Annotated in this window: 46 protein-coding genes, 1 tRNA gene, 1 other RNA gene and 1 pseudogene (1 of these 49 running past the window's edge); 31 read left to right on the top strand and 18 right to left on the bottom strand. The window is 30.0% G+C overall.

Annotation, left to right across the window (positions count from 1 at the left end; genetic code table 11):
• From EC396_RS13440 to EC396_RS13450, 3 genes and pseudogenes are all read right to left on the bottom strand, one after another.
• Nucleotides 1–209, bottom strand: a pseudogene (locus EC396_RS13440) (hypothetical protein); the annotation flags it as partial.
• Between the two features lie 403 nt (nt 210–612).
• Nucleotides 613–687, bottom strand: a tRNA-Pro gene (locus tag EC396_RS13445).
• 58 nt (nt 688–745) lie between these two features.
• Nucleotides 746–1,084 (bottom strand): thioredoxin family protein, encoded by a 339-nt coding sequence (locus EC396_RS13450; RefSeq protein WP_129367112.1) that lies wholly within the window; start codon nt 1,082–1,084, stop codon nt 746–748.
• A 155-nt stretch (nt 1,085–1,239) separates the two neighbouring features.
• Between EC396_RS13450 and trxB the strand changes: the two genes are divergently transcribed.
• Together trxB and EC396_RS13460 are read left to right on the top strand one after the other, a co-directional pair.
• Nucleotides 1,240–2,187: a thioredoxin-disulfide reductase gene (trxB, locus tag EC396_RS13455; RefSeq protein ID WP_129367113.1), complete on the top strand. Its 948-nt coding sequence runs from the start codon at nt 1,240–1,242 to the stop codon at nt 2,185–2,187.
• Between the two features lie 160 nt (nt 2,188–2,347).
• Nucleotides 2,348–3,934, top strand: coding sequence for an aspartate:alanine exchanger family transporter (locus EC396_RS13460; RefSeq protein WP_129367114.1), 1,587 nt, complete (start codon nt 2,348–2,350; stop codon nt 3,932–3,934).
• Between the two features lies 1 nt (nt 3,935).
• Here the strand turns inward: EC396_RS13460 and EC396_RS13465 are convergent, their stop codons facing one another.
• Nucleotides 3,936–4,772, bottom strand: coding sequence for a GIN domain-containing protein (locus tag EC396_RS13465; protein ID WP_129367115.1), 837 nt, complete (start codon nt 4,770–4,772; stop codon nt 3,936–3,938).
• Between the two features lie 223 nt (nt 4,773–4,995).
• Between EC396_RS13465 and EC396_RS13470 the strand changes: the two genes are divergently transcribed.
• The 9 genes from EC396_RS13470 to trpA all read left to right on the top strand — a co-directional run bounded on the left by EC396_RS13470 (nt 4,996) and on the right by trpA (nt 12,503).
• On the top strand, nt 4,996–6,387 hold the full coding sequence (locus tag EC396_RS13470) for an anthranilate synthase component I family protein (protein ID WP_129367116.1): 1,392 nt from the start codon (nt 4,996–4,998) through the stop codon (nt 6,385–6,387).
• 98 nt (nt 6,388–6,485) lie between these two features.
• A complete protein-coding gene (locus tag EC396_RS13475) occupies nt 6,486–7,061 on the top strand; it encodes an aminodeoxychorismate/anthranilate synthase component II (protein ID WP_129367117.1) in 576 nt (191 codons plus the stop codon).
• A gap of 14 nt (nt 7,062–7,075) precedes the next feature.
• Complete coding sequence (gene trpD, locus EC396_RS13480; protein WP_129367118.1) at nt 7,076–8,062, top strand: anthranilate phosphoribosyltransferase; 987 nt, start codon at nt 7,076–7,078, stop codon at nt 8,060–8,062.
• A 45-nt stretch (nt 8,063–8,107) separates the two neighbouring features.
• Nucleotides 8,108–8,458 (top strand): four helix bundle protein, encoded by a 351-nt coding sequence (locus EC396_RS13485; RefSeq protein WP_129367119.1) that lies wholly within the window; start codon nt 8,108–8,110, stop codon nt 8,456–8,458.
• A gap of 58 nt (nt 8,459–8,516) precedes the next feature.
• Complete coding sequence (trpC, locus tag EC396_RS13490) at nt 8,517–9,305, top strand: indole-3-glycerol phosphate synthase TrpC (RefSeq protein WP_129367120.1); 789 nt, start codon at nt 8,517–8,519, stop codon at nt 9,303–9,305.
• An 81-nt stretch (nt 9,306–9,386) separates the two neighbouring features.
• A complete protein-coding gene (locus EC396_RS13495) occupies nt 9,387–10,040 on the top strand; it encodes a phosphoribosylanthranilate isomerase (protein WP_129367121.1) in 654 nt (217 codons plus the stop codon).
• Entirely contained in the window at nt 10,037–11,218 is a 1,182-nt protein-coding gene (gene trpB / locus EC396_RS13500; protein WP_129367122.1) for a tryptophan synthase subunit beta, read from the top strand. Before EC396_RS13495 ends, trpB begins: the two co-directional genes overlap by 4 nt.
• Before the next feature lie 46 nt (nt 11,219–11,264).
• Complete coding sequence (locus EC396_RS13505; RefSeq protein ID WP_129367123.1) at nt 11,265–11,543, top strand: GIY-YIG nuclease family protein; 279 nt, start codon at nt 11,265–11,267, stop codon at nt 11,541–11,543.
• A 198-nt stretch (nt 11,544–11,741) separates the two neighbouring features.
• Entirely contained in the window at nt 11,742–12,503 is a 762-nt protein-coding gene (gene trpA / locus EC396_RS13510) for a tryptophan synthase subunit alpha (protein ID WP_129367124.1), read from the top strand.
• 234 nt (nt 12,504–12,737) lie between these two features.
• Here the strand turns inward: trpA and EC396_RS18305 are convergent, their stop codons facing one another.
• The gene (locus tag EC396_RS18305; protein WP_370276503.1) at nt 12,738–13,550 is read right to left on the bottom strand and encodes an FKBP-type peptidyl-prolyl cis-trans isomerase; all 813 of its coding nucleotides are present in this window, start codon (nt 13,548–13,550) and stop codon (nt 12,738–12,740) included.
• Between the two features lie 120 nt (nt 13,551–13,670).
• Between EC396_RS18305 and EC396_RS13520 the strand changes: the two genes are divergently transcribed.
• A complete protein-coding gene (locus EC396_RS13520) occupies nt 13,671–13,904 on the top strand; it encodes a CDGSH iron-sulfur domain-containing protein (RefSeq protein ID WP_129367125.1) in 234 nt (77 codons plus the stop codon).
• Between the two features lie 178 nt (nt 13,905–14,082).
• Entirely contained in the window at nt 14,083–16,326 is a 2,244-nt protein-coding gene (locus EC396_RS13525; RefSeq protein ID WP_129367126.1) for an FUSC family membrane protein, read from the top strand.
• A 54-nt stretch (nt 16,327–16,380) separates the two neighbouring features.
• On the opposite strand, the gene EC396_RS13530 is transcribed toward EC396_RS13525, so the two are convergent.
• Both EC396_RS13530 and EC396_RS13535 read right to left on the bottom strand, forming a co-directional pair.
• Entirely contained in the window at nt 16,381–18,111 is a 1,731-nt protein-coding gene (locus EC396_RS13530; RefSeq protein ID WP_129367127.1) for a TonB-dependent receptor, read from the bottom strand.
• A 58-nt stretch (nt 18,112–18,169) separates the two neighbouring features.
• Entirely contained in the window at nt 18,170–21,187 is a 3,018-nt protein-coding gene (locus EC396_RS13535; RefSeq protein ID WP_129367128.1) for a tetratricopeptide repeat protein, read from the bottom strand.
• A 204-nt stretch (nt 21,188–21,391) separates the two neighbouring features.
• Here EC396_RS13535 and EC396_RS13540 point away from each other — a divergent pair, with 204 nt between their 5' ends.
• Nucleotides 21,392–22,075: a cell division ATP-binding protein FtsE gene (locus tag EC396_RS13540; RefSeq protein WP_129367129.1), complete on the top strand. Its 684-nt coding sequence runs from the start codon at nt 21,392–21,394 to the stop codon at nt 22,073–22,075.
• On the opposite strand, the gene EC396_RS13545 is transcribed toward EC396_RS13540, so the two are convergent.
• The 3 genes from EC396_RS13545 to EC396_RS13555 are packed head-to-tail and all read right to left on the bottom strand — an operon-like array spanning nt 22,072 to nt 24,554.
• On the bottom strand, nt 22,072–23,187 hold the full coding sequence (locus tag EC396_RS13545) for a glycosyltransferase (RefSeq protein WP_129367130.1): 1,116 nt from the start codon (nt 23,185–23,187) through the stop codon (nt 22,072–22,074). The two genes, EC396_RS13540 and EC396_RS13545, sit on opposite strands and share 4 nt — an antisense overlap.
• A complete protein-coding gene (locus EC396_RS13550; RefSeq protein WP_129367131.1) occupies nt 23,180–24,292 on the bottom strand; it encodes a glycosyltransferase in 1,113 nt (370 codons plus the stop codon). Before EC396_RS13550 ends, EC396_RS13545 begins: the two co-directional genes overlap by 8 nt.
• 28 nt (nt 24,293–24,320) lie before the next feature.
• The gene (locus tag EC396_RS13555; protein WP_164975302.1) at nt 24,321–24,554 is read right to left on the bottom strand and encodes a uroporphyrinogen decarboxylase; all 234 of its coding nucleotides are present in this window, start codon (nt 24,552–24,554) and stop codon (nt 24,321–24,323) included.
• 492 nt (nt 24,555–25,046) lie between these two features.
• On the opposite strand from EC396_RS13555, the gene EC396_RS13560 reads away from it, so the two are divergent.
• From EC396_RS13560 to EC396_RS13625, 14 genes are all read left to right on the top strand, one after another.
• Nucleotides 25,047–25,601: an RNA polymerase sigma factor gene (locus EC396_RS13560; protein ID WP_129367132.1), complete on the top strand. Its 555-nt coding sequence runs from the start codon at nt 25,047–25,049 to the stop codon at nt 25,599–25,601.
• An 88-nt stretch (nt 25,602–25,689) separates the two neighbouring features.
• Entirely contained in the window at nt 25,690–26,919 is a 1,230-nt protein-coding gene (locus tag EC396_RS13565) for a FecR family protein (RefSeq protein ID WP_129367133.1), read from the top strand.
• Between the two features lie 168 nt (nt 26,920–27,087).
• Nucleotides 27,088–30,351, top strand: a complete 3,264-nt coding sequence (locus tag EC396_RS13570) for a SusC/RagA family TonB-linked outer membrane protein (protein WP_164975303.1) — start codon at nt 27,088–27,090, stop codon at nt 30,349–30,351.
• Between the two features lie 16 nt (nt 30,352–30,367).
• The gene (locus EC396_RS13575) at nt 30,368–31,837 is read left to right on the top strand and encodes a RagB/SusD family nutrient uptake outer membrane protein (RefSeq protein ID WP_164975304.1); all 1,470 of its coding nucleotides are present in this window, start codon (nt 30,368–30,370) and stop codon (nt 31,835–31,837) included.
• 24 nt (nt 31,838–31,861) lie between these two features.
• The gene (locus tag EC396_RS13580; RefSeq protein ID WP_129367136.1) at nt 31,862–32,641 is read left to right on the top strand and encodes a DUF4843 domain-containing protein; all 780 of its coding nucleotides are present in this window, start codon (nt 31,862–31,864) and stop codon (nt 32,639–32,641) included.
• Nucleotides 32,642–32,669: 28 nt separating this feature from the next.
• A complete protein-coding gene (locus EC396_RS13585) occupies nt 32,670–34,151 on the top strand; it encodes a PKD-like family lipoprotein (RefSeq protein WP_164975305.1) in 1,482 nt (493 codons plus the stop codon).
• A gap of 197 nt (nt 34,152–34,348) precedes the next feature.
• Complete coding sequence (locus EC396_RS13590) at nt 34,349–35,188, top strand: thioredoxin family protein (protein ID WP_164975306.1); 840 nt, start codon at nt 34,349–34,351, stop codon at nt 35,186–35,188.
• Nucleotides 35,189–35,215: 27 nt separating this feature from the next.
• Entirely contained in the window at nt 35,216–36,595 is a 1,380-nt protein-coding gene (locus EC396_RS13595; RefSeq protein WP_129367139.1) for a TlpA disulfide reductase family protein, read from the top strand.
• 11 nt (nt 36,596–36,606) lie between these two features.
• Nucleotides 36,607–37,494 (top strand): serine protease, encoded by an 888-nt coding sequence (locus EC396_RS13600; protein WP_129367140.1) that lies wholly within the window; start codon nt 36,607–36,609, stop codon nt 37,492–37,494.
• Nucleotides 37,495–37,660: 166 nt separating this feature from the next.
• On the top strand, nt 37,661–40,477 hold the full coding sequence (locus tag EC396_RS13605; protein ID WP_129367141.1) for a pitrilysin family protein: 2,817 nt from the start codon (nt 37,661–37,663) through the stop codon (nt 40,475–40,477).
• A gap of 24 nt (nt 40,478–40,501) precedes the next feature.
• Entirely contained in the window at nt 40,502–40,948 is a 447-nt protein-coding gene (locus EC396_RS13610; RefSeq protein WP_129367142.1) for a protein-disulfide reductase DsbD domain-containing protein, read from the top strand.
• Between the two features lie 12 nt (nt 40,949–40,960).
• Nucleotides 40,961–42,904: a protein-disulfide reductase DsbD gene (locus EC396_RS13615; protein ID WP_129367143.1), complete on the top strand. Its 1,944-nt coding sequence runs from the start codon at nt 40,961–40,963 to the stop codon at nt 42,902–42,904.
• 42 nt (nt 42,905–42,946) lie between these two features.
• A complete protein-coding gene (locus tag EC396_RS13620) occupies nt 42,947–44,113 on the top strand; it encodes an aspartyl protease family protein (protein WP_129367144.1) in 1,167 nt (388 codons plus the stop codon).
• Between the two features lie 33 nt (nt 44,114–44,146).
• The gene (locus EC396_RS13625; RefSeq protein WP_129367145.1) at nt 44,147–45,565 is read left to right on the top strand and encodes a TlpA disulfide reductase family protein; all 1,419 of its coding nucleotides are present in this window, start codon (nt 44,147–44,149) and stop codon (nt 45,563–45,565) included.
• A gap of 93 nt (nt 45,566–45,658) precedes the next feature.
• Here EC396_RS13625 and ssrA read toward each other — a convergent pair.
• Nucleotides 45,659–46,052, bottom strand: a transfer-messenger RNA (tmRNA) gene (ssrA, locus tag EC396_RS13630).
• Nucleotides 46,053–46,173: 121 nt separating this feature from the next.
• On the opposite strand from ssrA, the gene EC396_RS13635 reads away from it, so the two are divergent.
• The 3 genes from EC396_RS13635 to EC396_RS13645 all read left to right on the top strand — a co-directional run bounded on the left by EC396_RS13635 (nt 46,174) and on the right by EC396_RS13645 (nt 50,403).
• Nucleotides 46,174–47,376, top strand: a complete 1,203-nt coding sequence (locus EC396_RS13635; protein WP_129367146.1) for an NAD(P)-dependent oxidoreductase — start codon at nt 46,174–46,176, stop codon at nt 47,374–47,376.
• On the top strand, nt 47,366–47,587 hold the full coding sequence (locus EC396_RS13640; protein ID WP_129367147.1) for a DUF3820 family protein: 222 nt from the start codon (nt 47,366–47,368) through the stop codon (nt 47,585–47,587). Before EC396_RS13635 ends, EC396_RS13640 begins: the two co-directional genes overlap by 11 nt.
• 263 nt (nt 47,588–47,850) lie before the next feature.
• Complete coding sequence (locus EC396_RS13645; protein WP_129367148.1) at nt 47,851–50,403, top strand: adenosylcobalamin-dependent ribonucleoside-diphosphate reductase; 2,553 nt, start codon at nt 47,851–47,853, stop codon at nt 50,401–50,403.
• Nucleotides 50,404–50,588: 185 nt separating this feature from the next.
• Here EC396_RS13645 and kdsA read toward each other — a convergent pair whose 3' ends face one another.
• The 7 genes from kdsA to htpG form a co-directional block, all read right to left on the bottom strand.
• Complete coding sequence (gene kdsA, locus EC396_RS13650; protein ID WP_129367149.1) at nt 50,589–51,407, bottom strand: 3-deoxy-8-phosphooctulonate synthase; 819 nt, start codon at nt 51,405–51,407, stop codon at nt 50,589–50,591.
• Nucleotides 51,408–51,556: 149 nt separating this feature from the next.
• Nucleotides 51,557–52,405, bottom strand: a complete 849-nt coding sequence (locus EC396_RS13655) for an RluA family pseudouridine synthase (protein ID WP_240665710.1) — start codon at nt 52,403–52,405, stop codon at nt 51,557–51,559.
• Between the two features lie 60 nt (nt 52,406–52,465).
• Entirely contained in the window at nt 52,466–52,849 is a 384-nt protein-coding gene (locus EC396_RS13660; protein WP_129367151.1) for an NUDIX hydrolase, read from the bottom strand.
• A gap of 7 nt (nt 52,850–52,856) precedes the next feature.
• The gene (locus EC396_RS13665) at nt 52,857–53,564 is read right to left on the bottom strand and encodes a hypothetical protein (protein WP_129367152.1); all 708 of its coding nucleotides are present in this window, start codon (nt 53,562–53,564) and stop codon (nt 52,857–52,859) included.
• A 174-nt stretch (nt 53,565–53,738) separates the two neighbouring features.
• Nucleotides 53,739–55,289 carry a LamG-like jellyroll fold domain-containing protein gene (locus tag EC396_RS13670; RefSeq protein ID WP_129367153.1) on the bottom strand — a complete coding sequence of 517 codons (1,551 nt, stop codon included), beginning with the start codon at nt 55,287–55,289 and terminating at the stop codon, nt 53,739–53,741.
• Nucleotides 55,290–55,299: 10 nt separating this feature from the next.
• Entirely contained in the window at nt 55,300–56,844 is a 1,545-nt protein-coding gene (locus tag EC396_RS13675) for a LamG-like jellyroll fold domain-containing protein (protein WP_129367154.1), read from the bottom strand.
• A gap of 146 nt (nt 56,845–56,990) precedes the next feature.
• On the bottom strand, nt 56,991–57,671 hold the 3' end of the coding sequence (gene htpG / locus EC396_RS13680; protein ID WP_129367155.1) for a molecular chaperone HtpG. 1,209 nt of this gene lie beyond the right edge of the window; 681 of the gene's 1,890 nt are visible here — the last part of the coding sequence; the start codon falls outside the window, past its right edge — the gene reads right to left on this strand; it ends in the stop codon at nt 56,991–56,993.

The following is a 57,671-nucleotide window of genomic DNA, read 5'->3' on the forward strand; positions in this document are numbered from 1 at the left end:
CCAACAGCCATTTTATTTTTTGCAATTAAATTTTTCCAAGCAGGTACTTTATTTAGTTCTTGTTCTAAACTTTTTTGAAGATCAGAATTTTGTAAGCTATTTAAAGGTTTTATTTTTGATTGATCTAAATGTAAGGGTAAATCGTTTTGAGATTTTACACCAGTTGTAATAAGAAGCATTATTGCTATAATTAATTGATATAACTTCATTTAGATGCCAATTTGTTAGTTTATAAATTAGGCAAATGTATTTTATTTTTAAATATGTTGGTTGTTAAATTTTTAAGTTTGATGAAAATAAATATTCCTTGATAATATTGATGTTTTAGGGTTTTTGTAGGGTGAAATTTGTTAAATTATTGTTTGAGGATTTATATTATGAAATTTTTTTAGATTAAAATTTACATTTTTTTTGAATTGTATTAACAATCAATGTTTGAAATTGATTTTGCATTAGGGATAGTAGCGGCATCCTTTTTTACAATGCAACGCAGTGAAATTGTAAAAAAGATATAGCGAATAGCCCGACCGAAGGGAATGCCCAATTTAAAAATAAGATAGGTTTTGAAATACTTATAAAAAAAGCCTTTTCAAGTAAATGAAAAGGCTTTTGTCGGGGTGGCAGGATTCGAACCTGCGACCTCCGCGTCCCAAACGCGGCGCGATAACCGGGCTACGCTACACCCCGAGTGGTTATCATATTTTAAGGCTGCAAATATAATACTTAAAATGCATTTTGCAAGTATTTATTCAAAAATAAGTTGATAAGGTCTTTTTATGGCTTCTTCTAATTCGTAAATCCCAATATTTCTACTTTTTCTAATGGTTTCTTTACCATCAAAAAAAACCAGTATAGTAGGTTCTACAAAGGCATTGTAAGACGCTGCTATTTGGGGCGAAAAATTTAAATCAACCGTAAACATTTTTATTTTTGGGAAATTGCTGCTAAGTAAATTTTTAACTTTAGGTTCTAAAGCTTCGCCAACATTGCAAGATTGAGTGTTAAAAAAAAGCAAAACAGCCAAGTTGTTAGCAATTGTTGTTTTAAGTTGGGTTAAATTTGCGTTTTGGTTTGAAGTATTCATATATTATAATATTCTAAAGGATAAAAATAACTAAAATTAGTTCAAACCAAGTATTGTTGTTTCTTATAATTGTATTGTGAAAAATTATAAATAATACTATTTAGTTTTAAGAAATAGCCATAAATTTGTTTTTGTAAAAATAAAAAGAGAAAATAATGTCTGATAAAATTGAAAGAATAAAATGTTTGATTATTGGTTCGGGACCTGCTGGTTATACAGCAGCAATTTATGCTTCGCGTGCAGATTTAAAACCAGTAATGTATACAGGAATGCAAATGGGAGGTCAACTTACAACTACTACAGAGGTTGATAATTTTCCTGGATATCCAAAAGGTACAGATGGAACTGCAATGATGGAAGATTTAAAGTCTCAAGCAGAGCGTTTTGGTACAGAAGTAAGATTTGGACTGGTTACTAAAGTTGATTTTAGTAAAGAAGTTGGAGGTATACATAAAGTTACTGTTGATGAAACGACTCAAATTGAAGCTGAAACGGTGATTATTTCAACAGGTGCAACTGCAAAATATTTAGGTTTAGAAAGTGAGCAACGTTTAATTGGTGGTGGTGTTTCTGCTTGTGCAACTTGTGATGGTTTTTTCTATAAAGGACAAGATGTAGTTGTTGTTGGTGCTGGTGATACTGCTGCCGAAGAGGCAACTTATTTATCAAATATTTGTAATAAAGTTACTTTGCTTGTTAGAAAAGACTATATGAGAGCTTCAAAAGCAATGCAACACAGGGTTGATAAAACCAAAAATTTGGAAGTAAAATACAATACTGAAATTGATGAGGTTTTAGGTGATAACGTTGTTGAAGGTGTACGTGTTTTTAACAATATTTCTGGTGAAAAAGAAGTAATTCCGGTAACTGGAATTTTTATTGCTATTGGACACAAACCAAATACAGATATATTTAAAGGAGTTTTAGATATGGATGAAACAGGTTATTTAATTACCAAAGGAAAATCTACTAAGACTAATTTACCAGGTGTTTTTGCAGCTGGAGATGTGCAAGATAAAGAATACAGACAAGCTGTAACTGCTGCAGGTACAGGATGTATGGCTGCTTTAGATGCGGAACGTTATCTAGGTTCTTTAGATTAAATTTTTTTAGTAATATTATATTAATAGCCTGGGTGTTTCGCTCAGGCTTTTTTATGTGTATAAAAGTGTAGTAATCGTTTTCGTTAATTGTAGCAATTTTAATGGTTAATCATTAAAGAATGTGGTTAAATTTGTTTTGTCAAACTTATATATTTATTAAATGGAGTTATTTTCAAATAGTTATTTTGTGTTGTTTTTGATTATTGCAATTGGGTTTGTTATTGGAAGAATAAAGTTTAAAGGTATTTCATTAGATATTTCTGCAGTTATATTTGTTGCTTTGGTTTTTGGTCATTATGGCTTTGTAGTTCCTAAAGATTTTCAAAATTTGGGATTGGTAATTTTTATTTTTACAATTGGTATACAAGCCGGACCTAGTTTTTTTGAATCTTTTAAAAAAAATGGTCGCGAATTGGCTATTTTGGCAAGTGTGCTGGTTATAAGTGCAGGACTTATCACTTTTCTTATTTTTTATTTCTTCGGAATTGATAAAAATTTGGTAATTGGGTTGTTAAATGGCTCTTTAACAAGTACGCCTGGTTTGGCTGCTGCCATTGACGCTACAGGTTCGCCATTGGCATCAATAGGTTATGGTATTGGTTATCCGTTTGGAGTTATTGGGGTTATTCTTTTTGTGAGTTTTTTGCCTAAAATTATGGGCAAAGACATTAAGGCTGAAGTTAAAAATTACAAAGAAAAAATTTCAACAGATTTTCCTGAAATTGAAAAAAAGCATTTTATTGTTGAAAATGAGAATGTTATTGGGAAAACTTTTGGCGAGTTAAATATTCAGTTTATGACCAAAGCGGTTATTTCTAGAATTATGCACAACGGTGTTGTTGTGGTTGCCGAGCCAAATGTTGTGTTTCATAAAGGAGATATTGTTAGAGCTGTAGGTTCGGCAAATGCACTTGAACGTATTAAATTATTAATAGGAAGTGAAGTTGAAACTGAAATTCCGCTAGATAATAATTACGATGTTCGTTCTATTTTGGTTACCAATAAAGATGTGGTTAAAAAAACATTGGGACAATTAAATATTTTAAAAACCTATCACGCAACTATTACGCGTATTCGTCGTTCGGGTATTAACATTTCTCCAAGTCCATCTTCTACATTGCAATTTGGTGATAAATTAATTGTAGTTTGTCACAAAGACAATATGAAAGATGTGAGTCGTATTTTTGGAGATGATACCAGTAAATTGTCAAGTACAGATTTTTTTCCAATCGCAATCGGAATTATTTTAGGTATTTTAGTAGGTAAGCTTAGTTTGAATTTTGGCGATGATTTTTCTTTTAGTTTGGGTTTAACAGGCGGGGTATTAATGGTTGCTTTGATTTTAGGAAGAACAGGTAAAACAGGTCCAATTTTATGGACAATGACAGGTGCTTCTAACCAATTATTGCGTCAATTTGGTTTGTTGTTCTTTTTGGCAGCTGTTGGTACAAGTGCAGGAACAAGTTTGGTGGAAACATTTCAACAATACGGATTGGAATTGTTTGCTTACGGAATTTTAATCACTTTAATTCCTATGATTTTAACAACTGTTATTGCGCGATTGTTTTTAGATATAAATATTCTTTCATTGTTGGGAACACTAACAGGAAGTATGACAAGTACGCCTGGGTTGGCTGCCGTAGACAATATGGTTGATGTAGATGCGCCAGCAATTGCCTATGCAACCGTTTATCCAATTGCAATGGTGTTGCTAATAATAGTAGTTCAAATATTGAGCTTATTGTAGGCTAATTGAGTTCTTTTTTTCTAAGAATTGCCTTGTCAAAAAACTCAGTTATTGTAATCTTCGGATTTGAATAAATGGTTATTTCGCTGGAGTTATTTGAAAAAATATTTAAATTTTCAGACACATTTACCAAGATTTCAGCGCTATTGTATGCTTTTACAGTTGCGCTTTTTGTTGCAAGAGATTTTCCTTTAAAAGTGGTACTGCTAAAAGCACTAAGATCTAAATTGTCTGTAGTTCCCGAAAAATTAACAGTAGACTTGTCTGCCAATTTTAAAGCTACATTTTGAGCATTTATTACAGCCGTTGTTGTGTTAGATCCACTAGTTTCAATAGTTGCATTGTTGGTTAAAATTTCAAGATCTAAATTGCTGCCGCTTTTTCCGTTTATAGCAATAGATTTGGTATTTAATTTTAATTTTATAACACTAGAGTCATAGGCGTTAAAAGAAATTGAATCAATAATTATCAGGTTTTTAGATGTTACATTAACTTTGTTGTAAGTACTAATCTCGGTAATGTTTTTATCTATATCTAAATGTACTTTAAGTGCTTTACTTCGACCAATTACTTGATCGGTTCTAATAGTTAAAACACCATCTTTAACTTTGGTAAGAATGTTGTTTTGCAAATTAACATCTGCTTCAATACTTACAGATTGCTTTTTATTGTGAACCAAAAAAACTTCAATATCATCAATTATTTCAATTTTAGTAAAATCCGAAATATCTCTATTTTCAGTAGTAACTTCTCCATTTCCTTTTAATTTTTCTTGTGAGATAATTGTAGTTGTTGCAAATAATGTAAAAATGAAGGCAATTTTGTATGAAATTTTCATGATATGTCTTTTTACAAAAATAATAAATTAATTTGTTAGAGAATAATTTGTGTATCTAAAAATCTGTATTAAATTTGTGACTCGAAAATGAAAAACAATAAATTAAATATCAATTGGTGGTGGAACTCTCTTACAAATTAAGCGAGAAGTAACTACTATATGTATATATCAATATAAACAAAAGGACTTATCTCGCGATAGGTCTTTTTTTATTTCAATGAAAATGAAAAATTTAAAATTTAAAACCATTTCAACACAACAACTGGCAGATACTATTACTCCTGTAGGTATGTATTCTAAAATTAGAGATAAATATGCCAATAGTTTATTGCTTGAAAGTTCAGATTACCATAGTAAAGAGGAGAGTTTTACGTTTATTTGTGTAGATCCAATAGTGACTTTAAAGGCTGATAATGATGTTTTTACGTATACTTATAAAGATAAATTAATCGATTCTAAAAAAATAGGTCGCGATTTTTATAATATTTTTCAAACGTATAGTAAAACAATAGATGTAGATTGTAATGCAGAAATAAAAGCATACAATGGTTTTTACGGATACATTTCTTACAATTCTATTCAGTATTTTGAAACCATTAAATTAAAGGCTGAAAAAGCGGCTTCTGAAATACCTGATTTACAATTTAGTTTTTTCAGATTTATCATAGCAATCAATCATTTTAATGATGAATTAACTTTAATTGAAAATATTGAAGAAGGTGAAGCATCTAGAATTGAAGAAATTCAAACTTTGATAAATTCTAGAACTTACGGTTTGTATAAATTTGAAACCGAAGGCAAAGAATCTTCAAACTGTACCGATGATGATTTTAGAAATATGGTTACTAAAGCCAAACAACATTGTAAGCGTGGCGATGTTTTTCAATTGGTATTGTCTCGTCAGTTTCAGCAAAAATACAAAGGAGACGAGTTTAATTTATACAGAGCTTTGCGTTCTATAAATCCTTCACCATATTTATTTTATTTTGACTACGGAAGTTTTAAATTGATGGGGTCTTCACCAGAAGCACAAATTAAAATTGATGAAGAAAAAGCCATTATCAACCCAATTGCAGGTACTTTTAAAAGAACTGGAGATATGGCAAAAGACATTTTGTTGGGCGAAAAATTATCGAATGATAAAAAAGAAACTGCTGAACATGTAATGTTGGTAGATTTGGCCAGAAACGATTTAAGTAAACACGCAAGTAATGTTAATGTTGAAGTTTTTAAAGAAGTACAATATTTTAGCCATGTAATTCATTTGGTTTCAACAGTGCAAGGAAAACCAAAAGGAAAAGCAATTGAAATTGTTGGAGATACTTTTCCGGCCGGAACATTAAGTGGTGCGCCAAAATTTAAAGCAATGGAATTGATTGATACTTATGAAAATCAAACGCGTGGTTTTTATGGTGGTGCAGTTGGTTTTATTGGATTGGATAATTCAGTAAATTTGGCAATTGCAATTCGTTCTTTTGTAAGTAAAAACAACACCTTGTTTTATCAGGCAGGAGCAGGAATTGTAATTAATTCAACCGAAGAAGGTGAGTTACAGGAGGTTAATAATAAATTGGCTGCTTTAAAGAAAGCATTGGTTTTAGCAGAAAAAATATAAATAAAAATCCGTCATTCTGAACTTGTTTCAGAATCTTTTTTAGAATAAATATGAGGCCCTGAAATAAATTCAGGGTGACGAAAATAGAAATAGAAACAATGAAAATTTTAATATTAGACAATTACGACTCATTTACCTACAATTTGGTGCATATGGTCGAAGATATTACAGGTGTTTATCCTGCTGTTTTTAGAAATGATGAAATTACAATTGAAGGTATCAATGCCTATGATTTAATTATATTGTCTCCAGGACCAGGGATTCCTGATGAAGCCGGAATTTTAAAAGAAACCATAAAAACCTATGCAGGTAAAAAACCAATTTTTGGAGTTTGCCTGGGATTACAAGCCATTACTGAAGTTTTTGGAGGTTCTTTAGAAAATTTAGATTCGGTTTTTCACGGTGTTGCCACTATTATGAAAGTAACTAAAAATGATGCGGTAATTTATAAAGATATGCCAACAGAGTTTGAAGCAGCTCGTTACCATTCTTGGATTGCTTCAACAAAAGATTTTCCTGCAGAATTAGAAATTACTTCTGTTGATGAATTTGGAGATATTATGTCTTTACAACATAAAACGCACAATATTAGTGCGGTACAATTTCATCCAGAATCTATTTTAACACCTCTTGGAGAAAAAATGGTTCGTAATTTTATTGAAGCAAATAAATAATTGAAATTTAAATAATGAAAAATATACTAAATAAATTATTTGAACAAGAGCGACTAACACAAGAAGAAGCAAAAAATATTTTGATTGAGATTGCAACTGAAAAATTCAATACTTCTCAATTGGCTTCTTTTTTAACGGTTTTTATGATGCGTCCAATATCTGTTGATGAATTGGCCGGATTTAGAGAAGCTTTGTTGTCATTGTCAGTAAAATTAGATTTTTCAGATTTTAACACCATTGATTTGTGTGGTACTGGTGGAGACGGAAAAGATACTTTCAACATTTCAACATTAACATCTTTTATTGTTGCAGGAACTGGTAATAAAGTTGCAAAACACGGTAATTACAGTGCTTCATCGGTAAGTGGTTCTTCAAATTTGTTGGAGTTTTTAGGTTATAAGTTTTCAAACAATCAGGATAGTTTAAAATCACAATTAGAAAACGCAAATATTTGTTTTTTACACGCACCTTTATTTCACCCAGCTATGAAAGCAGTTGGACCTGTTAGAAAAGAATTGGGAATGAAAACATTTTTTAATATGTTGGGACCTTTGGTAAATCCAAGCAATCCGCAAAATCAAATGGTAGGTGTTTTTAATTTAGAAGTGGCAAGATTGTACAACTATTTGTTACAAGAAACAGCTCAAAATTACGGAATTGTACATAGTTTAGATGGTTACGATGAAATTTCATTAACAAGTTCATTCAAATTATTTACAAAAAACAATGAGCAATTAATAGCTCCTGAAGAATTAGGTTTGAAACGTTTAGCGCAATCTGAAATTTTTGGAGGAAACTCAGTAAAAGAATCAGCAGATATATTTCTGTCTATTTTAGAAGGAAAAGGAACAGAAGCACAAAACAATGCAGTACTTACAAATGCTGCCTTTGCATTAAAAATAATAGATAAAAATAAATCTTTTGAAACTGCTTTTGAAGAAGCAAAAGATTCATTATTTGGCTTAAAAGCGAAAACGTGTTTAACCAGATTGATTAAGTAATTACAAATTTTTAATTACGAATTACAAATTTTCAGAAATAATGCTATGAAAGAAAATGTTATTCAAATAAAAAGTTACGATTTTGCTGTTGAAGTTGTCAAATTGTACAGATTATTGATAGAAGAGAAAAAAGAGTTTGTGTTAAGTAAACAACTTTTGAGGTCTGGAACTTCAATTGGTGCGAATATAGAAGAAGCTATTGGAGGTCAAAGCAAAAAGGATTTTTTAGCAAAACTAACCATAGCGTATAAAGAAGCAAGAGAAACACATTATTGGATTAGACTATTAAGAGATACAAATTATTTAACTTTTGAAGAAAGTAAATTGTATTTAGAAAAAACAGAAGAAATATTAAAAATAATAGGAAGTATTCAAAGAACAATTCGTAATTCGTAATTTAAAATTATAAGAGTGAAACAATTCGTAATTCGTAATTGAAAATTAATAATTAATTATGACCATTTTAGATAAAATAATAGCAAATAAAAAACTAGAAGTAGCACAATTAAGAAGTGAAGTGCAACTAGAAAAATTGATAAAAAGTCCGGGATTTAACCGTACACCATTGTCGTTAAAAAAATCGTTGACAGCAGTTGGTTCAACAGGAATTATAGCCGAGTTTAAGCGTCAGTCTCCTTCAAAAGGAATTATAAACGACAAAGTTTCGGTAATAGATGTAACCAATGGTTATTTAGATGCAAAAGTTGCTGCGCAGTCTATTTTAACCGATAAAAATTATTTTGGCGGAACAATTTTAGATTTAATGCAAGCACGTTCAGTAAATGAAACAACGCCTATTTTAAGAAAAGATTTTATTGTAGACGGATTTCAAATTGTTGAAGCAAAAGCTATTGGTGCCGATGTAATTTTATTAATAGCTGCTTGTTTAACTAAAGAAGAATTAAAAAATTACGGAAAACTAGCCGAAGATTTAGGTTTGGATGTTTTGTATGAAGTGCATAGCAAAGAAGAACTTGATAAAATTGCAGATTTAGACAATAAAATTATAGGAATAAATAACAGAAACTTAAAAACTTTTGAAGTGGATTTGGAGCATTCTATTGAATTGGCAAGTCAAATTCCAGATAGTTGTATCAAAGTTTCGGAAAGCGGTATCAGCGATCCACGAATTATTACAGGTTTAAAAGAATACGGTTTTCAAGGTTTTTTAATAGGAGAAAATTTTATGAAAACTGAAAACCCAGGATTGGCTTGTCAGGAATTTGTAAGTCAAATTAGGTAGTTTTTGATGCTGAAAAGTTTAAATGTGTAGTTTTTAAAACCCTTACACCTTTAAACTATTAAACCTTTAAACAAATTATATATGAAAATTAAAGTTTGCGGAATGCGAGATTCAGAAAATCTTCAAAGTTTATTGGCTTTGAAACCAGATTTTGTGGGTTTTATATTCTATTCAAAATCAAAACGTTTTGTATCAGATTTTCCAAAAGTTGATTTTCCTAATGATATTAAAAAAGTGGGTGTTTTTGTAAATGAAACAATTGAAGAAGTATTAAGAATTGTAGAAAAACACCAATTAAATGCGGTTCAGTTACACGGAGAAGAAACACCTACGTATTGTAAAGAGCTTATTGAAAGTAGTAAAAAGTATCACCTTGAACGCAGTCGAAATGCAGAATTTCAACAATTGCAAATTTTCAAAGCATTTTCAGTAGACGATGATTTTGAATTTTCAAAAACAGAGGTGTATCAAAAAGTATGTGATTATTTATTATTCGATACAAAAGGAAAAGAATACGGGGGTAATGGTGTAAAATTTAACTGGGAAGTGCTTCAAAAATACAAAGGTAAAACGCCTTTTTTATTAAGTGGAGGTATTTCAAAAATAGATGCGCAAGTAATTAAAAAAATACAACACAATGCTTTTGCAGGTGTAGATATTAATAGTGGTTTTGAAATTACGCCGGCATTAAAAAATATAAACGATATAAAAGAATTTAAAAACAACTTACTATGAGTTATTTTGTAGATGAAAATGGATTTTACGGAAAATTTGGAGGGGCATATATTCCAGAAATGTTATATCCAAATGTAGAAGAATTACGTCAAAAATATTTAACAATTATGCAAGAACCTGCTTTTCAAAAGGAGTTTCAAGAATTGTTAAAAGAATATGTTGGCAGACCAACACCTTTGTATTTTGCAAAACGCTTGTCTGAAAAATACAACACAAAAATTTACTTAAAACGTGAAGATTTATGTCATACAGGTGCGCACAAGGTTAACAATACAATCGGACAAATTTTAATGGCAAAACGTTTGGGTAAAACCAGAATTATTGCCGAAACAGGAGCAGGGCAGCACGGTGTTGCAACAGCAACAGTTTGTGCTTTAATGGGTATGGAATGTATTGTTTATATGGGTGAAATTGACATTGCTCGTCAGGCACCAAACGTGGCACGAATGAAAATGTTGGGCGCAACTGTAGTGCCTGCGTTATCGGGTAGTAGAACGTTAAAAGATGCTACAAATGAAGCAATTAGAGATTGGATTAACAATCCGGTAGATACGCATTATATTATTGGTTCAGTAGTTGGGCCGCATCCTTATCCAGATATGGTTGCTCGTTTTCAATCGGTTATTTCTGAAGAAATTAAAAAGCAATTAAAAGAAAAAGAAGGTTCAGAAAATCCAGATTATGTAATTGCTTGTGTAGGTGGAGGAAGCAATGCTGCAGGAGCTTTTTATCATTTTTTAGATGAAGGAGAGGTGAAATTAATTGCAGTTGAAGCTGCTGGTTTAGGAGTAGATTCAGGTGAAAGTGCTGCGACAAGTGTTTTAGGACATGAAGGAATTATTCACGGAAGTAAAACTTTGTTGATGCAAACCGAAGACGGACAAATTACAGAGCCTTATTCGATTTCAGCGGGATTGGATTATCCTGGTGTTGGACCTTTACATGCGCATTTATGTGAATCTAGACGTGCTGAATTTATTTCGGTTACTGATGATGAAGCAATGCAAGCCGGATTGGAATTGTGCGAGTTAGAAGGAATTATTCCTGCTATTGAAAGTTCGCATGCTTTGGCGGTTTTTAAAAAGAAAAATTTTAAAGAAAATGATATTGTTGTATTGAATTTATCAGGAAGAGGAGATAAAGACTTGGATACTTATATCAAATATTTTAAACTGTAGTTTTGCGTCATGCTGAATTTATTTCAGCATCATATCTATTGGGAAAATGCAATTAAGTTTTGTTTACATACTAACAAATAAATATAGAACAACACTTTATATAGGGGTTACAAATAGTTTAATAGATAGGGTTGTTCAACACAAAAGTAGGCAAGGTTCAAAATTTACAGTAAAATATAATGTAACGGATTTAATTTATTTTGAAGAATTTACAGATATAAATCAAGCGATATTAAGAGAAAAACAATTGAAAAATTGGCACCATGATTGGAAAATTAATCTGATTAAAGAATTGAATCCAACATTAAAAACATTAGAATTATGATGTGACCCTGAAACAAGTTCAGGGTGACGTGGAAAAAAATGATTCGTTATGCTGAATTTATTTTCAGCATCAGATCTAATGAGTAAAATGTAAGTTTAAATGAGATTTAAATTGATTTTAAAATAATGTAATATAATGTGACTCAGAAACAAGTTTGCCTGCGGCAGGTAGGTTCAGGGTGACGTAAAATAAAATATAATGAATAGAATAAATAAAAAATTACAAGAAGATAAAAAGTTGCTGTCTATTTATTTTACAGCAGGTTTTCCAAAGTTAAATGATACCGTTTCTATTATAGAAAGTTTAGAAAAAAGTGGTGTTGATATGATTGAAATTGGTTTGCCTTTTAGTGATCCTTTGGCTGATGGACCAACGATTCAGGCGAGTTCAACAACAGCTTTAAATAACGGTATGACAACAAAAGTGTTGTTTGACCAATTAAAAGACATTCGTAAAACAGTTTCAATTCCTTTAATAATTATGGGTTATTTTAATCCAATGATGCAGTATGGTATTGAGGCTTTTTGTAAAAAATGTGCTGAAATTGGTATTGACGGATTGATAATTCCAGATTTACCAGTAAAAGAATACAACGAAAATTACAAGACTATTTTTGAAAAATACGGTTTGATAAATGTGTTTTTAATTACACCACAAACTGGTGATGAACGCATTCGATTTATTGATGAAATTTCTGACGGATTTATTTATATGGTAAGTTCTGCAGCAGTAACTGGTTCAAAAAGTACTTTTGGAAATGCGCAAAGCGATTATTTTAAACGTATTGAAACAATGAATTTAAAATCGCCTCAAATTGTTGGTTTTGGTATTTCTAATGCCGAAACTTTTGAGCAGGCAACTAAAAATACAAAAGGTGCCATTATTGGATCGGCATTTATCAGTCATTTAAATAATAAAGGCAAGGATTCAATTTCAGCGTTTATTGCCACTATAAGATAAAACAAGTTGAAGGTTTTTATGTTGTAAGATTGAAGTTGGGAGTTAACCTACTTGCACTAGGGATTGCAGCGGCATCCTTTTTTACAATGCAACGCAGTGGAATTGTAAAAAAGATATAGCGGAAAGCCCGACCTGTAAGGGAGCGCCCAAATTATCATAGTTTGAAAAATATTGCAAACAAAAAAGCGTGTAAATTTTAAAATTCACACGCTTTTTTGTTGTATTAATTATTGACTAATTATTTATTTTTACAAGTTTTATTTCAAAAATAAGTACGGATCCAGCAGGGATTCCGAGTCTGTCTGTGTAGCCATAACCTAGATACGGCGGGATTAATAAAATGCCTTCGCCACCTTCATTAAAGTAAGTTATACCTTCTTGCCAGCCTTTGATAACTTGTGATAAATTAAAAGAAATTCCGTTATCACTTTGGTCAAAAACGGTTCCATTGGTAAAATAGCCTTTGTAAGCAACAGTTACATTTGAATTTGCAGTAGGAACAGCACCTTCACCTTGTTTGTTAATGATATAATACAAACCAGTTTCGCTTTTTTGAGCTTCTAACTCATTTTCTGCTAAATAGGCCAATATTTCATCTTCGGGAGTTGAAATTTTTAAAATTTTAATATCAAAAATTAAAACAGAGCCCGCAGGTACGTTATTTCTGTCATAAAATCCAAAGCCTAATGATGGAGGCATGTAAATAGTTCCTTCACTTTCTTCCTCAAAAAATTTGATTCCTTCAGCCAAACCTGGAATTAAATTTTCTATTAATGAAGTAATACCTTCAGTTTTAGTTTCTTCAACAACTGATCCGTCTAATAAGTATAATTTATAAGTAAAAGTAACCTTTTCATTTTCAGCATGTTTTCGGCCATTTCCTTCGGTTTTAATTAAGTAATGTAAACCAGTTTCTGTTCTGTTAGCTGTTATGTTATTTTCATCTAAGTAAGCAATAATATCATCTTCAGTTTCATAAGAAGGAGGAGTATCGTCGTTACAAGAAATAAACAATACGCTAAAAAATAGTAATAAATAATATTTCATATTGGGGGTGTTTTTTTATGTTTTGCAAATATACTCTAATAGGTGTCTTTTTTAATTATTTTATAGCTTTGATAATTAAATTTAACTTATTTTTAATAAATATCTAAAAAAACAAAAAAAATGGAATTACCTAAAAGAGCAGGCAGTAGCCCAATAGCAGTTGAATTGGAAGAAGGAAAAAAGTATGCCTGGTGTGCATGTGGGTTGTCTGAAAGTCAACCGTTTTGCGATGGAAAACACAAAGGAAGCGGAATGGTACCACAAATATTTACAGCCGAAAAAACAGCAACTAAGTACCTTTGTAGTTGTAAACAAACTAAAAACAATCCCTTTTGTGATGGTTCTCATAAATAGTTGAACAAACTGTTTGTAATATGAATTTTTAAAATTATACATATTAAATTTTGTAATTAAATGAAAACATTTAAAAATTAGGATTCTAATTTATATAATTGTTAAATCTGCTAATAAAACTTTTAATGCATAAATGAAGTGAAAAATACTCCGTAAATTTGATGCATATTCAATAAAAATGTTAGAAAAGGCAATTAGGTTTTTTAGAAGTTTGGATTTTTTGAAAGGAGCGGTGATGGCTATAGCTATGCTTATTCCTATTTTTTATAGTGTATATGTATTAAATAATATTCATATTGGTTTTAGCATAGCACTTGGTGTATTGTTTTGTTCACCTACTGATGTGCCAGGAAGTACGAGGCACGTTTTTTTTGGAATATTAGTCGCTATATTTTTATCGTTTGGTTTAACCTTATTAATAGGTTCTATTGCGACTTACTTTTGGTTGCTAATGCCAGTTTTAGGTATTTCGGTATTTTTGGTATCCTATGTTTCTGTTTTTGGATTTAGAGCTTCACAAATTACTTTTGTAGGATTGTTAGCCATTGTTTTGAGCTTTACAAGAGATTATACGGAAGAAAGTTTGTTGGAACATGCCTTGTTAATTGCTTTAGGTGGTTTTTGGTATTTATTACTTACTTATTTAAAAATATTGATTTTTCCTAAATTTCAAATGGATCAGTTGTTTGTAAAAACGATTGAAAAAACGTCTGATTTTTTAAAAATACGTTCTGAATTGTTGATTACCACTGAAAATAGGGGTGATTTGTATAAAAAAATATTCGATCTACAATTTGAAATAAATGAATTACACGAAACAATACGAGAAATTATTTTAACAGAAAGAAGCAAGTCTGGTTTTTCAAATAAAACAAGAAGGCAGCAATTGATTTTTTCTGAATTGGTTGATATTTTAGAACTTGCCATAGCCAATACGGTTGATTATGAGAAATTTGATGTGGTTTTTGAAAAACATAAAGAAATAGTTGAAGAATTTCAAAAGTTAATTCTAGAGATGTCAAATCAATTGCATCATATTGCCAGAGCAATTAGAAAAGAAGAAAAACTACAAGCAAATACTAAAATTCCTGAAATTTTAAAAAACATAAGTCGTAGCATAGATCTTTACCGAATTTTAGTAGGAATGCCAAAAGCTAGAGTAGGGACTTTAATGCTTTTAAATTTTAAAAACTATCAAGAAAAACAGGCTCAAAATATTGTTTCAATTGAACGTGTTTTAAATAATTATAAGCAAAGCGATAAGATTTTAAGCCATAGAGATGCCAGTCGTTTTATTACACCTCAAGATTACGATTTTAAAAAACTAACCGAAAATTTTAGTTTTAATTCTCCAATTTTTAAACATTCGTTGCGTTTAACTTTGGTTGTTATTATTGGGTATGTTATTGGAGAACAATTGTCCATGCAAAACCCATATTGGATTTTAATTACCATTGCAGTAATTATGCGTCCTAGTTTTGGGTTGACAAAATCACGTACAATTCACCGTGTTTTAGGGACTTTAATTGGTGCTTTTATTGCTACAATTGTAATTTTAGTGACGCAAAATACGGTGGTATATGCAACTATTGCGGTTATCTCTTTACCGATGGCTTTTTCGTTAATACAGTTAAATTATAGAAATGCAGCAGTATTTATTACCTTAAATATTGTTTTTTTATATGCAATTTTTGAACCCAATATTTTATCGGTTATACAGTTTAGAATTATTGATACTTTAATTGGAGCAACTTTGTCGTTTTTGGCAATGTATTTTTTATTTCCGTCTTGGCAGGTCGAACAAATTCACGAATATTTTAGCAAAGCCATAAAATCTAATGAAGATTTTTTAAAAGAAATTTCATTGTTTTATCACAAAAAGGGTTCAATATCAACAAAGTATAAATTGATGAGAAAAGAAGCATTTTTAAATATTGCAGAATTAAATGCTGTTTTTCAAAGGTTAAATCAAGATCCTAAATCCAAACAGGTAGAACTTTCAACTATTTATGAAATTACAGTTTTTAACAACACCTTTTTATCATCTCTTACTTCATTAGGAACTTTTATTAGAAATAATAATACTTCGGCTGTACCAGCAGAATTTGATGTTTTTGTGAATAATATTTGTTTAAATCTTCAGCAAGCAATCAATTTGTTGGAAAATACTAAGATTGAAACAGTTGATTTGAATTTAGATATTGATAAAGCTGAAAATAGTTACCAAAAGGCCTTTATGAAATTGTCTGATAAAAGAGATGAAGAAATCGCTTCAGGTTTGGAACACTCTGTAGAAACAGGAGCACAATTAAAAGAAACTTTATTGGTTTCTGAACAATTGAAATGGTTGAATAATTTGTCTGGAAAAATAATTACAGCTGTAAAAAAGTACAAATCAAGAGTTGAAGAGTTGGAAAATTAACGCTTTAACTCTTGATTTTTTTTAAATTTTAAGCACTATTTATTGCGCTAAATATTACAAATTAAACTTGTAAATAACACCTCCCAATACTTGTAAAGATTGCACAGGATAATTTACAAAACGGTTGTAACTATTGCCAACGGCATTGTTTACACGGGCAAAAGCGGCCAATTGTTTAGTAAAATTGTAACCCGCATTTAAATTTAAATCTACGTAAGAATTATTGGTTACAATTGAGCCATTTTCGGGTGATTGATTGTAAGGAATTACAAAATCTTTTGTGTTGCCATTAAAAAATAGTTGCGCACCTGCAAACCAATTTTTCGCATTGTATTTTGCAAGTACACTGGCTTTAATTTCAGGTAAATTCCAAGCTTCGGGTTGATTTGTTGTATTGTAATTTGCATAATTAAAACTACCTGTTAGTTGAAATTCTTTTGAAAAATCAACATTTATTTCGCCATAAACTTGTATGGTTTTTACATCGTCATAAATTACGCTAAACGAATTTCCTGCTTCATAAGCTTTATCAACAGCAAGTAATCCATCTGTAAGAATTTGGTTTTGAATGTACAGCGGTTTGTTGTTTTCATTGCCATAACTTGCGCTAAAGTTGTAACCAATATTAGAAGCAAGTTTTCCTTTAAGACCTGCAAAAGCATTGTATTGTTGGTCGGTTTGTAAAATATTTAAAGTAGGTGAAACAAAAGGATTTTCGGCTGTAAAATTATTATAAGTATTTTGAACTAAATCTCCGGTAACACCAGCTGTTACAATAAAAATATCTTCAATTAATTGGTATGAAGCTATTATGTTTGGATAAATTTTAAATGAATTGTTGTTATTTTCAAAATCAAAAGTATAATACAATTTTGCGCCAATGTTAATGCTTAAATCATCTGTTAGTATTTCATAATTAGGGTCAATTCCAAAATTTAAAAAACTGTATTTTAAGTCATCAGGTGAACCGTAATTTTGTTTGAATTTTCCTGCTAAAAAATCGATTAAAACACCACCTTTTAAAAAATTATCGGCAATAAGGTATTCAAAATTTGGGTTGATGTTAAAGCGAAATTCATTGCTATCGTAATAATCGTTAAAGCCAGTTATTTTAACGGTTCCTTCTTTAAAAATAGTGTTGTCAAAAACAATATTTCCACCTAAATTAATAGCGGTATAAACTTGTTTTTCATCAATAGTATTTATTATATTTTCGTCAAAAACAATATGAGATGGCAAACCATAATAATTATAACGCTGTCTGTTATAGCCTAAATCTGCTTTCCAATTAAAATCGCGTTCAAATTGTTTGTAAAAAAGCTCGACTTTTGTTTTCGAAAAATTGTCATCTAAAATAACATCTTTAATATCACCTTGAGAAGAAAGATAGTTTATAAGTACACCAAAATCATTGTATTTAGCATCTCCTGCGTGCACAAAAGCTTCAAATACAGGTGTTGTATAATTCCCAAAACCAGCTAAAACATAATTGTCGTACAATTTTTCTTTTGGTGCTTTTACCAATCCTTGTGCTTTTCCTTTTGAAGGTGTAAAAGTAGATGCTACAGGAACAGAAAAAAAGTTATAAGTAACAGTTTCTTTTTGAAAACTATTTGAAGGGTCAATCTCTGGATTTGACACAATTTTAAAAGCATCAGAAATTGTTGGAGTGTAAGGTTTTACTACCGAAATTTCTTCAGTTTTTAGGGTGTCTATTTTAGTTGTTTGAGAAAAAGTAAATCCAGTAACTAAAATTAAAAGTGATGATATAGAGAGCTTTCGCATTTTTTTAAGTTTTTGAATGTTTAAAAGTTGAATTGAAATTTTAGGTTGCAATTCGAAATTAATTTTGAACAGATTCGTTTGTTTTTGCTTCTTCGGTTTTAATTGTATTCAATTCGGTAGTGGCTTCTTCAATTACATCTTTAAATTGGGTAAAGTTTTTCAAAACACTTTCTAAAATATAAGTCGCCTGAAAAGCATCATCTAATTCGTAATAATTTTTAGCCATTACAATTAAACCCTTGGCAGCCCAATATTTATAAGCGGCAAAATCTGCTGCAATGGTTTGCACAATTTCGTTAGAAACACGGTAGCTACCATCTTTGTTTTCAAAATATGCGTTGTAATAAAGGGCCTCAGCTTTTAACTCACCTGAAGCAATTTTTCCAACTTCTACATAAGCCGTTCTTGCTTTTGTTTCATTGTTTGTTTTTATAGCAGAATGCGCAATAATGATATGAGCATCTGATTTAATATTGGCATCCAATTTTGGATTTTGTAAAATTAAATCGGCATAAGAAACTGCTTTTTGGTATTTTTTTTCTTCGTAATAACCTTTCATTAAATTAGATTGAGCAAAAATGATATTTTGTGGTAAACGGGCACTGGTTTCTAAACGTTCTAATAAAGGTATTGCGGCTTGCCAATTGTTGGTTTCTAAATAAACAACCGACAATCTTTCTAAAGCTGTTTCGGTAAATTCGTTGGCATCTTGATTTGTTACAAAAGTGTAATATGGAATGGTTTTAACTTGTTGATTGTCTGAGAATAAAGACTGCGCTAAATAAAAATTAGCTTTTAATACATGGATACCCTTTGGAAAATTTTCTAAATATTTTTCAAAATTTTGAATGGCTTTTTTAGAATTATTTTGAAGGTATTGTTTTTCGGCAGATTCATACATGTCATTATCCAATTCGGCATCAGAAACATTTACAAAATCAATTGTTTTTACCCAAGTAGCATATTCATCAACACGACCTAAATCAACATAAATCTGACGAATATTTTTAACAGCCTGATTGGCTTCTGCAGTATTTGGAAAACGGTTTACAACTGTTTTATAATTTGTTAAAGCTTCATTGTTTTTATCAGTATTGTAATAAATCAATCCCTTTTTAAGCAATGCTTTTGAAACAAGTGTGCTTTGGTTGTGGTTGGTAATTAAGTAGTTAAAATTTTCTAAAGCCAGTTTGTTGTTATTTATTTTGATGTATGAATTTCCTAAAACATAATAAGCATCATCACGATAAATAGATTTCTTGTGGGTTTTTAAAAATAAATTAAGTTCTTTTATTTTTTCATTTTCATTACCGGTTAATCCGTAACAAATTGCTTTTTGAAACTGCGCATAATCGGCATCAATTCCGTTAGTTTTTAAAGCGTTGTTGTAATATTCAATGGCACTTTTGTAATTACTTTCAACAAAATAACTGTCGGCAATACGCAAATAACTGTCATTTTTTTTCACAAGATCATTGCTGTTTTTTTGAAGATACAATTTAAATGCATTAATAGCCTGAGGATACTCTTTGTGTTTAAAATAAGCATAAGCCAAGTTGTAATTTAACACTTCAAAATTAGGTGTTTTTGACGCGTAAGAATTTGATGAGAATGCTTTAAAATCGCTGATAGCGCCAGCAAAATTCTCCAATCTATAATTAGATTCACCTTTCCAAAAAGTAGCTTCAGCAGTAATTAAACCATCAGCAGAAACAGTTAGTGAATTTTCAAAATTTTCTTTTGCCAAGTCATATTTAGCATCATTAAAAAACGCTAGACCTTGGTAAAAAGAGACTTTTTGATACAAAGCTTGCTCTTTGTTCGATTTTTTTCCTTTTAAATAATCTAGTGCGCCTTCATAATTTTTTGATGTTATGTAGCTGCTAATAATTAAATCGTTGATCTCAGTTTTGTTAGGTGAATTTGGATATAAACTTAAATATTCGTTCAAAACTTCAGGCACACTTTTATAAGGATTCCCAATTTCATAACTTAATTTGGCATAATTTAACCAAGCATCTTTCTGAATTTCAGGTTCAAAAGGCATTTGAGCTGCATTTCTAAAAGCATTTAGAGCAGCTTGTTTTTCGGCCAATTCTAAATAACATTCAGCCAAATGATAGTACGCATTTTGAGCCACAATATTGTTACCGTCAATAATTTTATTAAAATTACTAATGGCATTTTTAAAGTTGTTTTGTTTGTAATAAGCGTAGCCTAAAAAGTAATAATCGGTATTGTTAAACTTGCCACTTTTGCCTTTGTAATTAATTAAATACGGAATTGCTTCTTCGTATTTTTGAAGATTAAAATAGCTTTCGCCAATAATTTTTGAAATTTCAGAGTGTTCAATGCCTCTCGATTTTTCTAAAATTGGTAAGCCATAGTCAATCGCTTTTTGAAAATTTCCGAGTTTAAAATTCATATCAGCTAAATAATATGAAACATCGGTTTTAAACGATTTGTTATTTTCAACTTCACTCAAATACTTGCCTGCAGTATCATAATCGTCTTGGTTATAAGCAATAAAACCATAATAATATTTGGCTTGCGCACCATAGATTTGCGAATCTAAAAGCAGCAAGAAATACGATTTTGCACCTGCGTAGTTTTTAACTGAAAATAACGAATAGCCGTAATTAAAGTTAAAAGTTTCCTCTTGTTTTAAGGTTAAGTTTGTAGTGTTTACTTTTGCGTACCATTTGGCTGCATATGCGTAACTACCTGTATTAAAGTAATAATTGGCAACATCTATAAAAGCGCTGTTTCTTTTGGTACTTGTTGGATAATTATCAACAAATTGTTGCATTAACTCGTCGGCATTTGGCTGTCCTAGTCGTACAGCACAGTTAGCTGCATAATACGCGCAATTAGCTTTTAGTTCAGAAGCATTGTTATACTTAGATTTAATTTGGTCAAATTGTTGCTGAGCGGCAACATAAGATTTGTTTTGATACAGCAACAATGCGTGGTTATAGTCTGCAAGTGTATTGGTGTAAATAGCTGTTTCTTGTGCTGATATAAAGTTAGTTATTAAAAAAATAACGAATGGTAAAACAATTTTTTTGTAATTCATTTTGATTAAAATTGAAAGTTCAATGTTATAATCAAATAACGTATTATTTTCGCGAAATTGTCTTTAAAATGAAATTTTTTATAAACGAGATTTTAACAATTTTAAAAATGAACATCAATATGATAAGAACGCTAATATTATATGTTTATAACCTATTGATTGATTGCTTTTAAATAGTTACTTTTGTTAAAAATTCAATATTCAATGTCAAAAGTAGTCCTTTCTTTAAAAAATGCCGAGATTTTTCAGCGTGAAAATTTAGTTTTATCTAATGTTAATTTACATTTAAATGAAGGTGAATTTGTTTATTTAATTGGAAAAACGGGAAGTGGAAAAAGTAGTTTAATGAAAACTTTGTATGGTGATTTGCCTTTAGAAAAAGGTACAGGAAGCATTGCTGGTTTTGATTTAAACAATTTAAAAGAAAGTGAAATTCCGTTTTTACGTAGAAAATTGGGTATTGTATTTCAGGATTTTAAATTGTTAAATGATCGAAATGTTTTTGAGAATTTAAAATTTGTTTTAAAGGCAACAGGTTGGAAAGATGAAGCTAAAATTAAGCTAAAAATAAACGAAGTTTTGTCTAAAGTTGGAATGGAAACTAAAGATTTTAAAATGCCTTTTCAATTGTCTGGTGGCGAGCAACAGCGTGTTGCAATTGCCAGAGCGTTGTTAAATGACCCCGAATTAATTTTAGCCGATGAGCCAACAGGAAACCTAGATCCTGCAACTTCTGTTGGTGTAATGAATGTTTTAAAAGAAATTCACAACAGTGGAAAAACCATTTTAATGGCAACCCACGATTATGCCATTATTTTAAAATATCCAGGAAAAACAATTAAATGTGAAGGCGGTGAATTGTTTGAAGTTGTACAGCAAAGAGGTTAATAAAATAATTTAATTATTTTTTGAGCATTTACTGAAGTATCAAAATTGTTAAGGGTGTTTTTTCTTTCAATTATATGATTTTTAGTAAAATCTTCACCTACTATTTCTAAAATTTTTGCTATAAATTCTTTTTTTGAATTTGCAATTACACAAAGTTTTTCAAGACCTGTATTTTGAATCATTTTGTTGTTTACCAAACAAAATCTGCCTAAGAATATAGCATTAATCAGTTTTAATTTTATTCCTGTAGCTTGAAAAGTTGGTAAAATATTGATGTGAGCATCTCTTATTAATTGATCTAATTCATCATTTGTGGCTAATTTTCTGAATTCAATATTGTTGAATTTTTTAATAAGATATTCCAACTTAGGATTTGAAAAATCACTAGCTATAATAAATGGAAATGTAGTTTTTGAAAATATTTTTGTTAAATAAATACAAGCTTTTAGATTGTCTGAAACTCTTAAATCGCCATGATATAGTGCGAAATTTCCTTTTCCAATTTTGGAATTAACATCTGTATGATTGTGAAAAGCTGGAACATAAATTGATTTATTAGAAAATATTGAAGCAAAATAATTTTGTTCGCTTGGAGAAATTGATAAGATATAATCAGCCTTATTCAGAATTTTTTGATATTTAAGAAGTTTTACGCTTTCTAAGTTGAAAAATAATTTTTTAAACTTGTTAGACTCGCTTCTATACAAGCCTTTATAGTAGTTATGTTCAATATTATGAGCTCTAATTATGACAGTCCTGTTTTTGAATTCTGTTTTTATTAGAGGGAATGTACTGTGGATTCCTTCAAATAAAATTGGATAATTGTTAGCAAGTAGATTTGTTGTTAGTTCCTTATTTGCTCTTGTTTTTACAATAAATGGTAAAGTTGAAAATATATTTTTGAATTTTGTTTTTCGTTTATAATAAAATATTTTTTCGCAATATTTTTCAAGTTCCTTTTGTTCTCCTCTACCATATTCAAAAGTGTGTAATATAATTTTAATTCCTTGAAGATTTAAGGCTTTTAGTTTATAAAATACATCAATTACTCCGCCATAGTTTGTTGGAAATGGTACATCAAAACTTACAATATTTAGGGTTTTATTAGTCAATGCTATTAAATATTTCCATTAATTTTTTCGATTCGTTTTCCCAATTTAATTCTTTAGCAACTTCTTTTAAGTTTTTACACCATATATTATATTGTTGTTCGTTTAAAAAAATGTCTTCAACAGTTTTTGCTAATGCTATTGGATTGTGTGAATTTGTAACTATTCCAATGTTTTTATCTAAAATAAGTTTAGAAATAATCTTGGTATTTGAAGTTAAAATGGGTGTATTAGCCTGTATGTAGTCAAATACTTTATTTGGTGAACTAAGGGTGTAATTTAAATTGGTGTTTTTATCTAATGAAAGTCCTAAATCGGCTATTTTTGTATATTCCATTAAATTCTCATAAGGCATTTTATCCTTAAAAAAAACTTTGTTAGAAAGTGCTAAATCTTTAACCATTGATTTTAATGTAGCTATAACATCGCCAGATCCAATAATATACAAAACAAATCCAGTCAAATATTGCATCATTTCAACAGCTTCCTCAGCACCTCTATCGATATTAATTCCTGATCCTTGTAAAATAATCATTTTTGATTTTCCTTTTACACTTTCGGCTAAATTTTTGTCTATATTTAAATTGTGGTATAAAGGTGCAATATTTCTAATAACCTTTACATTAACCCCGTATTTATCGCTGTAAATTTTAGCAATTTCTTCATTTACAGTATAGGCATATTTTAATTTAGGGAAAATATGTTGTTCAATAAATAGCCAAAAATTTTGTTGAAAAGGTCTATAAATCAATTCTGGAACTTCAGTAAAAAGTTCGTGACTATCATAAACCAACTTGGATTTAGAAATTTTACTTGCCATATAATTTGCAAGTAAGGTATCTAAGTCGTTTGATAATAAAATATCTTTTTTCAAAAAAAGTAGGATAAAAAATAAACGCAAATTATACTCTGCATAAAACAAAGCACCTTTGTTAAAAAACAATTTAAATCGAAGCGTATTGTAATCTCTTACTAAAGGTTGACTGTTTTTTAATTTTCGTCCAATCAGTAAAATATCAAAACCATTGTTAAAAAGTGTTGTACACACTTTATGAACACGTTGGTCGGTTACTAAATCATTTGTTACAGATACTAAGATTCGCTTCAAAAGTTGTATTTTTTTGCAAATTATGAAATTAATTAGGAATTCTCCTTATGGTAAGATAGTAAATATTAAGTGCTAAAATAAAAATATTTGTAATTATAATTGGCCAAGAAATCTCTAACATTACGCCATAAATTACAAATAGAATAGCACCAGTAGAATTTATAATTCGGAGTGCTTTCATGTTCCTCATCATAAAAGATATAATTAATACTACTGAAGCTAAATAGCCAATCCATTCTGTATATGATATTTCAAAAATCATAAGTTATTTTTTAAAGTTTGTAAATGTACGGAAAGTCTATAAATAAAAAACCTCACTCCGTGGAGTGAGGAAAATTGCTATGAAAAAGATTGGTAAGCTATGAAACTTACCGATGCAAATATATAAACAAAATTACATTGCAAACAATTCTAAGTGTTAAATTTTTATAAAAATTCAAAATTTAACACTTGTAAATGTTAAAAGTTAATAATAGTGGAGAAGATAAAAATCCACTTATAGATTTTTGTTTAATAAAGCTCTATTTTATTTTTCAAACATATCGCTTATTGTGATTGGTTGAAATTATCAATAAAACTTTCGTGTAAATCGGGTTTGTGGCATCTAATATTTAATAAATTTAGAAATCGAGTATCACAACTTTTACTTTAAATGTTAACGCATATAAGCTTTTTTTGAAAAAATGGAGCTTAGATTCAGTTGAAATTTAGAAATAAAATATAGTATATTAGCGGCTCAACCTAAAGTCTATAAATGGATACGATTTCAGAAGAAATTCTTAATGGTTTAAAAGAAGGAAATCAAGTTGCCTTTAAAAAGGTTTTTGATTTTTTTTATGATAGACTTTATGCTTTTTCTTTTAAATATGTGAAAAATAATTTTGCAGCTGAAGAAATTACTGCAAACACAATGCTTTATTTATGGGAGAAAAGAGAAAATATATCAAATATAAATGATATTAAGCCTTATTTGTATAAAGTTACAAGAAATGCCTCTTTAAAATATTTAAAAGATGCTAATAAAGTTATACCATTAGATTCTGAGTATAATAAACTGCCTCAATTTGACGAAAATATAATAGAAGAAGAGGTACATGCCACATTATTAAGAGCGGTAGAAAGCTTACCTGATAAATGTAAACGTGTTTTTGAACTTTGTTGTATTGAAGGTCTTAAGTATAAAGAAGTTGCTGAAGAACTTAATATTAGTGTCAATACTGTGAAATCTCAAAGAGCTAGAGCACTGGCTTTATTAAAAGATCAGTTCAAAGATCAATCTGTGTTTTTAATAATTCTTAATAGTTTTTAAAAAAACTTGATATTTTTTCCACCCTTTTTCTGCTTTCGCTACTCATATTAATAAAGAACTCATATTAACGTTCATTATTTAATAAAAAGTGTCAAAAAAAATAAATACATACAGCGTCTCTAAATTAATATATAAATCTGTTATTAAGTCTCTTAAAAAGAAAGAGGAAGAGAATTTGAAAGACTGGTTAAAAGACGAGTCAAATAAAAATTTATATAACGAAATTTTAAGTAGTACTTCTGTTTATAACAAAAGAGCTCTTTACGAACAATCAAATAAGGAAAAAGTTTTTAAGATTGTTAAGGATAAAATAGATAACAATCAAAAAAGGGCTACCATAAAGCAACGTTATTTAAGTTTGTTTAAATATGCGGCTAGCATACTTGTGTTGTTAACTTTAGGAAATCTTATATACAAAGCAAAGTTTGATGCCAATGCAATAACTCAAGAGGCCGTTAAAAATATCAATCCAGGTCATGAAAAAGCGATATTGGTTTTGTCTGATGGTACTGTAGTAGATTTAGAGCAACATAAAAATGAAATGATTATATCAAGCGATATTGCTCAAGCTAAAAATGCAGAAGAGGCTTTGGTGTATAATGTAGTTGATAGCGAAACGTCTGATGATAATGTTGTTCAGCCATTAAAATATAACACACTTAAGGTGCCAAACGGAGGGATGTATCAAGTTGTTTTGTCAGATGGTACAAAAGTATGGTTAAATTCAGCGACTTCATTAACCTATCCTGAAAAATTTGGTAAGGGTCAAAGAATTGTGCAATTAGAAGGTGAGGCTTATTTTGAAGTAACAAAAGATGTAAAAGAATTTATTGTAAAAACAAATGTTGCAGATGTCACTGTTTTAGGTACTCAGTTTAATGTGTCTTCATATAAAGATGATTCTTTTTTCTCTTCAACTTTAGTTGAAGGTAAAATAAAACTAGCGACTTCAAGTAATTCAGGCATTAACAATACTATAATCTTAGCGCCAAACCAAAGAGGTGTAATTAATAAAAACGCGTCTAAAATTCAAGTTAATACTGTAGATACAGAAGTGTATACGGCTTGGAGAGACGGGAAATTCTATTTTGAAAAAGAACATCTAGAAGATATATTAACAAGAATGGCTAGGTGGTATAATATTGACGTAGTTTTTGACGATGAGTCTTTAAAAACGGAAATGTTTACAGGAGTGTTTTATAAAAACAATAAAATAGACCATTTACTTGATATGATTAGCAAAACAACCAAAGTTAATTATGTAATATCTAAAAATAAAATAAATGACAAATATGAATTAAAACTAACTAGAGATTAGTTGATAAAAAACTAGGGAATGCTACCAACATTCCCTAGCGTAATTTTTGTTAGCTAAAAATTTTTGAAAATCGATTATCTAACTTTAACAAGCAAATTTATGAAAAATAAGTCAACTGCAAAAACCTGCAGGTTACTTGGAATACAAAAGAAATTTATTCTACTAATTATGAAGCGAAGTCTTATTTTAGGAATTCTATTTTTTAGTATAACTGCATCATCTTTTTCCCAAAAAATAACATTAGAATTGGGTGAAGTCAAGTTATCACAAGCATTAAAAAGTATTAAAAATGCAACAAATATCGATTTTTTCTACAGCGACAATGAGCTCGATGTAGATCAAGCAGTTGTAGTAAATTACAAGAATACTGAAATTCTTAAAATAGTATCAGATCTTGTGGGGAGTCATTTTAATGTAGAAAAAACAGGTGATAATATTATTCTAATATCTCCTGCGCCTTATAGTGTAGTTCAAAAAGTTATCAATGTAAAAGGAAAAGTAACTAATGAGCAGGGTGAAATTTTACCTGGCGTAACAGTTTTTATAAAAGAAACTAGACGAGGAACTATAACCGATTTAGATGGCAACTATTCTATTGATGTTGATGAAAAATCAACATTGGTTTTTAGTTCAATTGGTTATGCAAATCAAGAAGTTAAGGTGGCTGGTCAATCTGTAATTAACATAAAATTAAAAGAGAATGTTTCCGAATTAGGAGAGGTTGTAATTACAGGTATTTTTCAAAGAAAAAAGGAAAGCTTTACAGGGGCAGTTACATCAGTGTCAACAGATGAGTTAAAAGCTGTTGGAAACTTAAATGTTATTCAAAGTTTAAAAACACTTGATCCATCATTTGTGATAATAGAAAATACAGATATGGGATCTAACCCTAATATTATGCCTACAATTGAAGTTCGTGGTCAAACAAGTATTACAACTACTGGTGTTGCCGATGAGTTTGGAGGTAATCCTAATCAGCCTTTATTTATTTTAGATGGTTTTGAAACAGACTTAAGAACCATCGTAGATTTAGATATGAATAGAGTAGCATCTATGACCATATTAAAAGATGCTGCATCTACGGCTTTGTATGGTGCAAAAGCTGCAAACGGAGTTGTTGTTGTTGAAACTATAAAGCCGCTATCTGGAAAGTTAAGGGTTAATTATACAGGTGATTTTAGAGTTGAAGTTCCAGATTTTAGTGATTATAATCTTATGAAATCGGAAGAAAAATTAGAGTTTGAACGTTTGTCAGGAAGATGGACAGCTCCTGAATACGACCCATTTAAACAATATCAATTGGATGTTTTGTATAATGAAAGATTGGCCGAAATAAGAAGAGGTGTTGAAACTTATTGGTTAGATGAGCCTACTGAAGTTGGTTTTACCCAAGGACATTCTTTATATGTTGATGGAGGAAGTGATAATTTTACTTTTGGTGTTGGTTTAAATTATAAAAATCAAAAAGGGATTATGATTGGTTCTGGTCGTGAAACTTGGGGAGGAACTATCAATTTAAATTATAGAAAAGGCAAATTAAATATTTCAAACATTCTTTATTTAAATGGATACGAATCAACCGAATCTTCTTATGGTTCTTTCGAAGATTTTGCAAAGGCAAACCCATATTATAGACCAAGAGATGAATATGGGAACATAACTCATTATCTTGATAGAGATGCAGATGTGTTTATAAATATAGTAAATCCATTGTATAATTCAACTTTAAATAATTCAAGTGGTTCACATAATTTTTCTGTTCAAAATAATTTAAGAGGTATTTATAAATTTTCAAACGAATTTAGAATACAGGCAAACTTACAATTGATAAAAGGCATAACTACCGCTGAAACATTTTTAGATCCAGAACATGAAAGTTTCTTAAATAGAGATTTACTTGAGAAAGGAAGTTATACAAATTCAAGAGTTGATGAATTTAGCTACCGATTTAATGCAATGGCTTCTTATGCAAAAATATTTAATAACGATCATAATCTTAACGTAAACTTAAGAGCTGAAGCAGAGCAAACTCAAAAAGAAAGATTAGGATTTGAAGCACTAGGATTTCCTTTTGGAACCAATGGAAACCCAGCCTTTGCATTTGGATTTAGAGAAGGGGGGAGACCTTCAACAGCTATGAGTATTTATAGAAGAGTTAATGTTTTAGGAAGCGCTAACTACACCTATAAAAATAAATATTTAGCAGATGCTACTTATAGACTAGACGGTTCTACAACATTTGGTAAAAACGAAAAATTCTCACCATTTTGGTCTGTTGGTTTAGGATGGAACATGCACAATGAATTTGATATGGATCCAGTGCAAGTTCAAATGTTAAAATTAAGAGGAAGTATAGGTACAACAGGTAACCAAGGATTTGGGAGCTTAACATCTACTTCAATATATGGGTTCAATCAAAATATAAATATTTTTGGACAAGGTTTAAATTTATTAACTCTTGCAAACCCAGATTTAAAGTGGCAAAAAACGTTAGATGCCAGTTTTGGTATTGATGCTGTGTTTTTTGAAAACAGATTGTCTGCTACAATTAACTACTTCAACAAAAATACAGACCCACTTGTGGTTGCTGTAGATTTACCTTCTTCAACAGGAGTATTTGGGTATCCAATTAATTCAGGAAATTTAGTGTCTAAAGGATCAGAAGTAATATTGAGATATTCACCGATTTATAACTTACAAGACCGAATTATTTGGACACTTGGTTATACTGCTTCTATGGTTTCAAGTAAATTTGACGGTTTTAACAATACGTTAAAATCTTTAAATGACAGCCAGTTATCAAGTAGAACCTTACAAAGGTATAGAGATGGATTTAGTCCAGATGATTTATGGGCAGTGCCTTCTTTAGGTATTGATCCCGCAACAGGAAAAGAAGTATTCTTAACAAAAGAAGGACTGCAAACATTTGAGTACGATATTGATAATGAGACTGTTATGGGTAATTCTAGGCCCGATGTTGAAGGTGTGGTTAGCAGTAATTTAAGAATTAAAAATTTCACTTTAGGTATTAATTTAAGATACCGTATAGGTGCAGAAAAATTTAATTACGCTCTTTATTCCAAAGTAGAAAACATAAGTAGAGCAGGATTGACAGTAAACCAAGATGCAAGAGCTTTGTATGACAGATGGCAAAATCCTGGTGATCTTTCAAGCTTTAAATCTATTTCATTGACCGATGAAACACCTATTTCATCAAGATTTATTCAAGAAGAAAATGAATTAATTGGAGAGTCAATAAATATTGGATATGATTTTAACGATTCTAAATGGGTTAAAAACATTGGGTTAACAAATCTTAGGTTAAAAGCATATATGAATGATATTTTTAGACTTTCTACAATTAATGTTGAAAGAGGTATCAATTACCCATTTGCACGTGCAGTTTCATTTAGTTTAAATGCATCATTCTAATTATAAAATTTACAAAATGAAAAAAACAATAAAAAATAGTTTTAAAATATTGGTTTGTATGTTAGTCTTCATTTCTTGTGAAGAATACTTAGATGTACAACCAGATGATAAATATATTGAAGAAATCGTATTTTCTAAAGAAATCTCTATTCAAAATGCCATAAATGGTATTTATATGAAAATGACAGAAATTGATTCTTATGGAGGTCAGTTAACAATGTCTACAGTTGATGTTTTAGCCCAACGTTACAATGCTTACTCAGACAGTCATAAATATTATGATTTGGCTCATTATAATTATAACCAAACCAGTATAAAAGAAGATTTTGATGCTATATGGACAAATATGTATGTTAGAATTTTAGAAATAAACAATACAATTGAAAAGTTAGAAATTAACGATGCAAATATCCCTTTAGAAAGATTGAATGTTTTAAAAGGTGAAATGATAGGTTTAAGAGCTATGCTACATTTTGATTTGTTGCGTTTATTTGGACCTATATATAGTGTTAACCCTAGCGCAAAATCACTTCCTTATCAAAATAGCACTTCAACAGAAATTAAACCGCTTTTACCTGCTTCAGAATTTATTGAAAATATTTTAGAAGATTTAACGCTTTCAATAAATTATTTAAATGATGATCCAGTAAAAGAATATGGTAAAATTGCTATACCTGAACAAGATGATGATACTTCGGGATTTGAAGGAACGTCATTTTATAGATATAGAAATTTAAGATTTAATTATTTTGCAGCAAAAGCATTACAAGCCAGAGTTCACTTGTATGCAGGTAATAATTTAGAAGCCAATGCAGCTGCAAAAGAAGTAATTGATGAAGGTACAAAATGGTTTAACTGGGTTGATTTAAATGATGTTATTGCACCTGGGACTAATTCACCTGACAGAATATTTTCTTCAGAAGTATTATTTTCTTTATACAATTCAAATTTATACAATAGACAAGCTACTTTTTTTGGTTCTTCGTTGGTCAATTCCGAAATTCTTGCTCCATTACCAACCAGATTAGACGCAACATTTAATCAAAATACAAATGATATTAGGTATCACAGTTCTAGTTGGAAACTGCCATCAGATGGTTCAAAAACATTTAAAACATTTTTAAAGTTTAGCGAAGTTCAAAGTGGCGATTCATTTATATATATGCAGCCATTAATTAGAATGAGTGAAATGTATTTTATTGCCGCTGAAACATCAGTAGATATTAATGTAGCTACCGATTTTTTAAATGCTGTAAGATTGCATAGAGGTATCCCAAATTTAGATCCAGCCAATATAGATATTGATACAGAATTATTAAATGCATATAAAAGAGAGTTTTATGGAGAAGGTCAACTCTTTTATTTCTATAAAAGAAAAAATATGAGTGCAATTGAAAATGGGTCTGTTGAGACGGGAGATGTACCAATGAGTGAAGCTACCTATGTATTGCCTTTACCTGAATCTGAAACAGATTATAGACAATAATAACATTTAAGATATTATAGAGATATGAAAAAATATATAATAAAAATCATGTTAATATGCGCTACTGTACTTAGTGTTATTGCATGTAAAGAAGATAAAATAGAATTATTTAGCGGAACTGATGTACTTTATTTTAAATGGTCTGTTGATGGGTTTAATAATGATTTAAGTAATAGAATTGATAGTGTTTATGTGTCTTTTGCTAGTAAAACACCCGATGTAATGGATTCAATTTACAATATCCCTGTGAAAATTTTAGGGAATTTAACCGATTTTGACAGAGAATTTAAGGTTCAGGTATTGCCTACATCAACTGCAGTTGAAGGTGTTGATTTTGTAATGCCTAATAATGTATTTGTTCCTGCTCAATCGGTTACAGCTATGTTGCCAATTACCTTATTGCGAACTCAAGCTATACAAAATGAAGTGGTATCTATTAAAGTAGGCTTAGTGCCTAACGAACATTTTAGAACCGATTATTATGGAACGGCTGAAAGAAATGAGAAACATGAACTGTTAAAATATAATGAGATAGAAGTGGTTGTGTCTGATATTTTGAACAAGCCTTTTTGGTGGGATAGAATTATTAAATTTTATTTAGGAGATTATTCTAGAAAAAAGCTAACACTTTTTGCCACTGTAAATAATATTCCAATTCCAAATTGGGAAACTGCTCCACCAAGTATTGGAACATTCTTTGGTCAAAAAAATGTTTTTAAAGCCTATTTACTTGAACAAAAAAACAATGGTACACCTGTGTTAGAAGATGATGGAACTGAAATGAAATTAGGACCATATGCGTAATTATTGTTTAACATTAACTAGATTTATTATGATTAAAAATATAAAAGTTCAATTATTTTTCTTGTTTGCCTGTTTCATTTTTATGAATTCATGTAATAAAGATGAGGGAAATTACGATTATGTAGAAATAAATGAAGTCGTTTTTGAAGGGCTTCTTGAAGATTACACAGTGTCTCGTTTTGACAATTTAGTAATTTCAACAGATGAAGTAAAATATACTAAAGATACCGATGGTACTGGAAATTATGAATATAGCTGGGAGGCTGTTTCAGATAATTTCTTAGATGATAACATCTATGTAATTTCTACAGAAAAAGATATGAATCAACAAATGTTACTTAAGCCAGGTGTTTATACCTTATTTTACCTAGTTAAAGATTTAAATACAGATGTTGAATTTCAATATCAAACAAAATTAAACGTTGTTAATAGTATTTATCAAGGTTGGATGGTTTTAAATGATGTTGATGGAGAACCTAGATTAGATATGATTTCTTTATTAGATGGCGAGTACAAAGAAGTTTATAATGTTTTAGCAGGATCATCGTTAACATTAACCGGTAAACCAGGATTTGTTGAATGTTATCCTTATCAGCCTTCATTTTATGGCGTTTATGTGTCTACTTCAGGAAATGGAACAACAAAGTTAGAACCAGATACTTTTGATTGGGGAAAAACTAACAATATATCTTATGAATTTGTAAGTTCTCAACCAGAAGATTTAGAAGTAACAACTTTATATCCTAGAGGAAATTATTTTTCTGTGGTAATGGCTAATTCAGGTTTTTATGTTTATAATAGAGTTAATAATGTATATTATAGCACACCTCAAAACGTAAGAGCAGACGGTATCTCATTTGAAGTTTCACCACACATTTCAACATCTGAAAGTTTCGGAGTTTTTAAGATGGTTTTTTATGACAATACAAATAAGAAGTTTGTTTATCACAATAATTATACTTCAAATTGTTTTGATGTTACAAGTACAGCTCCTGTATTTACGCCAGGAAAAGATTTAAAATATATGGTTTGGAATTCATATGGAGGAATGTTTGGTACTACTTTCGCAATATTAAAGGATCCTTCAGATGGTAAAAATTATATTGGAATGTTTGAAAGTAATAGTTTTACGCAATCTCATTATAGTGAAATAAAAGCTACTAATTTTGATCAGGCTGAACACATTGCAATAGATCCAACTTACGCTTACATTATGTACAACATAGGAAGTAAAGTTTATGAATATGATGTTTTTACAGGTACTACTGTTGAAATGTTAGATAAAGGAGGTTTAGAAATCACAAAATTAGAATATAGAAAATTCTTTAAAAGTGCTAACGCAGAACTGGCAAAACAGTTGATAGTTTGTACATATGATGCATCAGGTACCAAAGGTTCTAATGGTATAATGGAACTTTACAATGTCCCAGCCATTCAGGGACAACTAGAATTAAACACCTCTTTTTCCGGATTTGGAAAAATTGTTAGTGTAGCCTACAGAGAGCGTTAATTTTTTTATTTAAAAATCAGTAATAAAGGGTTGGTTTTATCAATCAGCCCTTTTTAATCTACGGTAATAAAATGTTAGTGAAGTAAAGTGCAATATATTGACATATAAGTATTTATATATTTTTTTAATTAATATTTAATACTTGTTTTAATATTTTTAAAATGTTTCTACAATACTTTTGCCCAAAACAAATAAGCATGATAAACACCTTAAAACATATACTATTTGCAATAGTTTTAATAACTACATTTTTTGCAAATGCACAAACTAATTTTGAAACAACTTCTTGGGATCTTGTGAAAGAAAAAGCAACGAAAGAAAATAAGTTGATTTTTGTTGATCTTTATTTCACAGGTTGTCCGCCTTGTAAAGAAATGGATGAAGATGTTTTTCCTACTAAAGAGGTGTCAACGGTATTAAATAAATATTTCGTTTCTTTTAAATCAGATATTTTTAAAGAAGATATTGGTAAAAAGCTTAGCATGAAATATGGCGTTAGTGGTTTTCCAACTTTTGTATTCTTAAATGCAGAAGGCCAAGTAATTGATATTACATCTGGTTTTCATGAGGTTGAAGAGTTTACTGCTTTGTTAGCCACTATGCAAGAGAATGCAGCCAATAATATCTTTAAAAAATACAATACTTCATTAGATGGTAATTACCCAGATTTTTATGTAGATGCCTATATGAATAATAAAAGACAAATCTCTTTTGAAACTTTTGATGCTTATTTAAAAAACGAAACGAATTTAGGCGCTGAAATCCCTTTTGTTATTATTAGTAGTCTTAGAGTAGGAGGTTTATACGCAGATTATATAGTTGAAAACGCAGCACAATTAGCTGAAGATTACGGAAGAAACCAAGTAAAAAATACGTTAACTACTATTGTTTTAAAAAAGATAAATAGTTTAGAGAAAACAAAAAATTATTCAGATTTTAATTCACTTTTAAGTACCATAAAACCTATTTATACAGATGTTGAATGGGCAAAGTACGAACCGTTATTTCAAAAACAGTTCACTTCAAATAAATTATAAACAAAACAAATTAAACAAACAATACAGATGAAATTACACAAAATAATATTAACAATTTTAACAACTGTTCTTTTAGTTTCTTTTACAAAAGGACAAGGTTTAAAAACTAGTTATTCAGTAATTACAGGAGTTTTAGATATTCCAGGTAAAACAGAAATTAAATTATTTAAAGTTGAACAAGGACGTCATTTTGAAGTAGGTACTTCAGTTTTAAATGAAAATAATGAATTTGGATTTGCAGTAAGTCCAGATAAAGAAGGTTTTTATATTTTAGGTGATAGAGTTATTGAATTGCCGTTATACTTAAAAGGCGGACAAATATTTGATGTTAAATTTAGTATTAATGGCTATGAGTTAGATGCTCCAGATGAAGAAAATAAAGTACTTTATAATTGGGTAAAAGCTAAAGAACCTCTTATCGTTTTTAAATATGATTACCCAGGAACTCCTAAAACTTATGAAGATTTCTTTCCTTTCTTCGAAAAATTCATGCCTGAAATGAAAAAGAAGCATGAGCTTGTAAATACTTCAAATCAAAACTTTAATAAATTAATGCATGCTTATATAGACTTGGATATTGAAAATATAGCAATAACTTTTGTTTTTACGCCAAGAACAAAGCACCCAAAAGCAGAAGACTTTCCTTCTTTTTACAATGATTTTATGAAAGGGGAAAATTTCAAATCTACTATTGTTTTAGATTTGCCAAACGGTATTAGCGCTTTAAGATTGCATCAGCAATTTAAAACTATGCATACAGGTGTTAGCGTAAAAAATAAGGATTATATGGCTGAAATGTTTAATAGTATTGAAAATGATACTTTAAGAGGGCATATGGCATTGGAGTATAATAAAAGATATAAATCATATGATGATCAATATTTAAGATTTATTGAACCTCTTAGAAAAGACATTGCTCTTAGTGAATATGTAAGTACAGAAATTGATAATTACGAAGTAGGAATTAAAAATTTTAATCCAGGTACACAAGGTTATCCTTTTAGCTATAAAGATCAAAATGATAAAGAAGTTTCGTTCTCTGACTTCAAAGGTAAATACGTATATATTGATGTTTGGGCTATGTGGTGCGCACCTTGTAAGCAAGAAATACCTTATATAAAACAACTTGAAAAAGACTTACACGGTAAAAACATACAGTTTGTAAGTATTTCATTAGACAAACCAAAAGAACATGAAAAGTGGAAAAAATTCATCAAAGATCAAGAATTATCAGGTATCCAGTTATTTTCTGACAATGCTTTTGATTCTAGAATAGCCAGAGATTATAAAATAAATGCCATTCCAAGATTTTTATTATTTGATCCAGAAGGTAAAATTATAGACGCAGAGGCTAAACGTCCATCAGATCCAAGATTAAGAGAGCAATTAGAAGCACTTCTTAAATAAGTATAACAACTATGGTAATTAGATATATTTTAATATTTGTTAGTTTTATTTTTCTAAGTTGCAGTAGTAGCAATGTACAAAAAGCTTCTTCTGAGAGTAACCAAGCGGTGGCTATTAACCATTTAAAATATATTGGTGCAGTAACTCAAGAAGCTCAAAATTATATAACAACAAATAATTATACGCCTTTTGAAACTTTACAAACCCAAAAATTAGATCGTATTGAAGAAAACTCAGAGGTAGTGGTAAGTAATTTTAAACCAAAGAAAAAGTCTGGTCACGAAATGTATAGCCATCTACAAAAAAGTACGCTGTATATTGGCTCTTCTTTTTTATGCGATAAATGTCCTAATATACATTTAAACAATGCTACGGGTTTTGTTATACACGAAGATGGTGTAATTGTAACTAATTACCATGTTATTGAGGTAAATTCACAAGTTGATATATCAGCAATATTTGTAGCTGATTTTGAGGGTAATGTTTTTCCTGTGACTAATATTTTATCTGCCAGTCAGTCTAATGATTTAGCTATTTTAAAAGTAAATACCAATGGCAAAAAGTTAAAAGCATTGCCACTTGCTAAGCAAGAATTAGTAGGTGAAGATGTGTTTATGATGGGACATCCTTTTGGTACTACTTTTTTTATGACAAAAGGAATGATTGCCAATAAATATATGAGTGAACGTTCTTATGAACCTAAAATAGCAATAACAGCCGAATTTGGTCAAGGTGCTAGTGGTGGCCCAGTAGTTAATGAGTTTGGTCAAATAGTTGGTGTTGTAAGTGCAACCCAAATACATTATACCAATGGGTCTAAAGAGCACGGCGACTTACAATTAATAGTTAAGGAAGCTGTACCTGTTAGTGCTTTAAATAATTATATTAAAACAAAATAATTAAAACCAAAATTTAAAAGGTTTTTTTAATGTGAGCTTGCAATTCAGAGTAATTTTTTTTCATAATAGATATTTGAATTAATCAATTTTTGAAAAAAACAATGAAAACAGGACAGTAAAATGTCCTGTTTTTTAAAACAATATTTAATATTTTACAACTACAAATATGAAACGTATTTTCTTTTTAACACTATGTTCTTTTTTCTTTTTGCCACTTTTTAGCAGTGCTCAGAATTTAAATTTAGACGAGCCTTTACCAATAGATAAAACGATAAAAAAGGGGGTTTTGCCTAATGGTATGACCTACTATATTAAAAGTACCGATGTGGTTAAAGAAGCTGCAAGTTATTATATAATTCAAAATGTAGGTTCTATATTAGAAAATGATGATCAGCAAGGGTTAGCACATTTTTTAGAGCATATGGCTTTTAACGGAACCGAAAGTTTTCCAGGAAAAAGCATACTAAATACATTGCAAAAACACGGAGCTGTTTTTGGAAAAGACATCAATGCTTATACTTCTTTTGATGAAACGGTTTATAACTTAAATAATATTCCTACAAAAGATGACTTAATAGATACTTGTTTAACAATTTTAAATGATTGGTCTAATTATTTACTACTAACAGATGAAGAAATTGATGCTGAAAGAGGTGTTATTAAAGAAGAATGGCGCTCACGTCAAAATGGGCAAATGCGCTTATACAATACATCACTTCCTATTACTTTTAATTATTCAAAATATGCCTACAGATTACCTATAGGTTTAATGTCGGTAGTTGAAGAGTTTAATTATAAAGCACTGCGTGATTTTTATCACGATTGGTACAGAACCGATTTACAAGCTATAGCTGTTGTTGGAGATATTAATGTTGATGAAGTTGAGCAAAAAATTATTGAAAAGTTTTCAAAAATACCTGCAGTTGAAAATCCAAGAGAACGCTTTGTTGTTGATATTCCAGATAATAAAGAAATGTTGTACAGTTTAGGTATGGATTCTGAAATTTCTACAGCCAACATAAGTTTTGGTATTCGCCATAAAAACTCATTAGAAGCAGAAACGGTTGCCGACTTGAAACAATCATTGTTAGAAGGTATGGTAATGAGTATGTTGTCTTCAAGAATTAGAGAACAAGCTCAAAAGTCAGACGCAACATTTTTAAATGCTTACACCAGTTTTGGTAGTATGACAAGAACAACAAATTCTTTTAATGTTGGAATTTCTCCAAAAACAAATCAGCAAAAAGAAGCTTTTTACCAAGTTTTTACTGAAGTAGTTAGAGCTGTAAAATTTGGGTTTATTCAATCAGAAATAGACAGAGCAATTGTTCAGCTTAAAAGTTCTTATGAAAATCAAATTGCAACAAAAGATGCTATAACCCATAAATGGATTGTAGGATCAATGCAAAATAATTATTTAGAAAACAAAACAATTTGTGATATTGAACAAGAATATGAAATTGCAAAACAAATTTTTGATGGCATTACTATTGAAGAGTTACATAACACGATAAAAAGATTATATACTCAAGAAAATAGATATTTAAACGTTACTGGTGTTGAAGGACAAGATAATTTAACTGAAGAACAAGCTAAAAAAGCGATTAAAGAAATTGAAAGCAATTCAACCATAGAACCCTATTTTGAAGATTTAATAGGAAAAACATTAGTTTCAGATATTACTATTAATGAAGGTGAAATTGCAAAAACAGAAACAAATTCGGAAATAGGAGCTACTACTTTTATTTTAAGTAATGGTGTAAAAGTTCATTATAAATTTGTAGATAAAGAAAAAGATAGAGTAACCTTAAACGGTTATAGTTATGGCGGAGAATCTCTTCTAAACGATGACGATTTACCTTCTGCGAGCTTAATGAGGGATTTAATGCAAATGTCTGGTTTGGGTGATTTTTCTTCTACCGATTTAAAAAAGATTTTAGCAGGAAAAACAGCCAATGTTAATGTTAATTTAGGTGAAATTACCGAAAATTTCTTTGGAAATTCAAACACAAAAGATGTTGAAACAATGTTGCAAATGTTGCACGTGTATTTTGTAAAACCACGTTTTGATGAAGAGGCTTTTAAAGTATTAGGAAATAATTTAGATAACTATCTGGCAAGAAGAAGTAAAGATGTTGGAGAGCAAATGAGAGATAGTATGAAGGTTACTATATACGGTAAAAACAATCCTAAAGAAGCAATTTTTAATAAAGATTTTGTGTCTAAAATTTCTTTTGATAAAATCAAGGCTATTTATAACGACCGTTTTGGAGATGCATCAGATTTCGAATTTTATATTGTTGGAGATGTTACAGAAGCGCAATTAAAACCTTTATTAAAAAAGTATGTTGCTAGTATACCAACAGATAATACAACAGAGGTTTTTAAAGATAACGGAGCAGAGTGGATTTCAAATAAAATTGATGAAGATATTTATTTAACCATGGCAGATCCTAAGGCAAAAGTAAATATAGCCTATAAAAAAGAGTTGCCGTATACAATTGAAAATTCTTTATATACCAATGCTTTAGGAGGTGTTTTGCAATTGCGTATTACAGAAACAGTAAGAGAATCCGAAGGTGGAGCATATAGTCCAAGAGCTTATGCTACATTTTTTAGAGAACCTAAATCGAAAGCATTTATCTCGGTAAGTTTTGATTGTAATCCAGATTTAGCAGATAAATTAGTTGAAATTGTGAAGGATGAATTGCAAAAAATGGCAAATGGTGAAATTAATGAAGACGATTTATTTAAAATTAAAACCAATTTTATAAAGGAACGCGAGCAATCAAAAGATAAAAACGCTTATGATTTGCAATTGCTTACAGCGTTTTATAGATATGGCTATAATATGAACAATTCTGAAAATTTTGAAGATATAGTAAACAATATGTCTATTAAAAATATTCAGCAAATAGTAAAACAAGTTATAAGTGAAGGACAATCTTATGAGATTGTATTTAAACCAAAAACAACAATATAAATGCAACCGAAATATTTAAAAACAATGAAAAATTTTATTTTAACAATAGCTTTTTTAACAGTTAGTTTTGTACAAGCGCAAATATTAGAGCCAGTAAAATGGACTACATCAGTAAAAAAAGTTTCCGACTCAGAATTTATACTAATAGCCACAGCTGAAATTGATGACAATTGGCATTTATATTCACAATCGGTTCCTGAAGACGGGCCTTTACCAACAACTTTTACTTTTGAAGGAAATGCTAATTACCTTAAAAAAGGAAATACATTAGAGGAAAAAGGACATACCATAAAAGACCCTGTTTTTGAAATGGAAATTAAATATTTTGAAATTAAAACAACCTTTAAACAGCATATAAAATTAAAAACTAAAAATGCATTTAAAGTAAAAGCAGTCGTAGAATTTATGGTTTGTGATGACAGTAGATGTTTACCACCTAACGAAGTTGATTTGGTATTTAACGTACAATAAATTAGAAGTGAAATGAAAAGAAGTTTTTTATTTTTATTAGTATTATTATCATTTACAATTTCCCAAGCTCAAATTTATAATCCTGTAAAATGGACAACTTCTGTCGAGAAATTATCTGATACAGAATATAAATTAATTTCAAAGGCTTCTATAGATGCTGGTTGGCATTTATATTCACAATCTGTTCCTGAAAACGGGCCAAGCCCAACTGCATTTTTATATGATGATGGAGGAGGTAATTTCAAAATAAAAGGAAACACTTCTGAAGAAGAAGGGCATACAGTTGATGATCCTGTTTTTGAAATGAAGATTAAGTATTTTGAAAATACAGCTGTTTTTGAGCAAACTATTGAAATTGTTAAAGACATTACTAGTGTTGATGCTTTTGTTGAATTTATGGTTTGTGATGATACTAAATGCTTACCGCCAACTGAAGTAGAATTGGTATTTAATATTACCGAAAATAAAAAAGAAGCAACAACAATAGTCACTAAATCAACTTCAAAAGAATCAAATAAAAGTCTTTGGGCAATTTTCTTTATAGCTTTTCTTTCGGGTTTTGCAGCATTGTTAACACCTTGTGTATTTCCAATGATACCTATGACGGTAAGTTTTTTTACAAAACAAAGTAAAAACAAAGCTGCAGGTATAAAAAATGCGATTATTTACGGTGTATCAATTATGGTTATTTACGTTTTGTTAGGTACACTTGTTAGTTTAATTTTTGGAGCAGATGCCTTAAATGCGCTTTCAACCAATGTTTGGTTTAATCTTGTATTTTTTATATTGTTAATTGTATTTGCTGTTTCGTTTTTAGGAGCATTTGAAATTATGCTTCCAAATTCTTGGGCAAATAAAGTAGATAGTCAGGCAGATAGAGGTGGAATAATTGGAATTTTCTTTATGGCATTAGCCTTGGCAATTGTTTCGTTTTCTTGTACAGGTCCAATTGTTGGTACTTTATTAGTTGAAGCAGCGGGGGGTGGAAATCAAATCGGACCAATTATTGGGATGTTAGGTTTTTCATTGGCATTGGCAATTCCTTTTGCATTATTTGCAGCATTTCCAGGATGGTTAAATTCGTTGCCAAAATCTGGTGGGTGGTTAAATACTGTAAAAGTAGTTTTAGGGTTTTTAGAATTAGCATTGGCTTTTAAATTTTTATCAAATGCCGATTTGGTATTGCAATTACATTGGTTAGAACGCGAAGTGTTTATTGCAATATGGATTGCTATTTTTGGGGTTTTAGCCTTGTATTTCTTTGGAAAAATACAATTACCACATGATTCACCTTTAACACATATTTCCGTAGGGAGATTAGGTTTAGGATTGTTATCGTTAACCTTTACCTTTTATATGATTCCTGGTCTTTGGGGAGCACCACTAAATTTAATCAGTGCTTTTCCGCCAGCACAACATTATAGTGAAGCGCCTTATGGTGTTGGATTTACAAAATTGAGTAACGACTTAGTAATAAACGGCACTGAAACTAAAATTCCTGAAGGTGCACATTTAATGGCTCCGCATAATATTTTGGCTTTTAACGATTACGATTTAGGTGTTGCGTATGCCAAAAAAGTAAACAAACCTATTTTGATTGATTTTACAGGACATGCTTGTGTAAATTGTAGAAAAATGGAACAAAATGTATGGGTGAAAGATGAAATTTTACCTATTTTAAGAAACGATGTAGTGTTGATTTCTTTATATGTTGATGATAAGAGACCTTTACCAAACAATGAAGAGTTAGATTCAAAATTATATCCAGGTAAAAAGTTAAAATATATTGGTCAAAAGTGGAGTGAGCTACAAACCATTAAATACAAAACAAATTCACAACCTTTTTATGTGTTGATGGATTTAAATGAAGAAAAATTAAATGAGCCAGCAGCTTATACTCCAAATGTTGATGAATATCTCGAATGGTTAAATGAAGGTATTTTAAACTTTAAATAAATTGAAGTTGTAATATTTTAGTATAAATTTTAAAATATAAAAATGAAACAAAAAGTACAGTTAATATTTTTGGCAATCAGTTTAATGTTTGCCAATTTAGTAAGTGCACAAAAAAATATAGAGGTGCCTTTTTATACCAAAGGACCTTTAATGTATGTTAATGTTGAATTAGGAGGTGAATATTGTACTTTTTTGTTTGATACAGGTGCAAGTAATAGTATTATATCTATAGAATTTGCAAAAAGGTTGGGTATAAACTTAGATAAAGAAACCCACGTACGTAGTTTTGGTGGTGTCCAAAATGCTTATGATATTGTAATTCCAGAATTAAAGCTTGGAGCATATACTAGACAAAATGTAAAAGCAATGGCCATTCCCAATGTAACTTCAGGTCAAGGTGATTATGTAGGTGTTATTGGCGCTGAATTTCTGAAAAACATGGTTTTAAATATTGATTATGAAAGAGGGGTAATGACTTTCGGATCAAAAGTAAAAGTAGATAAAAATAAAAGTGTAAAAATACCAATGATTTTTGGAGGTGGACTTCCGCTTATTGATGTTCGATTGTTAGATCATAAGCAACATTATATTTTAGGTAAAATGATTGTTGATACAGGAGCTGATGCATACTTATTATTTAATTCTGATGCAGAAAAAAAGTATGGCTATGCAGAAAGTTTTAATCAAAAATTTGAGGATGTAACTTTCAGTCCAGCAGGACAATTTCGTACAATTTTAGGTAGAACATCTGGATTTGGAATGGGGACAATTGAAGTGGAAGGTGTGCCAATGAAGGTAATTTCACCAAATGAACATACACCAGACATGCGCAATGATGTTCTTGGTTTTATTGGCAACAAACTTTTAAGTAGATACCATATAACATTTGATGGCATAAACAATTTACTTTATTTGACTCCAAATAGTATTGCTAATGCACCTACGTATGCAAATTTGGTTGGGTTTCGATTTATGGCAAATAGAGATAGGAATTTTGTATTAATGCAAATTGTTGAAAACGGTACAGCTGATAAAGCGGGTTTAATAAATGGCGATGTAATTACAATGATTGATGGAAGAAAAGCAAGTCAAACAAATATTGATGAATTTCTTTCATTATTTTCAACTATAGGTAATGAAATTGAAATTACTTATTCCAGAAATCAAAAGGTTTTAAAAACAACTATGGTGGTTAATGATATATTATAACTGTTTTAATAAAGTTTAAAATGTAAATTAAAAATGAAGGATAAAATACAACAAAATATTATAAAAGGAATTGTTATTGTAGCAGTAGTTTTACTAACCTTGGGTTTTCAAAGCTTACCTAATAACAACAATAAGGTTACAATTAAAGGAACTACTTTAGTAAAAGGTGATAAATTTGAATTGATATACAATACATTTAATTTTTCCTTTAATTATGGTGAGTTTGCAATTCAGGAAGATGGCAGTTTTAATGGTGAAATTTTTATTTCTGAACCTGTTTTTGGTAAAGCTAGAATTATAAATGACAGACGAACCGTTAAAATATTTCCTTTGTTTATTAAGCCAGGATCTTCAATTGAACTCAATATAAGTGAAAATGAAGTAGAGTATAAAGGTGAATTGAAAAATGAAAATGAGTTTTTTAAAAAATTTGAAATAGAAGTTACAATGGGTACGTTTAAGTACTACAACTCTACTAATTTTGATGATTTTACAATTTTAGATGCGTTAAATGAAAAAAATAAGGCTATACTTTCTGAAACGCAACTTGATGAAGAATTTAAACAATATGTAGCTTCTTGGTTAAATTATTCATATCAATCAATCAAATACAGAATTATTGCAAAAGCTGATGTAAATAATTTAGATTTACCTAATGAGGTTATTAATTTTATAACAGAAACAAGCTATGATAAGTTTAGCTCTTCAGCCATATTGGGTGTACAAGATTGGAGGAGTTTTTTAGATAACTATTTTAAGGTTCAAAATAAATATATTAAAAGTAATTCAATAAAATTATATGACCGTTTTGTGCAGATTGAAAATACTTTTATAAAAGATCGTTACGCTTTATATCTTGTTAATAGTTTAGTAAATTTAAGAACTGGTATGGATGGAACTTGTAGAAAACAAGTTGAAAGCATCTCATCTTTTGTGAAATATCCACAAACAAAAAAAAGTTTAGATTCGTTGTATAGTCAGCTTTCTAAATACGAATCAGAATACAAACATTTATTAAAAGGCAAACCTGCTCCAGGATTTACATTTGAAGATGTAAATGGTAAAATAGTGTCTTTAAGTGATTTTAAAGGAAAGTATGTTTTTCTAGATGTATGGAATATTTACTGCGGGCCATGTATTGCACAAATACCTTATATTAAAAAATACGAAGAGGAATTGAAAGATGAAAATATTGCATTTATTGCGGTTTCTTGCGATAGGCAAAAAGAAAAACAAAAGTGGAAAGATTTTGTGATTAAAAAAGAAATGGTTGGACACCAGTTAATTATGGATAACGGAAGAGATTCAGATTTTTTGATAGATTACAATATCAAAGGTTTTCCAACATTTATAGTTATTGATCCTGAAGGGAATATGGTAGATTACAAATTCTTATTACCAGAAAATAAAGAATTCTTCCCAACTTTACTTAATATTATCAAATCAGATTAAGAGTTTTTTGTAAATAGAAGTTTAAATTCAACACAATAAGATTTATAATAAAAAAGCCCTAATTACTTGTAATTAAGGCTTTTTTATTATGAATAGTGGAGACGCCGGGAATCGAACCCGGGTCCAAACAAGCAACCAAAGTACTTTCTACATGTTTAGTTTTCGTTTGATTTTTGTCTTAAAGCTGACCGAAAACAGCCTACTTAAAGCTTAGCTTCTTAAGTTTCAAAACACCCCCAAAGCTTAGGTGTTTCTATGTTAACTTTTACGATGCCTCTATATTGACCGCCGCTAACCAAGGCTTTCAAGAGACATTTAGCTTGCACACCTAGTGTGCCGAGGCTTATCCTACTGTGATTCGGATTAAGCAGCTAAAGCGTAGTTATCTTCGCCGTTTAAATAGTTGAAATTGAGATTTACGAGTGCTATTTCATTACTCGACATGCTTATAGTTTAATTGACCTTGCAGTCAAAACCAGTCGTCCCCAATAAGTCAAAGAGCTAAATTCTTTAAAGAACGCAAATGTATAAAAAATCTAATACATATTTAGTTGTCTGTTTCTTTAATTCACAATATCTTAGTAGCAACATTTATACCACTTTGAATTATGAAATTAGGAATCATCAAAGAGCGTAAAAATCCGCCAGATCGTCGTGTAGTTCTTAGTCCTTCGGCTTGTGAAAAAATGTTATCACTTTATCCTGAGCTAATTATTAAAGTTGAAAGTTCAAGTGATCGTTTTTTTACTGATGAAGATTATATAAGTAAAGGTATTGAAGTGGTAAACGATGTTTCGGATTGCGATGTTTTACTAGGCGTAAAAGAGGTGCCTGTTGAATATTTAATTCCAAATAAAAAGTATTTTTTCTTTTCTCATACCATAAAAAAGCAAGTTCACAATCGCAAATTATTACAAGCTATTTTATTAAAAAATATTGAGTTTTACGATCACGAACTTATTGTAAATCAAAAAGGTCAACGTTTGGTAGCCTTTGGAAAGTACGCTGGTATAGTTGGTACATATAATGCATTTAGAACTTATGGTTTAAAGTACAATTTGTTTCAACTGCCCAAAGCATCTCAATTACAAGATAAGCAGATGCTAGTTTCTGAGCTTCAAAAAATAAAGCTACCCAATATTAAAATAGTTTTAACAGGTAAAGGCAGGGTTGGTAAAAGTGCAAAAGAAATGTTGGAAAGTATAGATTTGCGTGAAGTTTCGGTTGATGAATTTTTGAATAAAACTTTTAATGAACCAGTTTATACTCAAATAGATGTGTTGGATTATAATAAGCGTAAAGATGGAAAGGTGATGGGCGAACTTGATTTTTTTACAAATCCTACTGAATACAAAAGTGATTTTATGCGTTTTGCTAAAGTGGCAGAGATGTACATTGTTTGTCATTTCTACGGAAGTGGCTCTCCATTTATTTTTACAAATGAAGATGCTAAAAATAAAAATTTCAACATAAAAGTGGTGGCAGATATAAGTTGTGATATAAACGGACCTGTGGCTTCAACCATACGATCTTCAACAATTCAGAATCCTATTTATGGTTACGATCCAATTACAGCAAAAGAGGTCGATTTTAAAAATAATAACGCAATAGCTGTAATGGCAGTTGATAATTTGCCTTGCGAATTGCCAAAAGATGCTTCAGAAGGTTTTGGCCAAAGTTTTATGGAAAATGTAATTCCAGCATTTTTTAACAACGATAAAGATGGTATTCTTTTTAGAGCAAGAATGACCCAAAATGGAAAATTAACCCCACGTTTTAACTATTTACAAGATTTTATTGATGGAAAATAAACAACATCAACAACTTATTAAGTTGGCAAATACCAAAATGCCTTATGGAAAATATAAAGGAAGGTTTTTAATAGATTTACCCGAACATTATATAGTATGGTATAATAGTAAAGGGTTTCCATCAGGTACTTTTGGAGATCAATTACGATTGATTTACGAAATTAAATTAAACGGATTGGAAGATTTAGTGCGAAAATTAAAAGAAACCTAGTCTTTGTTTTGTTTGTATTTATAGGTTTATAAACAATATATCTAAAAGATAATTGCTAAAATATTTTAAAATAAAAGTAGCTGAAAGTTTGACTTCTAAATTTAAGAATTACTTATTTGAAGTAGCAAGAAAATAATTAAAAAAAGTTGAATAACTTTTCAACATCAAAATGTTAATTATTAATTGGTGTAAAAGACGATTCGGTTTTAAATATTCAATAATTTTATTTTTTGAAAAATTAATCAATTATAAACCAATTAAAAATGACAGAAGAGTTAGTGTTTCCGAAAATTTACGATTATAATGAGGTGTTAGAGAGTTGTTTAGCTTATTTTAAAGGTGATGAGTTAGCTGCGACCACTTGGATGAATAAATATGCGGTAAAAACTAAAAAGGGAGAGTATTTAGAAGCTACACCTGATCAAATGCATAAAAGAATGGCCAAAGAGTTTGGTCGTATTGAAAAGCATTATGAAGGGAAAGAATTAAGTGTAGAAGGACTGTCTGATTATGGTAAGAATCGTAAATTTTTATCAGAAGATAAGATTTATGATTTGTTTAAAGATTTTAAATATATCATTCCTCAAGGAAGTGTAATGTCTTCTTTAGGAAACAACAATGTAATTGCATCATTATCAAACTGTGTGGTAATTCCACCAGTGTATGATTCTTACGGAGGTATTTTTCATACAGATGAGCAATTGGCACAATTATTTAAACGCCGTTGTGGTGTTGGGGTAGATTTATCAAATTTACGTCCACGTGGCGCGCAAGTTTCTAATTCTGCAGGTTCAACTACTGGGGCGGTTTCATTTATGGATCGTTTTTCAAATACCACGCGTGAAGTTGCTCAAAATGGTAGAAGAGGAGCTTTAATGTTAACAATGGATATTGCTCATCCTGATGTTGAAGAGTTTGTAACAGTTAAGCAAGATTTGTCAAAAGTAACAGGTGCTAATATTAGTTTGCGTTTGTCTGATGAATTTATGATGGCTGTTGTAAATGATGAAGATTATACCCTACGTTGGCCAGTTGATAGTAAAAAACCAACTTATACCAAAACAATTAAAGCAAAAGAATTGTGGGAAACAATTATTAAATGTGCTCACAATACAGCTGAACCGGGTCTAATTTTTTGGGATCGTCAACATTATTATTCAACATCTTCAATTTATCCTGGATTTAAAAATAGTTCAACAAATCCTTGTTCAGAAATTGCAATGCAAGGTGGTGATAGCTGTCGTTTAATTGCAATTAATTTATACAGTTTTGTAAACAATCCTTTTGCTGAAAATGCATCTTTTGATTTTGAAAAATTCTACAAAGTAGTGTATGAATCACAACGTTTAATGGACGATTTAGTAGATTTAGAGCTAGAGGCTGTAGATAAAATTTTTAATAAAATAATGCACGATAAAGAACCTGATAGCATTAAACAAGTTGAAATTGATACTTGGAAATTGTTATATAAAACAGGTAAAAAAGGTAGAAGAACAGGTTTAGGTTTTACTGCTTTAGCTGATGCGATGGCAGCTTTGGGTAAAAAATTCGATACCGATGATTCGTTGGAAGTAATTGATGAAATTATGAAAACCAAACTTAGAGGTGAGTTTGATAGTAGTATAGATATGGCAATTACTCGTGGTAAATTTGAAGTATTTAATGCTGATATTGAAAAATATTCTGAGTTTGTACAAATGATGGAAAAAGAGTTTCCTGATGTTTATAAAAGAATGATGGTATACGGTAGAAGAAATATTTCAATCAGTACAGTTGCTCCAACAGGAAGTTTAAGCATGTTGGCGCAAACTTCTTCAGGAATTGAGCCAGTTTTCTTATTGTCTTATAAACGAAGAAGAAAAGTAAATCAAGATGATCCAAATGCTAAAATAGCGTATGTTGATGATATGGGAGATGCTTTTGAAGAGTTTGAAGTATATCATCCAAAATTAAAACAATGGATGGAAGTTACAGGAAAAACTGATATCAATGAAAGTCCGTATGCAGGTGCAACTGCTCCAGAAATAGACTGGATGAAACGTGTTGAAATGCAGGCTATGGTTCAAAAATACACAACACATTCAATTAGTTCAACAATTAATTTGGCAAGTGATGTAACTGTTGATTTGGTTGGGGATATTTATATTGAGTCATGGAAACAAGGCTTAAAAGGAATTACAGTTTATAGAGATGGTTCTCGTAGTGGAATTTTAGTTGCAAGTGACGAAAAAACAAAAGAGAAAAAACTTGGCGATTGTTTTGCTGAAACTATTTTCCCTAAAAGACCAAAGAAAATTGAAGCAAAAGTAGTTCGTTTTCAAAATGATTACGACAAATGGGTAGCTGTTGTTGGTTTGATTAATAAAAGACCTTACGAAATATTTACAGGAAAATTAGAAGATGCATTTTTATTACCAACTTGGTTAGAAGAAGGTTGGGTTATTAAAAATAAAGATGAAGAAGGAAATACAAGATACGATTTTCAATTTGCAGATAAACAAGGTTATAAAGTAACTATGGAAGGTTTGTCTAGAACTTTTGATAAAGAATATTGGAATTATGCTAAATTAATATCTGGGGTGTTACGTCATGGAATGCCAATACCTTATGTAGTTGATTTGGTAAATAACTTAAATATGTACGATACCAATATCAATACTTGGAAAAATGGTATTGCACGTACCTTAAAACAATTTGTGTTAGATGGTACGCAAGCTGCAGATAAAAAATGTAATGTATGTGGTGATCCAGAGGGGTTGATTTATGAAGAGGGTTGTTTAAAGTGTAAAAACTGTGGAGATACCAAATGTGGATAAATTTTAAAGTTCAATGTTAATATAAAAAATCCCCTAAGAATTAAATTTCTTAGGGGATTTTTTTATCAATTATCAATTATCAATTATCAATTATCAATTATCAATTATCAATTATCAATTATCAATTATCAATTATCAATTATCAATTATCAATTATCAATTATCAATTATCAATTATCAATTATTTAAAACGTATTTATTGTTTTTCTAATTGCAACTAAACGAGTCAATAAGCCTTCTAAATGTTTTAAATCTAACATGTTAGCGCCGTCGCTTTTTGCGTTTGCTGGATCAAAATGTGTTTCTAAAAATAAACCATCTACACCAACTGCAATTCCGGCTCTAGCAATGGTTTCAATCAACTCAGGTTTTCCACCAGTAACACCACTTTCTTGATTTGGTTGTTGTAGCGAGTGTGTAATGTCTAAAACCGTTGGAGCATATTGTTGCATTACAGGGATACCTCTAAAATCAACAATCATATCTTGGTAACCAAACATAGTGCCTCTATCGGTTATCCAAGCTTTTTCATTACCACAATCTTTTACTTTTTGTACAGCGTGTTTCATGGCTGCCGGACTCATAAATTGTCCTTTTTTTAAGTTTACAACTTTGCCCGTTTTTGCAGCAGCCACAACCAAATCGGTTTGACGAACTAAAAAAGCAGGAATTTGTAACACATCAACATATTGAGCAGCAATTGCAGCATCTTCATTGGTATGAATGTCTGTTACTGTTGGAACATTAAAAGTTTCAGAAACCTTTTTTAATATTTTTAAAGCTTTTTCGTCTCCAATTCCAGAGAAACTATCAATTCTACTTCTGTTTGCTTTTTTAAAACTTCCTTTAAAAATAAACGGAATTTCTAGCTTGTCAGTTACTTTTAAAATATGTTCAGCAATGCGTAAAGCCATTTCTTCGCCTTCAATGGCACAAGGTCCAGCTAATAAAAAAAAGTTATTACTATCGGTATGTTTGATATTTGGAATCAGATTTAAATTCATTTTGTGTATTTTTATGCAAAGATAGTTTATTGAATTGAAATTTTTTAAAGTCTCAACTTGAAAGTTTGTTGTTGAAAGTAGGAGGTAAATAAGTTAAATATTTTGAACTTTTGTATAGCTTCAGGTTTTAGACTATTAATTTTTTAATTTTAAGATTCTTCATTATAAGTATCCCATCGTCTTTTTTCTCGTTTGATAAGTGAAGTAAATTTTTGTGGAACTTCTATTTTTATTACTACATTTTCAAAAGTTTTTGGATGAAGAAATTTTACTTCAGTAGCGGCTAAAAACAAGCCTTTTCCTTTATGAATTGTTTCAGGATTTCCATACAATTTATCACCTAAAATTGGGTAATTTATGGAAGCTAAATGAATGCGTATTTGGTGTGTTCTTCCTGTTTTTGGACTAACTTTTAAAAAAGATAATTTTTTGTGTTTTAAAGAATTGAAAACTTCTAAAATTTCAAAACTAGTTTCAGAAGGTTTATCTTCAATAGGTGTTTTAATAGTTAGATTGGTTTCTACCATCCCAACAACAATGGTACTGTATGTTTTTTGAATGGTTTTGTTACTAAATTGTTTACCAAGTTCAATTTGAGCAGTTTTGGTTTTAGCAATTAACAATATTCCAGAGGTTTGATTGTCTAGTCTGTGAACAGGTGTTGGTAATAACAAAGCATCGGGTTCATTGCTTTTTTTTAAATTATGAGGTAAAGCACTAAAAATTGTTTTAAAAGTATTGCCGCTAACAATAATTCCTGCAGGTTTGTTAATAGCAGCAACGTGTTCATCTTCAAAAATAACTTCTATGTCAAATTTATAAACTTTAGGCTTGTTGTTTGGGTCTTCAATCAATTCTATAACTTGACCGCTATTTATCCAAGTACCTGTTTCAGCAATATTTCCGTTTATTAAAAATTGTCCTTTTTTAATTGCTTTTTTAATGCCGCTGTTTGATGGAATAAATAAATCAAAAATACCAGGTGCATAATTTTGCAAACGTATGTTTTGAATGGTACTGGGTACAATATGAGAATGAATTATTTTGATATCTAAAGTTTAAAGTAAGCTTTGATTGTGCAATATTTCAACAATTTCTTTATAATCAAATGCAAGTTGTAATTGTTGTGTCTGTTTAAAAGTAAACCAATTGTAGTCTGTAACTTCAGTTTCCTGAATTTTAATTTCGCCACTCCAATCGCCTAAAAACCGATAGAATTTTTTTTCTTGCCAAGTTCCAATTTTGATGATTTTTTTAGGTGTAAAATCTAAGTTGCATTCTTCTTTAACTTCTCTAATTACATTTTCTTCAGCAGTTTCGTTTGCTTCGGCTCTTCCGCCAGGGCAGCCCCAGCATCCAGCGTACATTTGGGTGTAATTAGAGCGTTGTAATAAAAGTATTTTTTTATTTTGAAGTATGATTCCTGAAGCAGCTAATAGCATTGTTTTATTATTTAAAAATAACGCCTAAAGTAGCAGTTTCACCAGTTAATAAATTCCATTCGTTTGATGAAATTAAATTTCCATTTACATCGTACAATCTAAGTTCAGCAGTATTTGGGCCAGAAAGCCCTTGGTTTAGAGCCTGAAAATCTACGCGATTATAGCCTTCTTCCAACTCTAAATAGACGCTATAATTTCCAGCTTTTAAAACTACATTGTTTTCTAAAGCTTGTTGATTTAAGTATATTTTTATAATATCACCATCAACAAAACTATAGTCTCTACATTCTACTCTAACAGTTTTTGTAGCACTTTTTATTGTACCCAAGCTAAAATTGCTTTTTAATTTTTGATGTGTAATATCTTGATTGTTCCAATATTTTACGCCAATAATATCCTTGTCTTCTGGCTGATTTTCCATTAAAAAATTAGGATTTACATTTGAAGTATAGTTGTTTATTTGGTTGTTAACGGCATCAACATTTAACTGTTTGTCAAAATTAAGGTTCAAATTATTTGATGAAGTTTTTTTATTAGATGTATTTGAATTTAACTGGCCAGATTTAAGCGTTGCACCATTTTGATTGTCGAGGTTTGGTGATTTTAATTGCCCGTTATTATTTGTTACTCCATAATTAGCATCAAGACCTTTTGGGTTTGTAGTGGTGCTTTGAGAAAATGAATACATACTTATAAGGCTAATTATAAGTATCATTATTTTGTGTTTTAGGAGAAAATTCATAATTACCAATTTACCATTTTTAGTAGCAATAAAAGTGCCAGTATTTTTTTGCATATAATAACGAAAGCCAAAAATAACAAAAAAAGCTTCAAATTTAATTGAAGCTTTTATAATTGTTTGTTAAACTGCCAGTTGATGAAAAGAATTTTAATTGTTAATTAAAAATTTTGAGGTTGAAAATTTACCTTCATTGTTTTCAACTTTTAAAATATAAATGCCTTTTTGTAAGTTGTTGAAATGAATTTTGTGGGTTATTTTTGAAGTATTAAATGCTTTTTGTCCCAATAAATTATATACTTCAATAGATTTTATTTCAGAAATATTTTGTGTTTTTTTAAAATACAAAACATTTTCAAAAACATAAAAATTAGTTTCTAATTGTTTAAAATCATCAATTCCTGCTGTTGAAGTATCGTATAAAGCTGCAACTTCGTTAGCAGTTAGTGCTTTGTTGTATATTTTTAAATCATCAATAGCTCCATTAAAAAATTCGGCAAAATAAGACCCAAAGTGATATGCGGCTCCTATGGTAATAGGATTTGATACCAAACCGTAGACATCAGATTGAGAAGTGAATGATGTTAAATGATTGTTTATGAATATTTCTCTTTCACCTGTTGAATGAGAAATTACAGCAATATGATTCCATTCTCCTAAATTTAAAGGATTATTATCCGAAAAATTTCTTGTTTTATGTGCATATTCTATAAAATTATTAGAACGAGTTCTTAAAACAAAGTTGGTTGCAGTGCTATAATTAGATTTTCCTAAAATCATTGCATTTTGCTGTGCATTTGGTTTTATCCAAACAGAAATACTTAATTCATTATCAAAATTTAACAGGTTGTTATGGTTTATGGTTATTACATCATTACCATCAAAACTATAAGCGCTATTTTCATTTCCAAATCTATCGGTAGTTAATGTTGCTCCATTTACGGTACCGTGATTGGCATTTCCACTTTCATCATTTGCATTGCCGTTAAAAGGGTAGTGAGCTATAAGTTCTGAAGGTTTACAGTTATAACCAGAAACCCAGTTAGTGTCTGAAATATTTTGTAGTGTTCCGTGATTTTCATTTCCAGATAAATCAGTTACAGTTGTTCCAGTGCCTTCTTCAAATTGCCAAAGCATAACTAAATTACTTTCATCTCCGTTTAAACATTTGTTGTAGTTATTTAATATTTCGGCATCTGTTCTCACAGTATTCCATACACGAGCTTGGTCAATTTCGCCATTAAAATGTTGAAATGTATTTGTAGTTTGATTTCCTACACCGATTGAATAATTAAAATTAGCTACATTGTATGTGAAGGTTAAAACAGAAACTCCATCTACATATAATTTTGAACCATTTGTAACTTCGTCATCAAATGTAAATGCTACGTGATGCCATATTCCATCAGCTAAATTTACACCAGTTTTAATGAGTCTACCGCTAATCCACTCAAAAGCAATTAGCTCATTGTAATTTAGAAAAATTCCATAGTTGTAAGATTTTGCAATAATGGCTCTGTAGGAGTTTCCTGCTCCAGATGTTTTTATCCAAGCTTCAACAGTGCCTTGTGTTAATTGAAGTGATGAGTTATTTGTGCCAACTATATATTCATTTGTTCCATCAAAAGTCAATCCTGTTTGTGCATTTAAAGTAAAAAAAGCATTAAATAAGAATGTTAAAAAAAATATTTTTGTTTTCATAACTTTAAGTTTAATTGATGATAAATTTTAAAGTTGAATAGTATCCTTCAATATTTTCAACTTTTAAAATATAAATGCCTTTTTGTAAATGCTGAATAGGGATTTCTTTTTTAATTGTTGAAGTATTATAGATTTGTTGTCCCATTAAATTAAAAATTTCGATTGTTTTAATTTCTGATAGATTTTGGTTGTTTTTGAAATACAAAACATTTTCAAAAACATAAAAGTTAGTTTCTAACTGTTTAAAATCATTAATTCCTGCTGTTGTATTATTATACTCTGCAATTATGTCGTTGGCACTTAATGCAATGTTATATATTTTTATATCATCAATACTACCATTATAAAATTGACGTAAGTTTGATCCGCACCCAATTGTTAGATTTCTTGTATTTATAATACTTCCTGTATAAGTAGTTGGATTGGATATGTCTAAAACGCCATCAACATAAATACTAACACTTTCACCACTTTTAAATACGGTAGTAATATTATGCCAGTTATTATCGTTTAAATCTACTGCCCCTCGGTTTTCAATTCCGTTAGAAGGTGTAAATTCAAACCAGCTATAACTATCGCCGTAAGTTCCAGTACCAAAGGCGTAGGAAGGCTCTCCGTAAGTTCCTTTGTATTTAGAAATTAAATATTCACCATTATTTTGAGCATTGTGTTTGCACCAAAAAGAAACCGTATACGATTGACCGTTTGAAATATTTATTTGAGGATTGTTAACAATTGAAATATAATTTGAAGCTCCATCAAAACCATAAGCGCTATTTTCATTTCCAAATCTATCAGTAGTTAATGTTGCACCATTTACGGTACCGTGGTTAGCATTTCCACTTTCATCATTTGCATTGCCGTTAAAAGGGTAGTAGGCTGCTAAATTTGTAGTTTTATATAATTTGATATCATCAAAATAAACCATACTATTTCCATATAATTCTGCAGAAGTAGGTGGAACAGTTGTTAAAAGAGGAAACTGTGTAATTGTTGTTCCAGTTGTATTTGAACTTGCTAATTCACCATTAATATATACTTTATATGTGCTAGTTACTCTATTAGCTTCAATTTTAACATGGTACCAAGTTTGAGATGTAGCAGCTTGTAGAACATATTGTGTGCCATAGCCTCCAGAGTTGCCTGTATGATAATAAGTAATTAGATTACCATTATAAAATTCAATTCTAGCAATAAAAGTTCCCCAAGTCCCAAAAGAAGGGTTTCCAAGTGCCAATCCACATCTACCTCCTGTAGCAACATTTTCGGCTCTTATCCAACCTTCAAGAGTTACTTCATTGGGTATGCCAGAAATACTTTTACTGATATTAGCAGCCCAGCTAGAACCAGAAACTTGAAACGAATGAATTCCATTTTTTACAGGAGATTCAACTATCTTTTGATTGGCATTACCAGTTCCATTATAACGAATCACCCATCCGGCAGGTAATACACCAAGAGCGTCATCCTCAAAATTATCATTAACTAAGTAAGTTTGAGAAAATAAATTCAAGCATAAAAAGCTCGATATTAAAAAAAGTAATTTTGTTTTCATAAATGGAAAGTTTTAAGTAGTTAAAATTGGGTGGGGTTAATTAAAATTACCTTACGTACATAAAAATTAAAATGACAAAAATCATTAAACAAAAAAAACCACTGCGTTAACAGTGGTTTTTTGAAAAGTTTTTACGATTTGGTAACTTATTTTACCATTTGAAAACTACGTTTGATAAAGTCGGTTAATTCTTTACCTTGTAATAAGCCTTGAGATAGTTTAGCTAAGTCAAAAGCTTGTTGAATTAAACGTTCTTGTTTTTTCTTTGTTTTAGTATTTAAAATCTCACCAACCAATTCGTTATTAGTATTAACAACCAAGTTGTACATTTCAGGAAAATTACCAAATCCCATCATTCCACCACCACCAGTTGCCTGCATTTCTTTCATTCTACGCATAAATTCTGGCTGTGTTATAATAAACGGATTGGCATTAGAGTCCATAGCTTCTAATTGAACGGTGTATGTTTCTTTTGGAATCATTTCTTCAATTAGTGGTTTTAACTCTTCTTTTTCTTTGTCTGAAAGTTTACTAATTTTATCTTCATCTTTTTTAATTAAGTTGTCGATATGATCAGCATCAACACGAACAAACTGAATTTTTTCTTTACTTCCTTCTAATTTTTGAATAAAGTGAGAAACAATAGGAGAATCTAATAACAATACTTCGTATCCTTTTTCTTTGGCAGCATCAATATAACTGTGTTGCGCTTTTTCGTTAGAAGCATATAAGATAATTAAATTACCATCCTTATCAGTTTGAGCAGGTTTAATTTTTTCTTCTAATTCTGCAAAAGTATAATAGGTTTTATCAACTGTTGGGTACAA

Origin of the sequence: Lutibacter sp. HS1-25, from assembly GCF_004121075.1 — a bacterium.
GTDB lineage: Bacteria > Bacteroidota > Bacteroidia > Flavobacteriales > Flavobacteriaceae > Lutibacter.

What these genes read in the sequence shown, in the direction of transcription:
- EC396_RS13450 (WP_129367112.1), bottom strand. Translation starts at nt 1,084, where the DNA reads ATGAATACTTCAAACCAAAACGCAAATTTAACCCAACTTAAAACAACA.
- trxB (WP_129367113.1), top strand. Translation starts at nt 1,240, where the DNA reads ATGTCTGATAAAATTGAAAGAATAAAATGTTTGATTATTGGTTCGGGA.
- EC396_RS13460 (WP_129367114.1), top strand. Translation starts at nt 2,348, where the DNA reads ATGGAGTTATTTTCAAATAGTTATTTTGTGTTGTTTTTGATTATTGCA.
- EC396_RS13465 (WP_129367115.1), bottom strand. Translation starts at nt 4,772, where the DNA reads ATGAAAATTTCATACAAAATTGCCTTCATTTTTACATTATTTGCAACA.
- EC396_RS13470 (WP_129367116.1), top strand. Translation starts at nt 4,996, where the DNA reads ATGAAAAATTTAAAATTTAAAACCATTTCAACACAACAACTGGCAGAT.
- EC396_RS13475 (WP_129367117.1), top strand. Translation starts at nt 6,486, where the DNA reads ATGAAAATTTTAATATTAGACAATTACGACTCATTTACCTACAATTTG.
- trpD (WP_129367118.1), top strand. Translation starts at nt 7,076, where the DNA reads ATGAAAAATATACTAAATAAATTATTTGAACAAGAGCGACTAACACAA.
- EC396_RS13485 (WP_129367119.1), top strand. Translation starts at nt 8,108, where the DNA reads ATGAAAGAAAATGTTATTCAAATAAAAAGTTACGATTTTGCTGTTGAA.
- trpC (WP_129367120.1), top strand. Translation starts at nt 8,517, where the DNA reads ATGACCATTTTAGATAAAATAATAGCAAATAAAAAACTAGAAGTAGCA.
- EC396_RS13495 (WP_129367121.1), top strand. Translation starts at nt 9,387, where the DNA reads ATGAAAATTAAAGTTTGCGGAATGCGAGATTCAGAAAATCTTCAAAGT.
- trpB (WP_129367122.1), top strand. Translation starts at nt 10,037, where the DNA reads ATGAGTTATTTTGTAGATGAAAATGGATTTTACGGAAAATTTGGAGGG.
- EC396_RS13505 (WP_129367123.1), top strand. Translation starts at nt 11,265, where the DNA reads ATGCAATTAAGTTTTGTTTACATACTAACAAATAAATATAGAACAACA.
- trpA (WP_129367124.1), top strand. Translation starts at nt 11,742, where the DNA reads ATGAATAGAATAAATAAAAAATTACAAGAAGATAAAAAGTTGCTGTCT.
- EC396_RS18305 (WP_370276503.1), bottom strand. Translation starts at nt 13,550, where the DNA reads ATGAAATATTATTTATTACTATTTTTTAGCGTATTGTTTATTTCTTGT.
- EC396_RS13520 (WP_129367125.1), top strand. Translation starts at nt 13,671, where the DNA reads ATGGAATTACCTAAAAGAGCAGGCAGTAGCCCAATAGCAGTTGAATTG.
- EC396_RS13525 (WP_129367126.1), top strand. Translation starts at nt 14,083, where the DNA reads ATGTTAGAAAAGGCAATTAGGTTTTTTAGAAGTTTGGATTTTTTGAAA.
- EC396_RS13530 (WP_129367127.1), bottom strand. Translation starts at nt 18,111, where the DNA reads ATGCGAAAGCTCTCTATATCATCACTTTTAATTTTAGTTACTGGATTT.
- EC396_RS13535 (WP_129367128.1), bottom strand. Translation starts at nt 21,187, where the DNA reads ATGAATTACAAAAAAATTGTTTTACCATTCGTTATTTTTTTAATAACT.
- EC396_RS13540 (WP_129367129.1), top strand. Translation starts at nt 21,392, where the DNA reads ATGTCAAAAGTAGTCCTTTCTTTAAAAAATGCCGAGATTTTTCAGCGT.
- EC396_RS13555 (WP_164975302.1), bottom strand. Translation starts at nt 24,554, where the DNA reads ATGATTTTTGAAATATCATATACAGAATGGATTGGCTATTTAGCTTCA.
- EC396_RS13560 (WP_129367132.1), top strand. Translation starts at nt 25,047, where the DNA reads ATGGATACGATTTCAGAAGAAATTCTTAATGGTTTAAAAGAAGGAAAT.
- EC396_RS13570 (WP_164975303.1), top strand. Translation starts at nt 27,088, where the DNA reads ATGAAGCGAAGTCTTATTTTAGGAATTCTATTTTTTAGTATAACTGCA.
- EC396_RS13575 (WP_164975304.1), top strand. Translation starts at nt 30,368, where the DNA reads ATGAAAAAAACAATAAAAAATAGTTTTAAAATATTGGTTTGTATGTTA.
- EC396_RS13580 (WP_129367136.1), top strand. Translation starts at nt 31,862, where the DNA reads ATGAAAAAATATATAATAAAAATCATGTTAATATGCGCTACTGTACTT.
- EC396_RS13585 (WP_164975305.1), top strand. Translation starts at nt 32,670, where the DNA reads ATGATTAAAAATATAAAAGTTCAATTATTTTTCTTGTTTGCCTGTTTC.
- EC396_RS13590 (WP_164975306.1), top strand. Translation starts at nt 34,349, where the DNA reads ATGATAAACACCTTAAAACATATACTATTTGCAATAGTTTTAATAACT.
- EC396_RS13595 (WP_129367139.1), top strand. Translation starts at nt 35,216, where the DNA reads ATGAAATTACACAAAATAATATTAACAATTTTAACAACTGTTCTTTTA.
- EC396_RS13600 (WP_129367140.1), top strand. Translation starts at nt 36,607, where the DNA reads ATGGTAATTAGATATATTTTAATATTTGTTAGTTTTATTTTTCTAAGT.
- EC396_RS13605 (WP_129367141.1), top strand. Translation starts at nt 37,661, where the DNA reads ATGAAACGTATTTTCTTTTTAACACTATGTTCTTTTTTCTTTTTGCCA.
- EC396_RS13610 (WP_129367142.1), top strand. Translation starts at nt 40,502, where the DNA reads ATGAAAAATTTTATTTTAACAATAGCTTTTTTAACAGTTAGTTTTGTA.
- EC396_RS13615 (WP_129367143.1), top strand. Translation starts at nt 40,961, where the DNA reads ATGAAAAGAAGTTTTTTATTTTTATTAGTATTATTATCATTTACAATT.
- EC396_RS13620 (WP_129367144.1), top strand. Translation starts at nt 42,947, where the DNA reads ATGAAACAAAAAGTACAGTTAATATTTTTGGCAATCAGTTTAATGTTT.
- EC396_RS13625 (WP_129367145.1), top strand. Translation starts at nt 44,147, where the DNA reads ATGAAGGATAAAATACAACAAAATATTATAAAAGGAATTGTTATTGTA.
- EC396_RS13635 (WP_129367146.1), top strand. Translation starts at nt 46,174, where the DNA reads ATGAAATTAGGAATCATCAAAGAGCGTAAAAATCCGCCAGATCGTCGT.
- EC396_RS13640 (WP_129367147.1), top strand. Translation starts at nt 47,366, where the DNA reads ATGGAAAATAAACAACATCAACAACTTATTAAGTTGGCAAATACCAAA.
- EC396_RS13645 (WP_129367148.1), top strand. Translation starts at nt 47,851, where the DNA reads ATGACAGAAGAGTTAGTGTTTCCGAAAATTTACGATTATAATGAGGTG.
- kdsA (WP_129367149.1), bottom strand. Translation starts at nt 51,407, where the DNA reads ATGAATTTAAATCTGATTCCAAATATCAAACATACCGATAGTAATAAC.
- EC396_RS13660 (WP_129367151.1), bottom strand. Translation starts at nt 52,849, where the DNA reads ATGCTATTAGCTGCTTCAGGAATCATACTTCAAAATAAAAAAATACTT.
- EC396_RS13665 (WP_129367152.1), bottom strand. Translation starts at nt 53,564, where the DNA reads ATGATACTTATAATTAGCCTTATAAGTATGTATTCATTTTCTCAAAGC.
- EC396_RS13670 (WP_129367153.1), bottom strand. Translation starts at nt 55,289, where the DNA reads ATGAAAACAAAAATATTTTTTTTAACATTCTTATTTAATGCTTTTTTT.
- EC396_RS13675 (WP_129367154.1), bottom strand. Translation starts at nt 56,844, where the DNA reads ATGAAAACAAAATTACTTTTTTTAATATCGAGCTTTTTATGCTTGAAT.